Origin of the sequence: Nostoc sp. 'Peltigera membranacea cyanobiont' 210A, assembly GCF_002246015.1 — a bacterium.
Taxonomy (GTDB): domain Bacteria; phylum Cyanobacteriota; class Cyanobacteriia; order Cyanobacteriales; family Nostocaceae; genus Nostoc.
Genome location: NZ_NOLJ01000007.1, coordinates 89,495 through 138,177, shown reverse-complemented (window position 1 = coordinate 138,177; position 48,683 = coordinate 89,495). Strand labels below are relative to the sequence as shown.

Annotated in this window: 35 protein-coding genes and 3 pseudogenes; 16 read left to right on the top strand and 22 right to left on the bottom strand. The window is 42.1% G+C overall.

The genetic code is table 11. From position 1 onward, the window contains the following. From CDG76_RS22730 to CDG76_RS22715, 4 genes and pseudogenes are all read right to left on the bottom strand, one after another. On the bottom strand, window positions 1-425 hold a 425-nt coding region (locus tag CDG76_RS22730; RefSeq protein ID WP_143854165.1), incomplete at its 3' end, for a helix-turn-helix domain-containing protein. Window positions 426-644: 219 nt separating this feature from the next. Beyond that, window positions 645-2,952, bottom strand: a pseudogene (locus CDG76_RS22725) (NHLP family bacteriocin export ABC transporter peptidase/permease/ATPase subunit); the annotation flags it as partial. 551 nt (window positions 2,953-3,503) lie between these two features. Next, window positions 3,504-5,273 (bottom strand): WD40 repeat domain-containing protein, encoded by a 1,770-nt coding sequence (locus tag CDG76_RS22720; RefSeq protein ID WP_094351194.1) that lies wholly within the window; start codon window positions 5,271-5,273, stop codon window positions 3,504-3,506. Between the two features lie 404 nt (window positions 5,274-5,677). Then, window positions 5,678-6,073, bottom strand: a complete 396-nt coding sequence (locus CDG76_RS22715) for a hypothetical protein (protein ID WP_094351193.1) — start codon at window positions 6,071-6,073, stop codon at window positions 5,678-5,680. A 311-nt stretch (window positions 6,074-6,384) separates the two neighbouring features. Between CDG76_RS22715 and CDG76_RS22710 the strand changes: the two genes are divergently transcribed. Both CDG76_RS22710 and CDG76_RS22705 read left to right on the top strand, forming a co-directional pair. Further along, window positions 6,385-7,368, top strand: a complete 984-nt coding sequence (locus CDG76_RS22710; RefSeq protein ID WP_094351192.1) for an alpha/beta hydrolase family protein — start codon at window positions 6,385-6,387, stop codon at window positions 7,366-7,368. An 11-nt stretch (window positions 7,369-7,379) separates the two neighbouring features. Next, a complete protein-coding gene (locus CDG76_RS22705; protein ID WP_094351191.1) occupies window positions 7,380-8,057 on the top strand; it encodes an SDR family oxidoreductase in 678 nt (225 codons plus the stop codon). A 1-nt stretch (window position 8,058) separates the two neighbouring features. Here CDG76_RS22705 and CDG76_RS22700 read toward each other — a convergent pair whose 3' ends face one another. The 3 genes from CDG76_RS22700 to CDG76_RS22690 all read right to left on the bottom strand — a co-directional run bounded on the left by CDG76_RS22700 (window position 8,059) and on the right by CDG76_RS22690 (window position 10,988). Beyond that, complete coding sequence (locus tag CDG76_RS22700; protein WP_094351190.1) at window positions 8,059-9,111, bottom strand: aromatic ring-hydroxylating oxygenase subunit alpha; 1,053 nt, start codon at window positions 9,109-9,111, stop codon at window positions 8,059-8,061. A gap of 183 nt (window positions 9,112-9,294) precedes the next feature. Then, window positions 9,295-9,732 carry a secondary thiamine-phosphate synthase enzyme YjbQ gene (locus CDG76_RS22695; protein WP_094351490.1) on the bottom strand — a complete coding sequence of 146 codons (438 nt, stop codon included), beginning with the start codon at window positions 9,730-9,732 and terminating at the stop codon, window positions 9,295-9,297. Between the two features lie 86 nt (window positions 9,733-9,818). Then, entirely contained in the window at window positions 9,819-10,988 is a 1,170-nt protein-coding gene (locus CDG76_RS22690) for a pyridoxal phosphate-dependent aminotransferase (protein WP_094351189.1), read from the bottom strand. 821 nt (window positions 10,989-11,809) lie between these two features. Here CDG76_RS22690 and CDG76_RS22685 point away from each other — a divergent pair. The 3 genes from CDG76_RS22685 to CDG76_RS22675 all read left to right on the top strand — a co-directional run bounded on the left by CDG76_RS22685 (window position 11,810) and on the right by CDG76_RS22675 (window position 14,514). After that, the gene (locus CDG76_RS22685; protein ID WP_094351188.1) at window positions 11,810-12,802 is read left to right on the top strand and encodes a hypothetical protein; all 993 of its coding nucleotides are present in this window, start codon (window positions 11,810-11,812) and stop codon (window positions 12,800-12,802) included. Between the two features lie 284 nt (window positions 12,803-13,086). Beyond that, window positions 13,087-13,278 (top strand): hypothetical protein, encoded by a 192-nt coding sequence (locus CDG76_RS22680; RefSeq protein WP_094351187.1) that lies wholly within the window; start codon window positions 13,087-13,089, stop codon window positions 13,276-13,278. Window positions 13,279-13,368: 90 nt separating this feature from the next. Next, window positions 13,369-14,514, top strand: a complete 1,146-nt coding sequence (locus CDG76_RS22675; RefSeq protein WP_094351186.1) for an AI-2E family transporter — start codon at window positions 13,369-13,371, stop codon at window positions 14,512-14,514. A 583-nt stretch (window positions 14,515-15,097) separates the two neighbouring features. Here CDG76_RS22675 and CDG76_RS22670 read toward each other — a convergent pair. From CDG76_RS22670 to CDG76_RS22660, 3 genes and pseudogenes are all read right to left on the bottom strand, one after another. Beyond that, window positions 15,098-15,757: pseudogene (locus CDG76_RS22670) on the bottom strand (IS4 family transposase); the annotation flags it as partial. Beyond that, a complete protein-coding gene (locus tag CDG76_RS22665; protein WP_094348690.1) occupies window positions 15,738-15,893 on the bottom strand; it encodes an IS4/Tn5 family transposase DNA-binding protein in 156 nt (51 codons plus the stop codon). The gene CDG76_RS22665 and the pseudogene CDG76_RS22670, both read right to left, overlap by 20 nt. Before the next feature lie 356 nt (window positions 15,894-16,249). Beyond that, complete coding sequence (locus CDG76_RS22660; protein ID WP_094351185.1) at window positions 16,250-17,140, bottom strand: DUF4231 domain-containing protein; 891 nt, start codon at window positions 17,138-17,140, stop codon at window positions 16,250-16,252. 610 nt (window positions 17,141-17,750) lie between these two features. Here CDG76_RS22660 and CDG76_RS22655 point away from each other — a divergent pair. Beyond that, window positions 17,751-18,920 carry a homocysteine biosynthesis protein gene (locus tag CDG76_RS22655; RefSeq protein ID WP_094351489.1) on the top strand — a complete coding sequence of 390 codons (1,170 nt, stop codon included), beginning with the start codon at window positions 17,751-17,753 and terminating at the stop codon, window positions 18,918-18,920. A gap of 161 nt (window positions 18,921-19,081) precedes the next feature. Here CDG76_RS22655 and CDG76_RS22650 read toward each other — a convergent pair whose 3' ends face one another. Beyond that, window positions 19,082-20,104, bottom strand: coding sequence for a hypothetical protein (locus tag CDG76_RS22650; protein ID WP_094351184.1), 1,023 nt, complete (start codon window positions 20,102-20,104; stop codon window positions 19,082-19,084). 378 nt (window positions 20,105-20,482) lie between these two features. On the opposite strand from CDG76_RS22650, the gene CDG76_RS22645 reads away from it, so the two are divergent. Beyond that, on the top strand, window positions 20,483-21,376 hold the full coding sequence (locus CDG76_RS22645; RefSeq protein WP_094351183.1) for a tetratricopeptide repeat protein: 894 nt from the start codon (window positions 20,483-20,485) through the stop codon (window positions 21,374-21,376). Window positions 21,377-21,462: 86 nt separating this feature from the next. On the opposite strand, the gene CDG76_RS22640 is transcribed toward CDG76_RS22645, so the two are convergent. The 3 genes from CDG76_RS22640 to CDG76_RS22630 form a co-directional block, all read right to left on the bottom strand. Further along, complete coding sequence (locus CDG76_RS22640) at window positions 21,463-22,080, bottom strand: TMEM165/GDT1 family protein (RefSeq protein WP_094351182.1); 618 nt, start codon at window positions 22,078-22,080, stop codon at window positions 21,463-21,465. 310 nt (window positions 22,081-22,390) lie between these two features. Next, window positions 22,391-22,843 (bottom strand): DUF29 domain-containing protein, encoded by a 453-nt coding sequence (locus CDG76_RS22635; RefSeq protein WP_094351488.1) that lies wholly within the window; start codon window positions 22,841-22,843, stop codon window positions 22,391-22,393. A 443-nt stretch (window positions 22,844-23,286) separates the two neighbouring features. Then, window positions 23,287-24,246 carry a protochlorophyllide reductase gene (locus CDG76_RS22630; protein WP_094351181.1) on the bottom strand — a complete coding sequence of 320 codons (960 nt, stop codon included), beginning with the start codon at window positions 24,244-24,246 and terminating at the stop codon, window positions 23,287-23,289. Window positions 24,247-24,673: 427 nt separating this feature from the next. On the opposite strand from CDG76_RS22630, the gene CDG76_RS22625 reads away from it, so the two are divergent. The 4 genes from CDG76_RS22625 to CDG76_RS22615 all read left to right on the top strand — a co-directional run bounded on the left by CDG76_RS22625 (window position 24,674) and on the right by CDG76_RS22615 (window position 28,371). Continuing rightward, window positions 24,674-26,080: an AAA-like domain-containing protein gene (locus CDG76_RS22625; RefSeq protein WP_094351180.1), complete on the top strand. Its 1,407-nt coding sequence runs from the start codon at window positions 24,674-24,676 to the stop codon at window positions 26,078-26,080. Between the two features lie 136 nt (window positions 26,081-26,216). Then, entirely contained in the window at window positions 26,217-27,791 is a 1,575-nt protein-coding gene (locus tag CDG76_RS22620) for an AAA-like domain-containing protein (protein WP_094351179.1), read from the top strand. A 57-nt stretch (window positions 27,792-27,848) separates the two neighbouring features. Further along, entirely contained in the window at window positions 27,849-27,995 is a 147-nt protein-coding gene (locus CDG76_RS37560) for a hypothetical protein (protein WP_190240944.1), read from the top strand. 145 nt (window positions 27,996-28,140) lie between these two features. Continuing rightward, window positions 28,141-28,371, top strand: a complete 231-nt coding sequence (locus CDG76_RS22615; RefSeq protein ID WP_094351178.1) for a hypothetical protein — start codon at window positions 28,141-28,143, stop codon at window positions 28,369-28,371. Here the strand turns inward: CDG76_RS22615 and CDG76_RS37555 are convergent. Beyond that, entirely contained in the window at window positions 28,368-28,511 is a 144-nt protein-coding gene (locus tag CDG76_RS37555; protein ID WP_190240943.1) for a hypothetical protein, read from the bottom strand. The genes CDG76_RS22615 and CDG76_RS37555 overlap by 4 nt on opposite strands. Before the next feature lie 114 nt (window positions 28,512-28,625). On the opposite strand from CDG76_RS37555, the gene recQ reads away from it, so the two are divergent. Further along, entirely contained in the window at window positions 28,626-30,788 is a 2,163-nt protein-coding gene (gene recQ, locus CDG76_RS22610) for a DNA helicase RecQ (protein WP_094351177.1), read from the top strand. 233 nt (window positions 30,789-31,021) lie between these two features. On the opposite strand, the gene CDG76_RS22605 is transcribed toward recQ, so the two are convergent. After that, window positions 31,022-31,546 carry a pentapeptide repeat-containing protein gene (locus tag CDG76_RS22605; RefSeq protein ID WP_094351176.1) on the bottom strand — a complete coding sequence of 175 codons (525 nt, stop codon included), beginning with the start codon at window positions 31,544-31,546 and terminating at the stop codon, window positions 31,022-31,024. Window positions 31,547-31,718: 172 nt separating this feature from the next. Between CDG76_RS22605 and CDG76_RS22600 the strand changes: the two genes are divergently transcribed. After that, window positions 31,719-32,282 carry a Uma2 family endonuclease gene (locus CDG76_RS22600; protein WP_442946386.1) on the top strand — a complete coding sequence of 188 codons (564 nt, stop codon included), beginning with the start codon at window positions 31,719-31,721 and terminating at the stop codon, window positions 32,280-32,282. Window positions 32,283-32,439: 157 nt separating this feature from the next. Here the strand turns inward: CDG76_RS22600 and CDG76_RS37550 are convergent, their stop codons facing one another. After that, on the bottom strand, window positions 32,440-32,607 hold the full coding sequence (locus CDG76_RS37550; RefSeq protein ID WP_190240942.1) for a hypothetical protein: 168 nt from the start codon (window positions 32,605-32,607) through the stop codon (window positions 32,440-32,442). Between the two features lie 704 nt (window positions 32,608-33,311). Here CDG76_RS37550 and CDG76_RS22595 point away from each other — a divergent pair. Both CDG76_RS22595 and CDG76_RS22590 read left to right on the top strand, forming a co-directional pair. Continuing rightward, a pseudogene (locus CDG76_RS22595) lies at window positions 33,312-34,547 on the top strand (glycosyltransferase family 4 protein); the annotation flags it as partial. Between the two features lie 474 nt (window positions 34,548-35,021). Next, entirely contained in the window at window positions 35,022-36,752 is a 1,731-nt protein-coding gene (locus CDG76_RS22590; protein WP_094351174.1) for an Rqc2 family fibronectin-binding protein, read from the top strand. A 115-nt stretch (window positions 36,753-36,867) separates the two neighbouring features. On the opposite strand, the gene CDG76_RS22585 is transcribed toward CDG76_RS22590, so the two are convergent. Further along, window positions 36,868-39,498 carry a DNA polymerase III subunit alpha gene (locus CDG76_RS22585; protein WP_094351173.1) on the bottom strand — a complete coding sequence of 877 codons (2,631 nt, stop codon included), beginning with the start codon at window positions 39,496-39,498 and terminating at the stop codon, window positions 36,868-36,870. 193 nt (window positions 39,499-39,691) lie between these two features. Between CDG76_RS22585 and CDG76_RS22580 the strand changes: the two genes are divergently transcribed. Continuing rightward, entirely contained in the window at window positions 39,692-40,984 is a 1,293-nt protein-coding gene (locus CDG76_RS22580) for a dicarboxylate/amino acid:cation symporter (protein ID WP_094351172.1), read from the top strand. Between the two features lie 20 nt (window positions 40,985-41,004). On the opposite strand, the gene CDG76_RS38535 is transcribed toward CDG76_RS22580, so the two are convergent. From CDG76_RS38535 to CDG76_RS22560, 4 genes are all read right to left on the bottom strand, one after another. After that, window positions 41,005-41,184: a hypothetical protein gene (locus CDG76_RS38535; RefSeq protein ID WP_094351171.1), complete on the bottom strand. Its 180-nt coding sequence runs from the start codon at window positions 41,182-41,184 to the stop codon at window positions 41,005-41,007. A 167-nt stretch (window positions 41,185-41,351) separates the two neighbouring features. After that, window positions 41,352-42,524 (bottom strand): hybrid sensor histidine kinase/response regulator, encoded by a 1,173-nt coding sequence (locus CDG76_RS22570; RefSeq protein ID WP_094351170.1) that lies wholly within the window; start codon window positions 42,522-42,524, stop codon window positions 41,352-41,354. Next, a complete protein-coding gene (locus CDG76_RS22565; RefSeq protein ID WP_094351169.1) occupies window positions 42,521-46,531 on the bottom strand; it encodes a GAF domain-containing protein in 4,011 nt (1,336 codons plus the stop codon). Before CDG76_RS22565 ends, CDG76_RS22570 begins: the two co-directional genes overlap by 4 nt. Before the next feature lie 386 nt (window positions 46,532-46,917). Continuing rightward, window positions 46,918-48,630, bottom strand: a complete 1,713-nt coding sequence (locus tag CDG76_RS22560; protein ID WP_094351168.1) for a diflavin flavoprotein — start codon at window positions 48,628-48,630, stop codon at window positions 46,918-46,920. Window positions 48,631-48,683 lie beyond the last annotated feature (53 nt).

The following is a 48,683-nucleotide window of genomic DNA, read 5'->3' as shown; positions in this document are numbered from 1 at the left end:
GCATACTTTTTTTGCTTTAATATTCTCCTGACTTGTTCTCCGCTTAACTTAATATCAGTTCTTTTGTCTAAATATGTAGCTAATCTTGCTGTTGTCCATCGTCCAAATTCATAGCCTAATTCACTTGGTTCTTTGTCAATAACTTCCATTAATAATTTAATATATTCATTTGTTGCTTTCTGGTAATTTCCTTTTCTCCTGCCATCTTTTAGACTTTCTAAATTGTCTGGATCACCATGAACACACCAATATGCTACACTTCTACATGAACAGCCTAAAAATTCACTTATCTCCTGATAAGTTTTTCCATCATTCATCAGAAGTAACATCAATATTCTCTGTATAAATTGAGAGCGATCGCTATCTTTTAAAGCTTTTTGTAAATTGTCTTTTTGAGATTGAGCTAGAAACCCTTTAGCAGGCATGATAACGCTATAGACACGGATATATCTATTTTACCATTTATGCAATTTAAATGTGGAACAGCTTAGTAGCGATTGATTACCCTGAAAACGATAGCATTCTCCTAACAGAGGCGGAGGGGCAGCACTTCGGCTACGCAGTTCGACTGCGCTCACCGTAAACTCTGTTACCGAGGGGAAAGACTTACTACTACTTCTCCCCTGCTCCCCTGCCTCTTCATCTCCCTCGCTGCGAATCAACTGTAAATAAAGCCCCTCAATCTGTTGTAATTCCTCATGGGTTCCCCGTTGAACTATTTGGCCGCGATCGAGGACAATAATTTCATCGCAATCTCGGATGGTCGAAAGTCGATGCGCCACGATGATGCAAGTGCAACCGCGCAAACGCAGATTACGAGTCACATTCTTTTCTGTTTCAGCATCCAAGGCACTAGTAGCTTCATCCATCACCAGGATACTGGGATTATTCACCAAAGCACGGGCAATTTCCAATCGTTGCCGTTGACCACCGCTTAAATTGGTAGCACCTTCTAACAGGTCGGCACTATAGCCTCCTGGCAACGAAAGAATGACATCATGGACTGCTGCATCTTGACAAGCTCGCACTAAATGACTTTCAGGTATAGTAGTATCCCAAAGCGTTAAGTTGTCTCTGACACTGCCAGCAAACAACAAAATCTCTTGCTCTACCGCAGATATAGAATTGGCTAGTACTTGGCGAGAAATTTGCTCTCTGGGTTTACCGTCAAACAAAATTTCTCCCTGCCACGGTTGGTATAGCCCACATAAAAGTTTGGCAATAGTAGACTTACCAGAACCACTCCCACCCACCAAAGCAACTCGCTGCCCTGGCTGGAGTGAGAGACTAAAATTTTCAATCAACGGTGGAGCAATTTTGCTATAGCCAAATGTCACATTGTCTAATTCAACATATCCCCGGAGTTTGGAAAGAGGCAGAGGGGCAGGGTGCGGGGGGCAGAGGGGAGATTTTTGTAAAAACTTATCTTCTCTTATTTCCCCTACCTCTTGCCATTCTCCCTGCTCCCTGCCCCCCAGATCCCATTCCCCCCTGCCTCTTCCCTGCAACTGCGAATCAATGGGGTTACACAAGACATCATCAAGGCGAGTCAAATTACCTTCCATCTCTTGCAGGTCACTTCCCAGGTTGACAAGATTACTTATCGGCTGGAAAAAATTTTGCATCATGCCGAGAAAGGCTATTAACATCCCGATGCTCATGGTTCCATCCATAACTCGCAAACCACCTACAGCCAAAAGCAGCATGGAAGCGATCGCTGACAAGAAATCTGGTAAAACTCCTAATGTCTGGTTTGTTGTCTCTAATTCTTGCTGGGTATTAATGGCTTTGGCATAGTAACCGGCCCATCGAGAGAAGAAATCTGACTCTAACCCAGAGGCTTTAAGTGTTTCCATACTCTGAAGACCAGAAATTGCAACGCCGCTAACTTTGCCATGTTCTTGGAGCAGTTTGATGTTGGCATCGACGCGCCGCCCTCTCACCCACTGTAAGGCAGCGAGGTTAACAGCGACAAAGGCGATCGCAATTAAGGTTAGCACTACATCATATTGCAGCATCACTACTACATACAGAAATATTGACGCTGTGGCGATCGCTGTAGTCGCTAATTTACCAGAAAGCATATTAGCTATGCTGTCGTTGAGTTGTACGCGGCTACTGATTTCTCCAGCAAACCGCTGATCGTAAAAACTCATGGGTAGGCGTAAAATATGCCAGAGAAATTTACTCTCCATGCCCACCGACAACTTAATTTTCAGCTGACGCAAAAACTGTAACTGTAGTAGCGTTAAAAATCCATTGAGTCCGGCTGTGAAAATCATTCCTAAAATGAGCGGACGCAACCACTCATTCCGATGCCCAATTAATACGTTATCTATAAATACTTGAGAAAATGCAGGTATGGCCAGTCCCGGAATCACCAACAAAAATCCTGCCACCACACAGTAAATCAATGCTGCAATCGAGCCTCGCAACCGCGACCATAAAGCGAGGATAGTGCTAGGTTTCCGTCCTCCTTCCTGGAACTCGGAACTCGGCTCTAAAGCTAGCACCACTCCTGTGTAAGCACCGCTAAATTCTTCTAGAGAGACAGTGCGTCGTCCAGTAGCGGGGTCATTGAGATAAACTCGCTGTTTGCCAAATAAATCCCTCTACTACTAGAAAATGGTTAAATTGCCAAAATACAATGAAGGGAAATTTTAACTGCGACAGGGCAGCTAAATTTGTTTTAAAGCTCTTAGCGGTTAATCGATAATTTCTGGCAGCCTTCAAGATATTTAACGCACTAACTCCATCGCGGGATACACCACACGCTTGTCGGAGTTCTGTCAGCGGCACAATGCGACCGTAGTAACTCAGAATAATTCCTAAAGCAGCAGCACCACACTCTACTACCTCCATTTGCAGCAGAGTTGGAGTGCGACACCGCTTGTTTTTAGACGTGTCTGGTTGCAGTCGGGCGGTAATTAAAATCTGTGGCCCTTGTGACATCAAACCTTCTACGAATTCAGAACTACCTACTACACTTAATGCACCTTCTTTAGTCACGGGAAAGGCTGAGACATCTGTGACAGCACCAATGATGCCACCAAAGCGTTCCCGTTGCACTGTACTAGGTGTGATATCATGTCCGTATAATTAGTTATGATTTCCTCAAGTCTTGCGCCCCACCCCCAGCCCCTCCCCGCCTGCGGGGAGGGGAGACAAAGCATAGCTTTGGCGGGGTGGGGTTCTTGGGGTTTAGTAAGTAATCAAGCGGACATGATATGACTTGTAACTTCATCCCAATTTGCATTGCGAAAGCGAAGCTCCGAAGGGAGCCGCTTCGCTAACGCAACGCGAAACTAAGTCCCGACAGATTTTAAGATGGGTACTCAAAATTTTTGCTCCTTAATTGTTTTTTCCAGGTCTAATACGGCTTGAGCAAGAGAGTTTTTAAAGTTTGTTGTCCACGAATCTCAAAGACTCGACAATTACGAGTTAGGTTAGCGAGTCATTGTACTCCTGCAAAGAAGCAAGCCCTACGTAGAGAGTGTCATGATTTAACTGCGTTGCCAAATTTTAATTGTCTTATCCAAACTCCCGCTGACTAACATTTCACCGGAAGCTGTGAAGGCTAATGCTGTGACTATATTCCCATGACCTGTAAACGTACCCAGCAATTCCCCGGTTTGTAAATGCCACAACTTGATAGTTTTATCAGCACTACCGCTGGCGATAATTTGTCCATCGGGACTTAAAGCGATCGCATATACCCTATCTCTATGCCCTTTAAGGGTATGAAGTAATTCCCCAGTCTCTAATTGCCAAACTTTAATCGTTTGATCCCAGCTACCACTCACGAGCAGTTTACCATCTGCACTGATTGCTAAAGAACAAACGATGTGAGAATGACCCATGAGGGTATGTAGTGGTTGGGCATCTTTTAAACTTTTGATTCCCGTTTGGGGTGAGGTGCGCCAAACTTTGATTTTGCGATAGCTACCTGTAACTAGAGTTTCGCCATCTCGACTTAAAACTAGGGAATGAGCAGCTGTATCATCTAAAGAAAGTGCGATCGCTACCTGACGTTGCATCAAATCCCAAAACAGAATTTTTCTATCATCTCCCCCTGTCGCTAACATTCTGCCATCTGGGGTGAAAGCAGCACACCGCACTACTCCATTATGTTTGTGCAAAATATCTATCAAGTCTAAAGCGCCTACGTGCCAAAGCTTAATTGTCGAATCTGCACCGCAACTCACTAAAGTCTGTCCATCTGAACTAAAAGCTAGGGAATTCACTTCATCCACCAGCCCAGATATTACCCAAGGATACTCTGATAAGGTTTCTATTAATTCACCCTTGCTTAAATCCCAGAGTTTCGTTTCTCCACGACTACCACTGGCCAATATGGGTAAGGCTTTGCCATTGTTGCACCCAGAACTGAAAGCTAGGCAATTAATGCCTCTGGTGTGTCCTTGCAAAGTCTGCCAGCATTCCCAGTCACCGACTATAGCCTTGAGACAATGTTCTGATGGTAGAGTCTGTATTGTATCTGCGATCGGTCTCTCATTAATTACTGGCGACGTGTCTTTTTTACCCATCAGTGATTCTAAATACCAACTTAAACCCCCTGCATATAACAAATTACTCGGAGTCACATACAGTTTTGGTTCGCTAAATTCAAGTTGATTTGTAGGTAAAAAGCCTGTTATGATACTTTGCTTCTCGTAACCTAAATTACCTGTAGATGGATAAAATAAACAGAGAAAAATTAATACTTGGTGATTTTTTAAATCTTCTTGAGTAACCGACCACCTAATTTTGTCTTTCTTAATACCATTAAAACTTTCTCCATCAGCAACGTAAACTTGAACACTTAGCTGAGGATGATCTTTGAGTATATAAGGAAATTTACTTTCGCCACCCAAATTTCCCTCATCATCTAAAATCATGTTTTGCAAAGTATCTTGTGACACCTTTTTTACTAACTTGCCCAAGCGTTCAGTTATCACCCTGTCAACAATATGCTCCCGGAAAAGATAATCTTGGGCTTGTTGTTGGAAGTATTTGGGAAAAGGTATCGTCCAGTCAGGAGGCTCAGGATATTCCGGCGGCGTCGGCGGCGGATTTTTGGCGAGAACTTCTGCTTGTTGGCGAGAAAGTTCTTGGAGTCTAGCCAATGGCTCGCCCCAAAAGGCCATAACTTCAGTGTGACAACCTTTAACTTGACTTTCCAGCAAAGATAAGTCATAAGTTTTAGGTTTTTTCACACGTTGAAGGAAGTCAATTTGTTGAGCTTTGAGTAAGCTAATCCAATCCATCTGCATTCCTGCGGCAAACTATTGCATACCTACGGTAAGCTATACAAATGCAATTACTCAAGTTTATAACCTTAGTTAATTAAAAATTCAGTAATATTAACAGTCTAATAAAACACAGCCATTGACAAATGTTTCCGTGAAAGAGATAGATGGATAGCACTTAGACATTTCATGAACTGATGCGTTGAAGTATATAGAATTAGATGATATCAGTCAATTCTAACGGAGATAGATAAAGACATACTGTTTCCCTAGAAACACTTCTAGCTGTAAAGGAAAGTTGAATTTGAGACGGATTTAAAGATTGCAGTAGCGTTAAGTCAGCAAATAGCTATATAAAACTAACCTAGTAACGATAATTACCGGAAATATCATCTGAAATCGAAAGAAATGGTGAAGATTCGCTAATTTTAACCTTTGCGTTTTGGTTGTCTGGGTGTAGTACTTACATCAGAAGAGTCACCAAAAGTATCCCTTGCTTCGATCTGTTTAATTTTCATTTGCAAGTTCAAGTCATCGCTGCTAACAATTGTTTCTAAATTCGCTAATCTCCGTTCTAGCAGTTCTATTTGCTGCTGTTGCAAATAGTTAGTTTTTGATTTTTTGTCATCAGAACGCCAAACCGCAACTGTACCAACAGCTGCGCCGCCAATAGCAACTAAAGGAAGAATAGCACCGCTTCTAGTAACGGCTGACAATGGGACGCAAACTCCTAGAATGGCTACTGTAATTACCCAAATTCTTGTGGTAGCAGATAATCTGACATCTTGGTATGGTTCTACATTGGGTTGAGATTTTTTAGCCATAAGTTTATCCAAAGAAAAGTTATTTATTAGATTGGCACAATTGTTTATTACGATACTTACTGCAATTAGGTTAAATATATTTTTTTGCTCGTATTTTTAATTACCAGTAGGTAAACATAATTCAACGTAAAATGCCAATCAGCGAAATGATTTTCCTGACTCCTATACAGACGCGATTAATTGCGTCTTTAGTGCTGCCTTCTTCCTTCTACTTAGTTACTTCGTTATTTTAGATCATTAGATTTTGCTTGCGAGGAGCAGTTGTACACTGAGAGGAAGATTTTCTTGAAGTCATAGTAAGGAAGGTACAGATGACAGTTCGTGCTTTTTTTGAAGCTGCCAAAGTTGAGGGTGTCCAGTCACCTTACGATACCATTCACCTGAAAATTCTCTATCCAGCACAGATACCGGAGAGTCAGCTAGAAAAAAGTATGGGAATTGAGCCAGCTAATCCAGAAAAGGCACCTTTTCCAGTAGTGATTTTCTTCAATGGCTATAACTGTGATGCTCAACAATACCAATGGTTAGCGGTTAAATTGGCTGAACGTGGATTGGTAGTGGTTCTCTTTAATTGGATTGCCAAAAATCTACCAGGCGTAATTAGCCTCACACCTGGAGTTGATTTTGAAAAGCTGAAGCCCACAATTTATCCTACTGCTCCTACAGCTTTGGCTTTGCCAGCACTTCTAACTAAACTCGAACAGTTACAAAATCAAGGAGTTTTAGCAGGAATGTTGGATTTACAACGCATCATTCTCGGTGGACACTCTGCGGGTGGTTTATTATCGCTCACAAATGCTGACCCTCGGTTTTTCCCTGGAGTTGCTGCATCTTTTTCTTATGGCGCAAGTAGCAGAGGACTTTTAACCATAGGGTATGAACCAGGAACTATCTTGCCTTTACCAGATTCCCTACCACTGCTACTGATGGGAGGAACCCGTGATGGATTTATGCTTACCAGTAGCGAACTCTATGGTATAAGTGCTGGGGATGCTACTATCCCAGTTACACGTACATTCCAAGAAGCAATCGCTGGGGGACGAAATGACAGCTATCTGGTAATCTTAGAGGGAGCAAATCACTTTTCGATAGTTGATGAGCCAGACTCCACTACAGTTAGATCCTCTCTCGACTTAAAAGCTACTCAATCTCAAGAAAACTTGCGTTTGCTGATGAGTGAAATTATTGGTCTGTTTATTGACACTTATGTTCGCCACCAGCCAGAAGCATCTCAGTTGATCGAGCAATTATTAAATACTGCCAATCCTCTGATAAAATCCTTTGAGCGTAAATAGTTAAGCTGATTATGACAAGTGCATCTTATATTTTTCTGGCTGGAGCAAGTCGCGGTGTTGGTCGAGAAATTGCTCAATATCTGATAGCGCAACAGCTAAAAGTCAAAGCACTCCTGAGAAAAGCAGCAGTTGCTAGTGAACTAGAAAAAATTGGTATTGAAGTAGTTCTGGGAGATGCCTTGAATATTGGCGATGTAGAACGCGCAATGGTAACAGATAAACCTATTCACACCGTTATCAGTACAATTGGCGGTTTACCATCAGATGTAGAAAGACCGGATTACCCTGGTAATAGAAATCTGATCGATGCAGCAGTTAAAGCTGGGGTGCAAAAGTTTATTCTTGTATCTTCCATCGGTGCTGGCAATAGTGTTGTTGCTGCCTCACCCCAAGTTTTAGAGGTACTGGGAAAAGTTTTAGCTGAGAAAGACAAAGCCGAACAACACTTAATTGCCAGTGGACTCACCTATACAATCATCCGTCCTGGTGGACTCAAGTCAGAACCAGCAACGGGTAATGGTATTTTAACTGAAGATCCGCACATTATTGGTAGCATTAATCGTGCAGATGTGGCGCAGTTAGTTGGTCGCTGCTTAAATAGCCAACGCGCCAATAATAAAATATTGTCAGCCGTAGACCGAAATATGCTATTTGGGCAAAGAGAATTTGCCGAATTTTCTTTGGAGTAATTTAAGCACGCCAGCGCAGTATTTGACCTTTGACAGGATTGACAAATTCTCGTCCTTCAGCGACAGATCGAGCATACTCCCGCTTTAACTGGTAATACCACTGTGCCTGCATATCTGAGTCCTTAATCAGCCGCAGCACAGGATTATATTTTAGACCAATCTGCTGTTTTTCTACAACCGTTCGGTCTTGGCCAATGAAAGTCCGCGCCAGCACGTGTAACAGTGGCTTGAAAAATCCCACCCAAGGAAGTGTCCAGTAAAGAGCAAAAGTTACTTCAGTTTCTGTGTCTGAAATGGGTGTAACTGCCGTTAAATTAACAACTCGATGGTTGCCAATGGTGGTTTCTTCGATTCTGACTCCAGGTAAACGAAAAGAAATCTCCGTTTCCGGCACACCACCGCCAATCAGCCAGTATAATCGACCCCCATTTGCTGGTAATCGGTGTCGTCGCATCGTGAAACCGTAGGGCGAAGCATCAAATTGCTTCACTTCCTCATGCAATTGCTCATTTCGCCACCACCAAGCGCGATGAACATAAGGTGAATGAGCCGGGTCCATCAGACCTACTACTGCATGATCTATAAAACAAGGGAATTTTACCACCTCTACGAACTGGTGAGAGCGATCGCCAAACCCTGGAATTACCGGAATTTCCATCTCAGAAGCAGGTTGAGGGTTATCGGGATCAGCTATATATATCCAGATATTCCCTTGGGCTTCGCGGATTGCATAAGACTGCACGTCAAAGCGACTCAAATCCATTTGCTGCTCCTCTACAAGAGAAGGTATCGCAGTACAGCGCCCAGCAGAGTTAAAGCGCCAACCGTGGTAACAGCATTCAACTTCTTGCCCATTGAATCTCCCACAACTCAAGGGCACACCACGATGGGGACAAATGTCTGTCATCGCAGACACTTTGCCATCCTGGCTGCGAACTAACAGCACTGGTTCTCCTAAGAAAATGCGGCTGATCATCATACCTGGCTTGATTTGATCGCTAGGCAGAGCATAGTACCAAGTATTACGTAATACAAAATTATCGTTATTTTTCATAACTAATGGCCTCTGCCTTTGACACAACGAAAGTCCTGGTTTGTGGAAAGGAAGGTGATGCTGGAAAACATTCTTTCAGGTTTTTAATTGCTGTAGGTAAATTCAACTGATGTACTTATTAGTCGTGTTCGTAATTCTCTCAGATTTATGTTGTTCTGGGAGGATTGCAGGTTTAAAATTGGATTATTCGCCAGAGATTTGTACAAATACCGTTCTTTTACGCGGGCCATCCAACTCAAAAAACAACACAGATTGCCAGGTTCCCAAAGCTAATTTACCATCCACAATGGGAATTATCTCACTAGTGTTCAGCATCATTGCCATTAAATGAGAGTGAGCATTAATCGGCTCATCTTCTGGGACATCTCTTAAATGCAAGTCATTATGCAAATAGCTGTCTGATTCCGGTGCTAATTTTTGCAAGAATACTTTTATATCTTCTAATAATCTGACTTCATTTTCGTTGATAGATAACGCTGTTGTAGTGTGTTGAGAAAATACTAAAACTTGTCCATTTTTAATTGGTGTTGAGGCAATAAAATCTTGAATTTGTGGGGTGATATGATGAATATTAATTTTTGGCTGAGTTTCTATTTCAATTAACTTATTAATAATTGGCATCTGTTGAATTTTATATTTGGGATTGCGGATTAGGTAGGTTAACACAGCTTAACGTCTTTTTGAAGGAGGCAGGAATTGAATGACTTTTAACTCCTAACTATAGTTTCCAAACCTTGTACTAGTCTTTCTATACCTTCTTTTGCCGTCTCTTTTTGCAGCGCCCCATAGGCGACGCGTAGATAGCATCCGTCATCTATGCCAAAGGTTGTACCTGGAATAACTGCTACTTTATGTTCTTGGATCAGTTGTTTGACTAACTCAAAAGCATCCATCTGGGTATGAACTTTGAGGAAAAAATAAAAAGCGCCATTGGCAGGGATAATACTACATAAGCCTTGTAGACGATTAAGGGAGTCTAATACTAGTTGGCGTACCTGAGCGATCGCTCCTATGTGACTCTTCAAATAATCCTCTTTTGCCTGCAATGCCCCTAAAGCTGCATATTGAGAAATGACTGGCGGACAAATCAAAATTGTATCCTGGACTTTTTTAACGGCGACAAGTAAGTGTTGGGGAATCACCATATAGCCAATGCGCCAACTCGCAAAACCGTATGCTTTAGAAAAGCTATAGAGAGAAATGGTATACTCGCTGCTATTACCAAATGAGCCAGGTGAAATGTGTTTTACACCGTTATAGGTAAAATATTCATAAGCTTCATCGCTGATGTGGTAAATACTGTGATTAGCACAAATTTGATTTACTTGGCGCAATGCTGCTTCAGAATAGACAACTCCAGTGGGATTATTTGGTGAAATCGTCACCACAGCCCGTGTTTTAGGAGTAATTGCTTGAGCGATCGCTTCTTTTCGCAGTTGGTAATTTTCATCCGTCGCCACTAATACCGCACGACAACCAGCTATTGCGATCGCCATTTCATGGTTGAAATAGTAGGGCGTATTTAGAATAATTTCATCGCCTGGGTTAGTGATAGCCAGAATGGCATTCATAAATCCCATATTGCTCCCTGCTGTCACAACGATGCAGTTTTCCCCGTTGATTTCAATCCCGTTGAAGGCTTGCAATTTTCCCGCAAGTGCTGTCAGTAAAGGGGGAATTCCCTCAACTGATTTGTATAAATTATTGGCGGGTTCGGCTAAGAATTTGGCTAAAAATTCTATGGCTTCATGTGGTGGGTTGTAAAAAACAACACCTTGTCCTAGAGAGATGGTTCCAGGAGAGTTTTTAATCAGTTCCCCAACCACAGGAATAATTGGCGATTGTACCGCCTGCATACGAGAGGTTAGGGATTCCATATTTTCTTGCCTATGTACCTGCTTTTAGTATCTCTTAATAGGTGAACAATCAACTAGTACAGCACGGTGGAAATAAACCACCCATTCCAAATTAATGAAATGTTTACTCGCTACCATCTAAATCCCGAAGTCAAGATCAAATTTATAGCAATACTCCAATCTGTGGAAAGTTTAGCGTTATATAGCGATCGTCAAAGAACGTACTTTGGTTCTTGATGTCTAAATTTAGGGCTATTTCACGATGATTTTGACCCTCTGATGCCATGATAATTATTTTGGCAGCGCTAGGAGTTGCGGCGTGTTGTGTCTGTTGATCAATTGTTAGAGTTGATCTCGCTCGCCATCGCTTAAATTTAAGATTTTAGGAGTTAATCTAGCCACATCCTGATTCCTTGATCGCGCCCCAAAATGTATGGGTTTTAACCTGATTATGTATTCTCTCACCAATATGGTCTGTTTATTTCCGCCGACCTATACTGCGTTCTGGCACTGATTTCAATATCTATCAAGTTAATAGATGTATAAAAATCCATTTTCTACATTTAATTTTAGGATTGGATGAATATAAAATCCGATATCTGTGTTGTTTTTTGCTGCACACATATCTTTTTGTTTTAACCTATCTCTACCTTTGAAATGTTATTTTTAAAGACAATCAATCAGGTTTTTTTAACCAGGTGTCAATAAAATTCAGACTATAGTTTACAGAGACTTTACACAGAATTTAAGCTTAATTGATATTAGTAGATATCTATCTTTTGGCGTGTAAGGTAGAATGCAATTAGAAAACGAAGGCTTAGATACTGTTAATTAATAAAATAATGTTTATTTCACAACGTGGCATTATCACCTATGCTTACGGAGCATCTTATTATCTAGAAATGGCAAAGTCATTAGCACGTTCTCTACGGCTTCATTCACCAAATGTTCCGCGTGCTATTGTTACTGATAATCAAAATGATAGAGATTTACTAGAACTTTATGATTGCGTTATAAACATTAGAGATGAATACGGTTCTAACGTAAAACAAAAGCTTCATGTCTATGATTATTCTCCATTTAAATATACACTTTGTATTGATAGTGATTGCATAGCGGTGAGGGATATTAACTTTATTTTTGATGATTTTAAAGGTAAAAGTTTTAGTGTGGCAGGTAATGTATATCTTCAAGCAGGCGATAAAGATACATTCATTGATGTAGATGACACACTCAAACGATTTAATCTAACAAAATTACCTAGATTTAATGGAGGTCTCTATTATTTTGAAAAAAACGATACTGCTAAGGCCTTTTTTGAAACAGCACTAGAATTGGCAAAGGATTGGCAAAAGCTAGGTATTAGCGAATTTCGTGGTGATGGCCCTAATGATGAACGTATTTTTGGTCTAGCTATGATGCTACACAATCAAAGTATGTTTGAAGATAATGGTCAGATGATGCGAACACCTATAGGTCTTCGTGGTTCTTTTAATATAGATGCTATTAAAGGTCAATCGACTTTTCAAAAATACAATCAGGTGGTGTCTCCTGCTCTTGTACACTTTGCCTGCGTTTGGGGAGAGCATCCCATATATCATCGTGAAGTAGCAAAGTTAAAAAACCTAGAAAAAGGTTCAGTTAACCAGATCAATTCCAATATATTTTCCCCAATTCAATATAAGTTTGGCTATCAGATTGCTTTCTTAAGATATATAGCTAAACGTGTACCTAAAAATCCTAAATATATTCAAGCTAGAATGAAAAAACTTTTGATACAATTGCCTGAGTTGGTTAAAACTAAATATAAAGTTGAGCCTGTTCAGAGCAAATAAAGTTTGCTAAAAGTCTGCATTCCTTTGTGCTTAATTTAAATTACTCAAAGGCTGCTTTGGTTACTTTCTATAAAGCTTTAATCGTGTATAATGTGCTGTCTGAAGTTCAGGCAGCACTAACAAAGTGTAATAGCGATCGCGCATCATATCCTTCGCTCCTGACAGGTAATATAAATTATATTTTTGTGAAAACTACAAGGATTGTATCTGTGGGTTTATTCTAGAAACTACACGGTACACCGCAAATTTGTATGTACCACAAAAATCTGTATTGCCGTACTTTTATGGAAAATCAACTAGGATTAATTCTAAAACTGCTTTTACTCTCGGCTTTGTTATCGGTATTGATTAAGTATGCAGGGCCAAGTCTATCAATTCCGGCGACAGCAACCAACGCGCTGATTATAGTATTCTTGCCGATTGCGATCGTAGCGATCGCTCTACTATGGCGATTTCAAGCACAAAAACAAAATTAACTCAAAGCATTTACGCACAAGTTCCTAAAATCAGCTAACCTAGCTTAATTACAAGAAAATTCCATCTCGCCAACCGTTGGGAGTTAGCCTGTGAACCTGGGTCAATGGATCGGCTTAATCGCCATACTTCTTTGTTTATACATCCTGTGGCAAATTCGGGAAGTGCTTTTGTTGATGTTTGCCGCAGTTGTGTTAGCCACCACCTTAAATCGCCTAGCGAAACGCTTCCAAAGCTTTGGGATGAAGCGCGGATTCGCCGTACTCCTAGCAGTAGCTATCTTTTTCGCAGGTGTCGTGGGTTTTTTCTGGCTAATTGTGCCGCCATTTGCCCAGCAGTTTCAAGAACTAACATATCAAGTTCCTAAAGGGTTTGGACGCTTTAATAGTTGGCTTGATGCCCTGAGAACTCGTATTCCTGACCAGTTAGTTCCTTATATCCCAGATATCAATAGCCTCATTCAACAAGTACAGCCCTTCGCCAATCGGTTACTAGGAAACTCCTTTGCTTTTGTATCTGGCTCTTTAGAAGTCGTCCTCAAGATTTTGCTAGTGTTGGTTTTAACAGGAATGATGTTAGCCGACCCAATAGCTTACCGCAAAGTATTTGTCCGGCTTTTCCCCTCATTTTATCGGCGACGGGTAGATGGGATTTTAGATAAATGTGAAGTCTCTTTGGAGGGATGGATTACAGGCGCTTTCATTGCCATCTTTGTAGTGGGGGTGATGAGTCTGATTGGCTTATCAATTTTGCATGTCAAGGCAGCACTAGCTTTAGCGGTTTTAGCGGGATTTTTTAACTTGATTCCCAATCTGGGGCCAACAATGAGTGTAATCCCAGCAATGGCGATCGCTTTCTTGGATGAACCTTGGAAAGCGATCGCTGTCTTGATTCTCTACTTTATTATTCAACAGATTGAGAGTAATTTCATCACGCCTGTTGTCATGGCGCATCAAGTCTCATTACTGCCAGCCATAACCTTAATTGCCCAGCTATTTTTCGTTACGTTCTTTGGCTTTTTAGGATTATTCCTAGCGCTACCTTTAACTGTTGTCGCTAAGATTTGGTTACAAGAGGTGTTAATTAAAGATGTTTTAGATGAATGGGGAAATAATCATAAAAAAGAGACTGAGTTGGTGATAGTTTCTGAATCTCCTAGAACAGATGATAATTGGATGGCAGAAAATCCAGATATAAATGAGAACCCCTCGATTGATGATGATATCTTGAAAAAATAAGATTAGTCACTCGGCTTTCAATACGGTTCGGTTAAGGTTTTTTAATGAAAATTCTAGATCAAAAAGATGCTATAAATCGCCGTCAAGACGAAAGACTAATTATTGTAGAGACGGCGATTCATCGCGTCTCTTGCCTTAACCGAAGATAGCAACAATAATCTCTGGAAGGTCAAAAACTCAATGACACGAGTTATCGCTCTTCCATCACTCTCATTAAGCAATAATCGAAGCAGAAAACTGAAACTATCACCCAATCAAGGTTTGAGGCTTTATTTTCTAATATAAATTCAAAAATCTAGCTAAAACCTGAAAACCGAAGTCTCGTAAGCCTTGCAGCGATTGCTTTTCCCAAGAGTGATGGAAGAGCGTTATATCATGTCCGCTTGATTGCTTATTAAACCCCAAGAACCCCACCCCGCCAAAGCTATGCTTTGTCTCCCCTCCCTGCTTGCGGCTATGCATTAGTCACATGTTTCTTAACATTGCTGTAAGTAAGTCAGGAAAAGGATTATGGAACAATGCAACATGTAGATAGTTGACAAAAGGAGGAGAATGTGAATAAGGTTAATTTGATCGGCGATCGCTAAATACATATTTGACAATTCTGGTAGAGTAGTTTCCAGGTTGCAGCGATATCGTGTAATCGCTGTAATCCCCGCCAAATAGTCTTAACACCAGGTTCTCCATCACCCTTTCGACCTAAAAAGCCACCTAATATTGCAATCATTCGTACTGCTTCGCGTAAAGAAGGCGGCTTTTTGGGTGGGATTGGATTTTTGTTGATAGTGGCACACAAAGACTGCCATTCATCGATTTCTAGAACAGAATCACATGGCATATCAGGGTTAAATCTGGCTTCATAAGTTAGCCATAACAAACGCCACGCCACAATTGAATATGTTGCCAGTGCCATATCGATTCGCCTTGCGGTTTCAAGCTGTAATTTTTCAATTCCACAACCACTTTTTAATGTGTAGTGGTAACGTTCTATCAACCAACGATATGTGTACCAGCGAACGCAACGGGCAGCCTCTTCAAAACTGTTAGCTTTAAGGGTAGTAAGCAACAACCAGCTAATCGGTTTGATTCCATCTGGCGGGTTTTCTTCAAGTGCCAGAATTACCTGCAATTTTACAGGCTTCAACTGTAAACGTCGGATATGGTGTAAGGGTACTTGTATCTCAAAAGTGGCTTGAAAGAGTGTTAGTTTTGCTGTCCTTGCATCACGCTCTGGGTTTTGCTTGTATGTTTCCACAGGCTTGAGGTACGCTGCTGCTTGGTTGTGCTGCCAAGTCTTCTACGATCCTTACCAGACGCTTGTTTCGTCTTGCGTCTCCTAAATCTGCCTGTTTTAATTCGGATGCTGCCCATTTTTCCATGATGCACCATTACCCTCAAATATTCTCTTCTCTCAAAAACTATACCTATCAATGCTTTTGGCATATTTTAAGTAAGTTGTATTTTTGTTGAGAAAGATGCGGGTAATGGATAGCCGCAAGCGGGGAGGGGTTGGGGGTGGGGGTGTAATGACTGTGGTTAGCATAACTAATTATGCGGACATGATATTAGATGAAGTCTTGCAAATTTTGAAGCTATTGGGATAATCAGTGCTGGAGTGAAAAAACAATAAGATTCCCAACTTTTTTAATAAGTCGGGAATGTCATACTTTTGAGTCAGTCTGAAGAAGTCATCTTTGAAAGAATACTATAAGCATGGACACAATTAGCTCATCAGCTATTGTTTGTTCTGGCTCTTTACCTCTGCTTCTGCTTTGTTTGACTCATTTGATGAGGCTGATTCTGTCTTCTCTGATTGCGTCTCACTAGTTTGTTGCAATTGGTTGAGATGAATATTGTTGACTTGAACAATAAAATATTCTAATGCCTGACTTGCCTTTTGTTGCTGTTGGGTTTCGTCAGATACATCATAACAACGATAAGGCGGAGTCACGCCCAATATAAATTTCTCTTGTTCCGCTTCTAATAATTCAACGGCTGTATTAGCAGCAAGCGAATTCTTCTGAAAAGGAAAAGAGGTAACTATACTAGCAACTATAGAAGCAATAGCTGGGCAAAGCACAGGGAGCCACTTCAGCCAAGCTTGTCCTGCTTCTAATTTGTCTACCAGAACTAAAATCGGTGTGACTCCTGATAAAATCACTGTCGCAATTTGCAAACTATAGTAAAGGTTTCTTGATAAACCCCTAATTTTTTTATAATCGTCAATTAAGTCTTGGCTGTATTGTAAAGCCTTCCCTCTTGTCAGAGTCAGTGTATCTTTATCCCAGGAATTAGGATTGGTCAATAAATAACTATAGAGTTCAGCTTTTTTGGTGAGTTCAGATTTATAAGCGACCTGCTTATAGTTCTGATATACTTGTCTATTGATGAGCAACAAAAAAAACAAAAAAGTTAGAGATACTGCTCCAGAAATTACAACTGTTTTATCATCTGAAAGAAAAATAATAAAAAGTCCAGCAGAGACAAAAGCTGCAAGTAATAAATACTCTATTACCTTCAGGTTAAATAACTTTTTTTCATCTGATGAAGAGGATAAATTTTCAATCCTATCGGAAATCTTACTTTGGTTTCTTTGCTCTAGATTAGCTAATTCTGAAGTAGTCATTGCCTCTTACTCAATTCATTATCGGGTCAAATGTACCAATAAAATCAATAGCAACAAGTAGAATTGCTTTGAGTAAGTAGAAGTCAGAATAAGTCCGCCAGAAAGCAACTTATTTTTGCTTATACTTCGCTTCTATTAACGCTCTTAAATAATTTCTACCTTCTCAAAACTTTCTAGTATCTGCTATTAACTCGCACTTTGCGATTGACTAGTTGGCTTATAATGCTTTACAAAAACCAGAAATGTTTCTTCCGGTTGACGTAAAATTATTTAAGTCCAGTAAGTCCACTTAATCCTAACCATACATACATTTGATTAATAATGCAAGGCTTCGTTTATGGTAATTTTACGTAAACTCAAAACTATTTTGGATACAGGCAGCTTGTTTGCTCCAAAAAATCTATCATTTTAATTTTGCAATACTTGAATTATTTTTTGGAATTTATCTTTATTCGGGGTAAGCTGTCGCGCAGAGATTGGCGATAACTATTTCGAGATGAAATTATCCAAGAGTCTCGATCGTCTGCGCTCACAAGGAGCAATGAAAATTTCTTTTCCCTACTCCCTAATCCCAATTTCCCACTCACCAGGAAGCGTAAGCACTGATAAGATGCGAACAATTGCAGAAATTAACGAGAAAATTAAGCGCCAACGTGCGGTGGTGTTGACAACTGAAGAATTAAAAGCACGAGTTGTAGAAATCGGTGTTACTAAAGCTGCTAAAGAAGTCGATGTAATTACCACTGGTACTTTTGAGCCGATGGAATCAAGTGGTGCAATTATCAATCTGGGACATACCGATCCCCCAATAAAAATTCGTCGTTGTTGGTTAGATGGCGTACCAGCCTACTCTGGTTTTGGGGCAGTAGATTTATATTTAGGTGCGAGTTGCGCTGTGGAGACGACGGACGGAGAAGAAGTGCGAGAACGTGGTGGCGGTCATGTAATCGAAGATTTGATCGCTGGTAAATCTATACACGTGAAAGCGCAAGGACAAGTAACAGATTGTTACCCCAGAGCAAATTTTGAAACTACAATTACCAGTGACACAATTAATCAGTTTTATTTATTTAATCCGCGCAATCTTTATCAAAATTTTATTGTTGGTGTAAATGGTGGCGATCGCCCCCTCTTCACCTATCTCGGCCCTTTACAACCGCGTCTGGGGAATGCTGTTTATTCTAACCCAGGAGCGATTTCCCCCTTACTCAACGATCCCGATTTGCAACTCGTTGGTATAGGTACTCGAATTTTTTTAGGCGGCGGTATTGGCTATGTCGCTTGGGAAGGCACTCAGCACTTCCCCTTACAAAAGCGTTTAGCTAATCGTACACCGATTGGGCCTTCTGCCACTTTAGCTTTAATTGGTGATGCCAAGCAAATGGATGCTCATTGGGTGCGGGGGTGTTATTTCAAAAGTTATGGCCCCTCATTAATGTTAGGGGTTGGGGTACCACTACCTGTATTAAATGAACAAGTAATTGAACACTGCGCCGTCCAAGATCAAGACTTAGTAGCTCCAATAGTAGATTTTTCCATTCCCCGGCGCGTCCGTCCCACCTTTGGTTTGGTGAGTTATGCCCAACTCAAATCTGGGCGGATCACCATCGAGGGCAAAGCAGTACGCTCTGCCCCCTTAGCGAGTTTGTTTTTTTCTAGGCAAGTCGCCCTAGAGTTGAAAAAGTGGATCGAAGCAGGTACGTTTACCCTCACAGAACCAGTTTCTCCAATTCCGATGGAGCGATCTTTTCTACCCCAAGACCGTCGGACGGATTTTTGATTGGGGGAGTGGGGAGTAAGAATTTTAGATTTTAGATTTTGGATTTTAGATTGGAATTTAATCCAAAATCTAAAATCCCTTCGGGTTCAGCAGTCACTCATGGGGGAAACCCCCAAGACCGCGCTGCTTCACCAAAATCCAAAATTGAATTGCCCCATACCCTAATCTTGAGTCGGTTTCGGTCGCTTGATGGGTTTAGGAGCGGGTGTTCTTGGTATAGGTTTTGACACCACTGAGGTGTCGCCGCCTGTACTTGTTTTCTTGATGGGACGAGGAGTTTCGCCAGTGCGTCTGGGGGGGAATGGTTTTCTACCACCAGCACCACCAATGCCAGCACGAGGCCCACCTTTAAATGGTGGTTTGCGTTTTTTGGGCAAATCAGCGATCGCCTCGGCTTTTTCTACTATCAAAACGTCAGCTTCTCGTTTGGCTTGGAAGTCCCAGAATTTGCCCACTGCTTTGGTGGTTAGCACACCCCTTAATTTCAACTTAAAATATTTGGGTTTGTCAGTTGATTTGCGTGGAGCCTGCCTAATTTTGACTACCAAGCTTTTAGCATCAAAAGATTGGTATACTACTTCACCACGAACAGAAAAACCACCATCTGCAACTTCTGATGAAGGTCTGGGGGCAGTTGTATTTAGTTCAGAGTTCTCGGATAAGCCATCATCGAGTGTCTCTAATTGCAACTCCAAATCCGATTCGTCTTCATCTGTTGAGTTTTTAGCCAGATTTTCTGGTTCCCAAACTCCGACGATTTGGATGTGCAAGGTGTCATTTTCTTGTCTAGTACGTGGATATACTACCCACAAGTGTTCTTTTTCTAAGTCTAGATGATTCTTGACTAAGCTCATAATCCGGCCTAGGAGGACGGCATTGAGTTCTACACCATCTGGAGTCAGCAGAGTACCTTGAGTAAATTGTTCGCTGCTAGCGTGATAGCGACCCCGGACTAAGCCGATCGCTCGATACTGCATCGGTTCGCTGGGAGGCGGAATCGGTTGCTGGCGATTAATCAAGTTCCCATTTGAGTCAGTTTCGCTGGAGTTGACAGGCAAATTGTCAACTTCTTTAGAGGACTGGGCTGCTATATGAACATTAGCGGCTGCCTCTACGTTAGTTGGGCCCTGGTTAGAGGCAGAAGAATTGGAAGATTCAGGCAACGGCATCAGGTCGGAATTCATAAAAACTCCTTGCGGCGGAGACACATCCCATTGTGGGATTTTACAAAGGCAGCTGGAAAGAGCATTTGTGCGACTGATGAAAGTATATTGGCTTTTCACAAAATCACACTAGGGTACTCTATACAATCCTAAAGGCGCTAAATTTAATGTATAAACACTAAATGTCTAATTTAGCGGCTTTACACTAGTTTCGGAAGCATATCATAGCTACAATTCTGACGGCTCCTCCTAAAGTCATCACTTACTTTAGCAGTGTGGATAGTTAATTGTTATAAAATTCACAGGCAATTGGCGGTATTCCGCAAAGTTTTGGAAATTTTTAACTTTACGATTTGTGTAAATGATAATGTCATTAAAATTTAGGAGAAAGACAAAACCGTGTCTCAACCGCGCAATCGTTGGATAGTTCAAGTCGTCTTAGCGGTGGCAATTCTTGCTTTTGTGGGTGTTTCGGTGATTCCCATAATTGGAGCATTTAATAATACGCCACCCTCAAGTCAAAATACCGCTAGCACCAGAGGCAGTTTGTCCTCCGCTGACCAAAAATCAAAACTGGAAGACGAAGCACGGGGTTATGAACAGGTTTTGCAACGGGAACCAGAAAATCAGACTGCGCTTAAGGGTTTATTACAGGCACGGCTGCAATTACTGAGTCAAAAAGATAAAAGTGAGGTTAAACCAGCTGATATCCAAGTTGTCATTGAACCCCTAGAAAAGCTAGCAAAGCTGAATCCCGAACAGTCAGAATATTCAGTGTTACTAGCTCAAGCCAAACAGCAAATTGGCGATCGCGAAGGAGCCGCTCAAGCTTATCGCTCGATTTTGTCCACGAAACCAGGTGATTTGAAGGCTTTGCAAGGAATGGTGGCTCTATTGATCAGTCAGCAACGCCCCGAAGCAGCCATTGGTTTGTTGCAAGAAACCCTATCTAATGCAGCCCAAGCAAATACAATTCAGCCTGGAAGTGTAGATATAGTAGCTGTGCAGGTGCTGTTAGGTTCTGTTCATGCTTCCCAGAAACGCTACGCTCAAGCTAGCTCTGTTTATGACCAGGCAATTAAGAAAGATCCCAAGGATTTTCGCCCTGTCGTGGCAAAAGCGATGCTCCTGAAACAACAGGGCAAAGATGCAGATGCAAAACCTTTGTTTGATAGTGCCGCAGCTTTAGCACCTGCTAAGTACAGAGACGAAATTAAGAAGGCAGGAACGGTTTCCCCCATTCCTAAATCTGCTTCATCTGCCGCGCCCTCACCAGAAAGTACACCTAAGTAATGGACATAGGGCATGGGGCATTGAGCATTGGGCATTGGTTATTAATATCTTCTCCCCCTGCTCCCCTGCTCCCCTGCTTCTTCCCCTCACGCTCCTTCAATGGCAGCGACGACACCAAAGACTAAAAACAGGCATCCACCAATAAAGGTGAGTTGACGCTCAGAAATGCGTCCGGCAATCATTTTGCCGCCGATAACTGCGATCGCAGCACAAATGGCATGTCCTAAAATTGCACCTATTGTCACTCCAATGGGGTTATTGCCTGCTGCTAGGGCAATAGTGGCAATTTGGGTGCGATCGCCCCACTCTGCCATAAATGTCAACACAAAGGCTTCTATGACAATTGCCAAACCAGTCTTTTGCTTTGGTAACTGCAAATCTGCTTGTTTCACCGCAGCTTCAGCTTCTTCCACAACTTCTGTATCACAAGCAGCAGACATCTTACTAGCGTCATACAACAGCTTGATACCGAAGGCAATAAATAAAGCTATTTCGGCGTAATGAATATAAACTTTGGGCAACAAAGATACCGCTTGTCCAAATATCACCGAAAGGATTGTCATCGCGGCTAAAGCAGCTGTCACACCGATAAATACCAGCCGCCGTGGGTGGTGCATTGCCAAAATCACAGCAATAAAAAATGTTTTATCGCCTAACTCGGAAACCGTGATTAGTAACAAACCTGCGGTAAAAGCTGTTAACACTCTCTCAAGCTCCTGAAGAATCGTTTACCGATGTGAAGCTTGATGAGAGCCAAAAGACCTCACCAAGTTTACACTTTTCGGTGTGAACTTAGTGAAGGTCTCGCTTTCAAATATTGATTACTTGCCACCTGAACCAGGCTCATCGCCAGTATGTTGATTCAGATGTACTGGCTTTTATGTTTTTTGCCAGCAGCTACTCCCCTTCTATGCGTTCATAATTATACATATTTTCAATGTATTAAGTCAAGAGAGTAGCCAATATAGAGGTATAACTGTAGAGTGAAGCGGTACATACAGACCGATTCAGAGCTTACTGAGGTAAAAACTCATCATCTGTGACTTCTGCTAGCTGGTATGGGCAGTTCAGAGGAAAGGATTCCATTGACAAGCCAGTTTCAGCTTTTGCTTGCTTAACCGCCTGTGTATAACACTCAGCAAAAACTATCTCAAGATAGGATTTGAGACTAGGTGAATCATCTAGAGCTTCTTTGACACGTCTACGATGTTCAATTATGCTTCCTTCCCAGCTACCGCTTCTTTTGTCGGGCTGAAATTGCCATTTGAGCAAAAGCATCAGAATTACAATCAGATTACTCTTGAGACTCCGGCGCTCACTCCTTCCCATATCGGCAATTTCTTCAATTAGGTTCTCCCATTCAACGTTTGCGTAATCCTGACTTTGCAATTTTTCTACAGTCGTTTCTATCCATTGCAAGTAATCAGTCTCATATAGGGTTTGGGAATGTGCCTTTAGGGAAGACATAGCAGTTTTCATCAGAAATCTTTAGATAATATCTCACATATAGCGTTTCCTAATCACATGAGGTACATCTTAGCCCCCTCTTCGCTTGCGGGGAGGGGGTTGGGGGTGGGGTTCTTGTACCTCACTCAACCGAGAACCGCTATATCTCTACAATTAACATCGGTGCGTTAGACTTTAACGCACCCTACGGCCTAAAGTAATTGCCAATTGTCTACAACTTTACTAAAGTCAGAGGTGACGTAATAAGCTAATCAGCATTCAAGTTGCATAATCAGGGCGGGCAAGATGCCCACCCCACAAGATATTGAGAAAATTTTCATCTGCAAAGTAGATGTGTTTTAGCTTAATCACCTCAAGCATTACTTACCTGCACAATAATGCCAATTCATTCAAAAAAATGAATCGATGAATCATGCACAAGGGTAACGCCACCTCCTGTTCCGTCATGCAAGTCCGACTAATTTGGCGCTTAGTTCCCATAAGCGATCGCCTTTGTCGTCATCACGAGCTTGAGGAGAGACTTTTTGCACAAAAGACTTGCCATCTTTCTTCTGGCGATTTCCCCAACTCCAATAAATACCGGATTGATTATACTCAGGATCGGCAACCACGGCAGCAACCCGTTCTCCCGCCAACTCTTGAGACACATATCCCCCAGTGATGTACTTCTGGAATAATGGAAAGATTTTCTGAAACAGGGGATAGTGGTTTCTAAATAGCGGCGTTTCTGCAACACATCCCGGATAAAGAGAATTGAAGACGATACCGGTGGACTCGTGATAGCGCTCATGCAGTTCCCGCATAGTCAGCACGTTGCAAACTTTACTGTCTTTGTAAGCTTTAACTGGTTCAAATTTCTTGCCATCAATCATCGCGATCGGCTCTTTAAACCCTTCTGCAAAGCCTTGCAAATCGCCCAAGTCGGGACGTGGTGGAATCTTTCCACCCAGTTCGTCTGGATTGTGCGTGACTGTTCCTAAAATTACCAGCCTTGGTTCTAAAGATGATTTCTTCAGATCCTCTATCATCAGGTTGCACAATAGGAAATGCCCCAGATGATTGGTAGTGACAGTTAACTCGTAACCTTCTGGACTGCGTAAAGGCTCTTTGATTAAGGGCATATAAATTGCAGCGTTGCACACCAAAGCGTCTAAGGACTTTCCAGTGGCTCGGAAGTTCTTCACAAATTGTCGAACACTTTCCAAGGAGCCAAGGTCAATATGTATGCTGGTATAAGTGTTGTAAGGGATTTCCACATCTTGAGCAGCTTTTTGTGCCTTCGCTAAATCCCGACAGGCCAATACCACATACCATCCTTTATCAGCAAGAGCTTTTGCAGCATACAAACCCACCCCCGAAGAAGCACCCGTAATTACAACCGTTGGCTTTTGATGTTGTTCCATTCTGTTCAGCTTCCATTGACTGTCTCTAGGATCTCATACCAGTGAGCCATGATTGTCATCAGCTTTTTCAAGGCTGCATTAGGCTGAACTAACTACGTACTCCAAATAACATAGACTAATTGTCAAGAAAGAAGTATCTAATTATACAAAAGTTGCTCCAAAAAATATAATTACAATCATATTTGTGATTTACTAATAGAGTTTAAAATTGTATCAATGCAATCTGGAATTTTTCTGGTTTCAAGTATTTTTTCAGATGTATATTATTATTACTGGATCAAAAATTATATAGCGTTTCCTAATCATATAAAATACATCATAGTCACTTTCTCGCTTGTGGGGAGGTGGTTGGGGTGGGGTTCTCATACCTCACTCAACTGAGAACTGCTATAAGTAAATTGCCTAGCTGTTTAACAATTTATACACTGTGGATAAGCTTCTACAATCTGTAAAAAAAATTCTCCAAGACAAGCCTCTCGATTCAATTCAGTGGTTTGTGCTCTATCAATCGTGGTTGGGTAAAACTTATGGTGAGATGGCAGAGGTATCAGGCTACGGCAACAATTACATCAAGGAAGTTGGTTCTGAGTTGTGGCAAGACCTTTCTATAGCACTTGGAAAAAGAATAACGAAAAAAAATCTGCATTTAGCCTTGAATAAACACTTGCAAGACGAGATAGGTAATCAAGAAAACCAGATCCAAGAAAAGTTTGGTGAAGAATCTAGCTTAGAAATTGTTTCTCCAGACTTTTTTTCAGTAAGCAAGATAGAATTTCCTAGCGGCCCTATAGCACTAGGTTCTCATCTTTACATCAATCGCCCTTCCCTGGAAGAACTTGTTTGTAATGAGATTTTACACCCTGGTTGCTTAATCAGGCTCAAAGCGCCTAGAAAGATGGGAAAAAGTTCTCTGCTCAATCGGATGATTGCTTATGCTAAGGAGCAAGATTATCAAATTGTCTATTTGGACTTTCAAGAAGCTGACCAAGACGTTTTTGCTTCCCTGGATAAATTTTTGCGTTGGTTTTGTGTCAACGTCAGCAGACAGTTAAATCTCCTTTCTTGTGTAGATGATTTTTGGGATATGGAAATGGGCAGCAAGGTAAGCTGCAAAATCTATTTTGAAGCTTATTTGTTGCAATACATTGATGATAGTCCTGTAGTTTTGGCTTTGAATGAAGTCCATCGGATTTTTGAACATCCCAATATTGCCCAAGACTTTCTACCAATGCTGCGATTTTGGCATGAACAAGCCAAGCAAGATCGGACTTGGCAAAAACTGCGGATGGTAGTGGTTCACACCACAGAAATTTATATTCCGCTTAAGCTCAACCAATCGCCTTTCAATGTAGGGATAACAATTACACTGCCACCATTTACCCTCAAGGAGGTACAGAATTTAGCATTACGTTACGGACTAGATTGGGCAGGAAACTCGGAAGGAGCAAAACGCCTTGCACCCCTACAAGCAATGGTAGGAGGACATCCCTATCTGGTGAACCTTGCATTTTATCATTTATGTCAGGGAGAAATGACGCTGGAGGTGTTATTAGAAACTGCATCTACAGCAGTAGGAATTTACGGTCAGCATTTACGAGAACTGTTGACACTACTGCAAGCAGAACCAGAATTAATGTCAGCTATGGAACAGGTAATTGCAACAGATGAAAAAGTGGAGTTAAATGCGATCGCTGCTTATAAACTAGAAAGTATGGGTTTGGTTCAATTAAACGGCAATCAAGCTAGTGCCATGTGTGAATTATATCGTCTTTATTTTAGTCAACAGTTTGGAAAGCAAAATAGTGCTAATGCTTCTATTAAATTTCCACGCTAGTTTTAAGAGTTCATAGTAAGTACTAAAGTTTTTACTATGAACTTAATATCTCATTGAGATTATGAGAATTTTATCAAATTTACCTACCTATACAATTTTTTTGATTCAGATCTAGAAGAAATTTAAAATCAATTAAATGAAAAATTATCGATACCAAGTTGGTGGTACTCTTACAAATGATGCTCCTAGCTATGTTCAGCGCAGAGCGGATGTAGAACTTTACGAAGCTTTAAAACAGGGTGAATTTTGCCACATTTTAACCTGTAGACAAATGGGTAAATCCTCACTTATGGTCAAAACAAAGCACCGCTTGCAAAAAGAGGGCTTTAGATGTGCCACCGTTGATATGACTAATATTGGTTGTGAAAATATAACTCCAGAACAGTGGTATAAAGGAGTTGTCGGCGATTTATGGTTGAGTTTTAAACTGTTAGGAAAAGTTAATTTAAAAACCTGGTGGCAAGAACAAAACGATCTTTCTTTAGTTCAGAAAACCAGTCGATTTATTTCGGAAATTTTGTTAACTCAGTTTCCTAATGAAAAGCTATTTATTTTTATTGATGAAGTTGATAGTATACTCAGTCTCGATTTCTCTGTTGATGACTTTTTTAAATTGATTCGGTTCTGTTACAATCAACGAGCAATTAATCCAGAGTATTATCGAATTACATTTGCAATTTTTGGGGTTGCTACACCTTCAGACTTAATTGTATATCAAAATAATACTACCCCGTTTAATCTTGGTAAAACCATCCAAGTAAATGGTTTCACCTTTGAAGAAGCTCAACCACTTTCTTTGGGACTAGATATTAAAGACAATCATCCTCAGAAAGTTTTGAAAGAAGTATTAGCTTGGACAGATGGGCAACCATTTCTTACTCAAAAACTGTGTCGACTGCTTGTGAGTTTATCTCAAGATGATATGGGTAGAAAGCTGAAAATTCCCCCTGGCACAGAAGAATTTTGGATAGAAAATGTGGTGCGATCGTACATCATCGAGAAATGGGAATCACAAGATGAACCAGAGCATTTACGAACTATTCGCGATCGCATCCTCAGAAACGAAAAATTTGCCGCCAGATTGTTAGGAATTTATCAACAAATCCTCCAAGGATTGAAAGTAACAGCCGATGATAGTCGAGAACAGGTAGAACTGTTGCTGTCTGGTTTGGTAATCAAAAAACAAGGTTGTCTCAAAATAAAAAATCGAATTTATCAAGAAGTTTTTAATTTAGAATGGGTTGGAAAAAAATTAGCTTACTTGCGCCCCTACTACGAAAGCTTTAATGCATGGGTAGCCTCAGAAGAAAAAGATAAATCTCGCCTATTGCGTGGACAAGCCTTGATCGATGCTCAAACTTGGACAAATGGTAAAAGCTTGAGCAACTTAGATTATCGCTTTTTAGCTGCTAGTGAAGAATTAGATCGGCGAGAAGTACAGCAAGCATTAGAGGCGGAACGTGCTCAAGAAGTCGAAGCACGACTTCTTGAGCAACAAAAAAGGCTGGCTCAACAAAAGAAAAATGCCACAATAGTGACACTTTTGCTCGTGGGTATGACTATCAAGTTGGTGATTTCTATAGTGTGGGGAGTATCGCTTTTACGAAAGATTGATGTTTTAGAATCACAGCTAAAATGTGCCGAGCCGACTACACCCCTTCAATTTGCTCACTGTCCAAAGTCAAAAGCTGCTAGGGAAACCTCAGAATAACAATCGTTAAAAAAACTCTCAATAACCCAAGTGCAGCCGATGTATAGGTTAGTTATCATGAGCAAATTTAAAACAGCTTTCCGAAAATTTACTCGTCGTAATGCTGACTTACTTATGACGATGTTTATTAGCTCAATATTAAGTGCGATCGCTAATATTGTAGCGGCAGTCTTTAAAGTCAAGCGTAGGCGTAGCCCGTCGTAGACATCGCTCATGTATAAAGGTTGATTTAGTGCGATAAGTTAATATGAGTTTGAGGAAGCTCAAAAAGCGATAAGGATAAGACTTTTAAGTTTTTTATATCTTACGAGTTCTGTTATCAACCCAAATAATTAAGAGGATCAAGCAATTGAGTAACCTAGATAGAGTTTTAGATGCCGCAATGGAGCTTACTTTAGAGCAGCAAGAAATGCTGGTACAAATTCTCAAAAGCCGAATTATTGAAAGTCGGCGAGATGAAATTGCGTCAGATGCAGCAGCTTCCATTGCTGAATTCCAAGCAGGTAGGCTCAAAGTCCAGACTGCTGCCGAAGCAATTCAAGAATTACGGGAATATCTCAATAACGCAAATGTTTATTAGCTCAATACAAGTGCGATCGCTAATATTGTAGCGGCAGTCTTTAAAGTCAAACGTAGGCGTAGCCCGTCGTAGACATCGCTAATGTATGATGATTGATTTAGTGCATTAGCGTTCGCCGAGCGTCTCGTAGAGAAGCTCACCGTAGTATCGCCAATTAGAAACGCAGTTCTGACCAAAGCTACCAATGATGTGAGTTAAAATCCTGATATCTTCAATCACTACTCACGCAGACAGCCCCCGAAAAAGCGATCGCTATGCTTCAGTATCCCCATCTCGAACAAGCGCTAAAATATCACTTCGGTTACGACCAATTCCGTCCTGGACAACGGCAAATTATCGAAGATGCGCTGCAAAATCGAGATTTAATGGTTGTGATGCCGACTGGCGGGGGGAAATCTCTATGTTTTCAGCTACCAGCATTGTTGAAAAATGGACTAACTGTGGTAGTGTCGCCGTTAATTGCTTTGATGCAAGACCAAGTAGAAGCACTGCGAAATAATAATATTAACGCCACATTTCTCAATAGCAGTTTGAACGCTTACAAAGTGCGATCGCGAGAAGAAGCCATCCTCAGTGGTAAAGTAAAATTACTCTACGTTGCCCCAGAACGTCTCCTCAGTGAAAGGTTTCTCCCATTTCTCGATTTAGTTAAAGAAAAAATCGGTATTTCTAGCTTTGCTATTGATGAAGCGCATTGTGTTTCGGAATGGGGACACGATTTTCGTCCAGAATATCGCCAGTTGAAATCTCTGCGAAAACGCTATCCTGATGTGCCTACCGTCGCCCTCACCGCTACAGCGACCGATCGCGTCCGTAGTGATATCATTCAACAACTGGGACTAAAGCAACCAAGCATTCATCTTGCCAGCTTTAACCGTGAAAATCTTTATTACGAAGTTCGTCCTAAAACTAAATATGCTTACGCTGAATTGTTAGAACTAATTCGAGAAACTGAAGGTTCGACAATTATTTATTCTTTAACTCGTAAAAAAGTTGATGAACTCACGTTTAAACTCCAAAATGATAAGATTGGTGTTCTGCCTTATCACGCCGGATTAACTGATGAAGAACGTAGTAGTAATCAAACGCGATTTATTCGAGATGATGTGCGGGTGATGGTGGCAACAGTTGCCTTTGGCATGGGAATTAATAAACCCGATGTGCGGCTGGTAGTTCACTTTGATATGCCCAGAAATATAGAAAGTTATTATCAAGAATCGGGGAGAGCGGGTAGAGACGGAGAACCATCTCGGTGTACAATATTTTTCAGCTTTGGTGATGTTAAAACAATTGAATGGAGTATCGATCAAAAAACCGATCCTCAAGAACAGTTGATTGCCAAACAACAACTGCGGCAGATGATTGATTACGCTGAAGGCACTGATTGTCGGCGAACAATTCAACTAGGTTATTTTGGCGAAAGGTTTCCTGGGAATTGTGGTAACTGTGACAATTGTCGTCATCCCAAACCGATGCAAGATTGGACAATTGAAGCCATGAAATTTTTATCTTGTGTGGCGCGTTGCAAAGAAAGGTTTGGGATGCTACACATAATTGATGTGTTGCGGGGGGCAAAAAAAGACAAAATTATCCAGTACGAACACGATAAACTTTCTACTTATGGTATTGGTAAAGATAGAACTCTAGATGAATGGCGAATGTTGGGGCGATCGCTTTTACATCAAGGGTTAATAGAACAAACTAGTGATGGTTACTCAGTTTTAAAACTAAATGCCTTAAGTTGGGAAGTAATGCGAAAACAACGTACAGTTTTGCTAGCTGTAACCACAGTCCAAAAGATTACCTGGGAACAGGGAAGTGAAAAAGCAGAAGTTGCAGAAATATTATTACAGAAGTTGCGATCGCTACGTAAACAATTAGCTGATGAGCAATCTGTACCACCTTACGTCATCTTCCACGATTCCACTTTAAAATTGATGGTACAGGTGCAACCCCAAAACTTAGCTGAATTTGCCAAACTTTCTGGTGTAGGTAGTCACAAACTCGCTCAATATGGCGAAAAATTTATTACAGAAATTCGCGCCTATCGCCAAGAAAAGGGTTTGCAAAATAAATCGGTTACTTCCGCTTCCGTATCATCTTCCAACTCATCTTCTTACACAGAGTTACAGACATTACAATTGCATCAACAAGGTTTAAATATTGCTCAAATTGCCCAAAAACGCAATCTTAGTCCAGCAACAGTTAGCAGTCATCTAGAAAAACTAATTGATAAAAATCAGCCAGTTGATTTAAATCAATTAGTACCTTTAGAACATCAACAAAAAATTTGGCAAGTTTTAGAAGTACTCGGTGATATTTCCCTCACTCCTATCAAAGAACAACTAGGCGAAAGCTACACTTTTGATGAAATTCGTTTAGTACGGAGTAAGTGGCGGCGTGAAAATCGCAAATGAAAATTAAATTTTAGAGGATGTTTTCAAAGTATAGGGCGAATAGAATTCGCGGCTACACAAGCAAAGTCCACCTCCGTGGACTAAGATAAAATCAAGGGCTTCAAACCCACGGAGGTGGGTTTTGTCTGTATAGCCGCGATTTCTAATCGCCAGGGCTAGTATGAATTGAGACTTGACGAATATCCTCTTACCTTGTTCCGAATGCACCCCTCATGGCTGCAATTAGAGATGAACTAAAATTCTCCGAAAAATGGGCCGCTTTTGATAGTACCATCGGGCATAGTAGTATCGTAAACAAAATTACCATAACTCCAAATAATGTTTGGAGCGATATAAGCATCTCTGAAGTTAGTTTTAATCAGAATAGCGAACTCGAAACCACTGATGTTGGCTCCACAGAAGACAGCACTACTAGCATTCATCTGAGCCAAGTTGGTTGCTCTCAAATCGGCTTCAGTCAAGTCGCACCAAGACAAGTTGGCGGAATATAAATTAGCATCCCTGACAATAGCACGTTTCAACCAAGCGCCTTCCAAGGAAACACCAAACAAATCGGCTCTACACAAATCGGCTCTACACAAATCGGCTTGTCTCAAATAGGCTCCGCGCAAGTTGATATCTCTCAAAATAGCACCTTCGAGGTCAATCGAACTATCGAGGGGAACACCCTTCGATTGAATCAACTCAATCCCAGCAAAGTTTCGCTCTCCATCAGCATACCGAGCCAGCAACTCCTCAGCAGTTATTTCCCAAGGCATGATTTAACCTCCAAGTTTTTTTCTAATCTCAAATATATGGATGTCTAAGCTTTTATGGGCGGTTTATGTCTAGAAAAAAGATAGGCCTGTTGAGTATACTCTGTGAATTTTCAAACATCCTTTTATGATTAAAATACAAAAGCAAGATTAAAGGAGTTGGCTGATGAGTGAGATGCTTAAGACAGGAGTACGCTGGACAACTCAGGACGTGGAACTCTTCGCAGAAAATGAAGGGACGCGCTACGAGATAGTTGATGGAGAATTATTCATGAGTAGGACACCTCACTTTAAACATCAGCAAACTTGTGGGCGAATTTTCGGACAACTTAACATTTGGTCGGAGTCTACTAGTTTAGGAGAAGCTGTAATCAACCCTGGTGTTTTGTTTTCAGAATCAGATAATGTAATTCCTGATGTAGTTTGGGCTACTAAAGAAACCTTGGCGCTAACATTGGATGAAGCGGGACATTTAACTGGCGCACCAGATTTAGTAGTTGAAGTTTTGTCTGCTAGCAACGAAGACTTAAGACGAGATAAGGAAGCTAAACTTAAACTTTATTCTTCTAGAGGAGTAAAAGAATATTGGATTGCTGATTGGCGATCGCGTAAACTAGAGGTCTATCGGCGCGAACAAAGTCAACTTAACTTGGTAGCAACTTTATTTAGTAGTGATAATCTCATTTCTGGGCTATTGCCTGGTTTTAGCTGTATTGTAGACCAGCTTTTTCCTGTATAAATTTTAGGTTGAATGGAAAAAAAATCTCAAGTAGCGGATTAACTCTCATTCTTTTCCCAAAACAAAATGTGTATAATTTATTGTTCAGATATCGCCTTGCACCAATAACTAAGTTTTCTCCTCATCAAGGCGATATCTATTAGATCATCAGTTTACATTAAGAAAAACTGGGAATTTCAGAGTTAGAATCTTGTGATGTCATAGCAGACTTTGAAGACTCAGTGTTTTGATTTTTGACAGGCATAATTACAGATAGCAGCTTAGGCAGTGCTAGACAGGCAACAGTATTTAATATCGTCAGAAATATACCATCTATCAAACTCATGTATTAATCTTCTCCGTTTGAAAATTGGTAGTGACTATATTTATTAGTTTGAAGCAAATTCAGTAGAATTGCGTAAAAACAGAATTTAGATTTCTTTTAGTGAATATAAGCTAGATAAATATATTTTTATCAAAACAGAATTCAGGAGTCAGCAGCCAGAATGGGCTAAACCTTAGCTATCCGCTAACAGTTGGGTATTTTGAACGAAAGAGCGGATAGCGTAGCGTTAGCGAGTATTTTCGAGTATTTTCGAGTCGCGTCTTGATTCTGAATCCTGAATTCTGAATTCTGACTTCTTTTTCAAGTCTTCTGACTTCCTGCTCTGATATATGCTGTGGGGTCAAACCCCCTATTCACCAGATATATCCTCACAGAAGTCAGGGATCTGAGTCTCTAGGTAGAGAGCAAATTAAAATTGCCATACCTATTGCCATATTTATGAAATTAAAGCTAGAGATGAATGAAAAAATCTCATTTTTATCTATCAAAAGTATGAGATACGGACATAACAATTTCCTATATCCAAAGAAATTAAATATTTGTATTTAATCTAAAAGTATACTTCTGACAGAGGATGTAAAAAAAAATTAGACATAGTAAATTAAAATCAATATTAATCAAAGTTCCTAAACAATTCAGGCAAGTGTGCTAGACATATGCTTGGAACAGCCTAAAACTTTGTTAAAATCAGCAACACACAAACTATGAACTCTACCACCGAAAAACGTATCGCCTTGATTTCTGTCCACGGAGACCCAGCGATTGAAATAGGGAAAGAAGAAGCTGGGGGACAAAATGTTTATGTGCGCAACGTGGGTGAAGCACTAGCGCAGCTGGGATGGCAAGTTGATATGTTTACCCGCAAAGTGAGTCTGGAGCAAGACTCGATTGTTAAACATAGTAAGAATTGTCGAACTATTCGTTTAAAAGCTGGCCCCCTTGAGTTTGTGCCGCGAGATGAAATTTTTGAATATCTGCCAGAATTTGTGGATAATTTCCTCAAATTCCAAGTAAAAAATGACTTTACATACGAGTTAGTTCACACTAACTATTGGCTCTCTAGTTGGGTGGGAATGGAGTTAAATAAAATCCAAAAGAGTAAACAGGTTCACACCTACCACTCATTAGGAGCGGTGAAATATAACACTATAGAAGATATTCCTCTGATTGCTAGTCAGCGATTAGCAGTAGAAAAAGATGTGTTGGAAAAAGCAGAGCGAATTGTAGCGACCAGTCCGCAAGAACAGGAACACATGCGATCGCTGGTTTCCACAAAAGGTAATATCGATATTATTCCCTGTGGTACAGATATTCAGCGATTTGGTTCGATTGCACGAGAAGCAGCCAGAGCGGAATTGGGAATTGACAAAGAAGCCAAAGTCGTATTGTATGTAGGGCGTTTTGACCAACGCAAAGGTATAGAAACCTTGGTGCGGGCAGTAAACGAGTCTGGGTTACGCGATTCCAACAATCTTCAACTAATTATTGGTGGTGGTAGTACTCCAGGTAACAGTGACGGCATTGAGCGCGATCGCATTGAGCAAATCGTCAACGAATTGGGGATGAGCGACTTTACCATCTTTGCGGGTCGTTTGAGTCAAGATATTTTACCAACTTATTACGCCGCTGCCGATGTTTGCGTTGTTCCCAGCCACTACGAACCCTTTGGATTAGTAGCGATCGAAGCGATGGCAAGTAGCACACCAGTTGTAGCTAGTGATGTCGGCGGACTTCAGTCTACTGTAGTTAATGAAGAAACTGGTTTATTGGCACCACCACAAGATGTAGATGCTTTTGCATCTGCTATTGACCGAATTCTCTTAAATCCCGAATGGCGAGATGAATTGGGTAAAGCTGGTAGAAAGCGCGTCGAAACTAAGTTTAGCTGGGATGGTGTAGCACATCAACTGAGTGAACTTTACACCCAACTGTCGCAGCCACAACCAGCAGCGTCAACAGCAAAAGAACTAATGGAGTCAACAGCCGAACTAGTGCAGTCAACAGCAAAAGAACTAGTGGAGTCAACAGTCGAATTAGTGCAGTCAACAACAAAACTGCCAGTTTTGGTTACTAAATAATTCTTTTGCGTAACAGATAATGGTGAATGGGTAACTCGGAAGTAAGCAATAATTTTATTTTCCTAGTCGTCACTCACCATTACTCAATTATTTATTCTAAATATTTCTCTAGGCTGAGTGATTTCCGTTATTAGTTTAATTAGCGGAAATTATTTAGCCTATTTATATTGCTTTGACTTACAAAACTGTGCTGAGAGTCTATCTGAATAATAGATTTTTGCGTTAGCTATCACTAAACCAAGTAACCGCTATGATAGTTGAGGTCTGCTATGCTTTGACTAAACGAAGATAAAATCATAGCGATCGCTACCATTTGAATGTTAACAACTAATCGCTTTGCAACCAGTTGACTTTACCACTCTCACAGCTGCTTGTAGCGAAATCCGCGCTAACTGGCTACCATCACGCTTAGAACAGGTTTACCAGCGCGATCGCTACACGATTGCGATGGCATTACGCACCCTAGAACAGCGAGATTGGCTACAGATTTCTTGGCATCCCCAAGCTGCACATATTTGTATTGGCGATCCGCCACCGCGATCGCCTGATACCTTTACCTTTAGCCAACAACTGATACACCAATTGGGTGGTTTAGCACTGGTGGCGATTGAAGCGATCGCTCCTTGGGAGCGTGTGATTGATTTGCAATTTGCCCGTCGTCCTGGAGAAAGCGCCCTATATCATGTCTATGCAGAAATCATGGGCAAGTATAGCAACGTCATTCTCACCGACGCTAACAATATAATTATCACCGCCGCCCATCAAGTCAGTCAGCAACAATCGAGTGTCCGTCCCATCCAAACCGGACAGCCTTATGAAACACCACCGAAACTGACTGGAACTGTCCCCAGTTTGAGCGAATCTCAAGAACGTTGGCAAGAACGGGTAAGTTTAGTACCAGGAGCAATCAAGCGGCAATTGCTCAAGAGTTATAGTGGTTTGAGTGCAGCACTACTGGAGTTAATGCTGCTAGAAGCAAATATTGCACCAGAAACATCCACCGATACTCTCAACCCCGACGACTGGCGACGGCTGTTTGAGCGTTGGCAACAATGGCTGCAAGCCCTAGATTCCAAAGAATTTCAACCCGCTTGGACAAAAGATGGTTACACCGTAATGGGTTGGGGTGCAGCTGAAAAGGTCAAAAATATCCAGGAGTTACTTAACCGCTATTACAGTAACCAAATTGATCAACAGTTATTTTCCCAATTACGCCATCAGTTGAGTCAGAAATTGAATAATATTCTGACGAAATTACGCAATAAAGCTCAAACCTTTCAGACGCGCTTACAACAATCAGATCGAGCCGATGAGTATCGGCAAAAAGCTGATTTATTGATGGCTCATTTGCAAAACTGGGAACCAGGGATGAAAGAAATTATCCTTGCTGATTTTGAGACAAATTTGCCAGTTGCGATCGCTCTCCAACCAGATAAAAATGCTGTCCAAAATGCCCAAAGTCTTTACAAACAGCACCAAAAGCTGAAACGCGCTCGTGCTGCCGTGGAACCGCTACTATTGGAAGTGCGGACAGAAATTGAGTATTTAGAACAAGTAGAAGCTGCGATCGCTCAGATAGACACCTACCAAACAGCAGAAGATTTACGAGCTTTAGAAGAAATCCGCGAAGAGTTGATTGGGCAAAAGTATCTGGAAGATCCAGAATACCGCAGCCGCAGTGCAAACGAACCTCCCAGCACCAATTTTCATCGTTACCTTACCCCCAGCGGCTTTGAAGTATTAATCGGTCGTAACAATCGCCAGAATGACCAATTAACCTTTCGTGTAGCTGGGGATTATGACATCTGGTTCCACGCTCAAGAAATTCCAGGAAGTCATGTGTTACTACGTCTAGAACCGGGTGCTGTTGCAGAAGAAGCTGATTTGCAATTTGTAGCTAATCTTGCGGCATACTACAGTCGCGCCCGTCAGAGTGAGCAAGTGCCAGTAGTTTACACTCAGCCAAAACACGTCTACAAACCCAAAGGCGCAAAACCGGGAATTGCCATTTACAAGCAGGAAACTATACTTTGGGGAAAACCGCAATTAAGGCAAGAGACGCGATGAATCGCCGTCTCTACAATAATCAGTCTTTTGTAGAGACGGCGATTTATCGCGTCTTTATGATGATTTATCCCATCTTTAGCGATCTAGAATCGTCATCAACCGAACCGTATTGCCCTCATTCCGGCAAACCATCTACCCGCATCAAATCTAATTCCCGTTCAAATATTTCATCAATTGGCAACATTTGACCATCAACAGTCATAAATTTATGATCTTTTGTTGCTCGAATTATTGAACCATCTTCCAAACAATACTCAAATACCTCTTGTTGTCCGCGATCGTGCCACTGTGCTACAGGTTGCGTGTAAATATTTCCATTGTTATCAACGCTGTATACACTGCATTCAATGCCTTTTTCGACAATTTCTCCAATCGGCATTAATCCATATTCTACTGTCAATATTTCTGTGTCATAGCTTAAACAATATTCAGCAAACTTTAACATTTGCTCAAATAATTCATCCGCAACTTTTTTCTGAACGCCATTTTTCGCTGCGCCATCAACGAATTTTTCTCGCTGCTTTTGCATCTCAGAAACTTTCTTTTTACCCATCGCCCGACGCAGCAAGTCAGCTTGTCCTAATGTATATCCAGCCATATCCTGAGCAATTTTCATGATTTGCTCTTGATAGACCATAATTCCATAGGTTTCGTCTAATATTGGTTCGAGAATTTGGTGTTGATAATCAATCTTTTCTCGACCATGTTTGCGGTTGATAAATTTAGGAATTAGTCCCGCATCTAATGGGCCGGGTCGATAAAGTGCCAAAATAGAAGAAATATCTTCTATATTAGAAGGCTTCAAATCTCGCACGATCTGACGCATCCCAGAAGATTCTAATTGAAATATCCCTTCTAACTCACCTGCTTCTAATAACTCATAAGTTTTCTGTACATCTTTTGGTAGACTGCTATGTTCACCTTTAGCTAATATCCTTTGGGCTTTTCTTTCCTGGCGGGGAATTTCATCGGGATCAACCCGATATCCTCTGGTTTCTTGAATCAAATCTACAGTTTTTTGAATCAGTGTCAGGTTCCGTAAACCCAGAAAATCCATTTTCAACAAACCCATTGATTCCAGGTCTTCCATGAAATATTGGGTAATTACAGAACCGTCATTATTTTTTTGTAACGGCACAATTTGATCAAGTGGTTCGTCTGAAATTACCACACCTGCTGCATGAACACCAAAAGTTTTGTTAGTTCCTTCAATTCGCATCGCCATATCAAGCCAATGGCGAACATGGGGTTCTTTATCATATTTCTCTTTAAACTCTGGTTCTGGAGTTTTATCGGAAACCATCACCTTGAGTTTCGTTGGTTTTCCCCGCACCACAGGAATCATTTTCGCCATTTTGTCAGCTTCCCCATAGGGAATATTCAACACTCTGGCGACATCTTTCAAAACCGCTTTAGAAGTTAGACGGTTAAAAGTAATAATTTGAGCAACTCTATCTGCACCATATTTCTCAGTGACATATTCAATCACTTTATCCCGTTGTTCAATACAGAAATCCGTATCAATATCAGGCATTGATTTACGTTCTGGGTTCAAAAAACGCTCGAATAGTAACCCATGATGCACAGGATCAATATTAGTAATTCGCATTGCATAAGCAACTAATGAACCAGCCGCCGAACCCCGTCCTGGCCCCACTGGAATATTATTATCTCTAGCAAATTTTATGTAGTCCCATACAACTAAAAAGTATTTGGAAAAACCCATCTGCTGAATCATTTTTAGTTCGTATTCCAATCTTTCTTTATAGACGGAATCGACTTCCTGACGAGATTTGCGATTTAACCGTTCTAAAAGTCCGCTCCATGCAACATCTTCGGCGTAAGTGTCAGCAGTATGACCAGAGGGAATGGGAGGTGTAGGAATCTGAGGCTCACCCATAATATGGTAAGGCTCGACTTTATCGGCCACTTCTTCGGTAGTAGCGATCGCTTCTACAATCACATCATCCGGCAAATGGTCGCGAAATAGCTGCTGCATCTCCTCGCCAGACTTGAGATATTCTGTGCCGCTATAACGCATCCGCTTATCTTCAATAATTAACTTGCCAGTTTGGATACATAGCAAAGCGTCGTGGGCTTCAACGTCGAAACAAGAAATAAAATGTGAATCATTCGTAGCAATAATTTTAATCCCTAGTTCCCGCGCAATCTTGACAATTTCAACATTCACAATTCGGTCTTCTTGGGAGCCGTGGTCTTGAATTTCTAGATAATAATCATCACCAAATACCTCTTTATACCACTGAGCAACTTTTCGGGCGGCATCTGGTCTATTACTAAGAATCGCTTGGGGGACTTCTCCACCCAAACAAGCGCTAGTGACAATCAAGCCTTCATGATATTCTTTTAATAAATCTTTATTAATACAAGGACGAGAAAAAATTCCTTTACCTTGAACACCTTTGAGGTGAGAAATTGTGGTTAATTTGACTAAATTTTTGTAACCTTTGGTATTTTTAGCTAAAACTACTTGATGATATTTGGGGCGGCGTTCTTGTTTCTCAATATCGCCGTTAATAATATACATTTCATTGCCGATAATCGGCTTAATATTTTGACTACGGCAGATTTTGATCAGTTCAACAGCTCCATACATGACACCATGATCGGTAAGGGCGATCGCTTTCATTCCCAGTGCGATCGCTCGATCCACCAACTCTGGAAGCTGACTTGCCCCATCAAGTAGACTGTAGTCACTGTGAATATGTAAAGGCACAAAGGACATAAGCATCTCCAACCACAAGCCCAGATACCTCTAGGGGCCTACCTTGTGGTATACCCTTTCGAGCTAGATTTTGCAAAGCAACGGAATCTTAGATTAACAGTTTTTAACCAAAATTAAAGCTGTTCTTTTTCGGGAATTATCACTATCATTAATGTTGTTTTAATAGTTACAGCAGTTAAACAGTATCTAGCCAATGAGTGAAACAGAGAGAACTACTTCGCCTGAAACCAAAGCTAGCCCTTGGTGGCAGCGTATCCCTCTCACGTTGCAAATTCTCATCGCCTTAGTAGCGGCAGTCAGCGTCGGAATTGCCCTTGGTGCAGGGAATCCCAATCCCAGTAATGCCACCTTAATCAACAATTTAGCAATTCCAGCTGAATTGGTACTAAAGGCTCTCCGTGCTTTGGCTACACCCCTGATTCTGGCAGCAGTGCTACATACTTTGATGACGACTAACATCCCTGGTACCGCTGGACGGCGGTTGGCAGTGTTACTTTTAACCAACACTACCGTAGCTATTTTAGTGGGACTTCTCGTAGCGAATGTGTTGCGTCCAGGGACTTGGGGCAATGTAACCACCTCAATAAGTACAGAAGTAACTCCCCAGAGTATTGACCCTTGGGGAATACTCAAAGATGCTGTACCGGAAGCTGTCCTCAAGCCATTAGTTGATAATAATGTCATCCAACTAATTGTGATTGCTTTAAGTTTTGGCATCGTCCTGCGAGGATTAAAATCTGAACAAATCGCCCAAGGCAAGAATGGATATCAGCCGATAGAGGATGTCATCGGGATTTTATTTGAAGCGGTAGTCCGTATCCTCAACTGGGTAATTGCCTTAGTGCCGTTGGCAGTCTTTGGGATTGTAGCTAAAACTATTGCGATGCAAGGCTTTGCACCATTTAAATCTTTGGGTGCCTTTATACTGGCGGTGCTGTTAGCGCTGGGATTGCAAGCGTGCTACTACCTCACCAGAGTAAAATTTGGTTCTTGGGTACACCCGTTAAAATTTCTAGCTGGCGGTTCTGATGCCTTTTTGACAGCTTTCTCAACTTCTTCCTCTGCGGCGACAATGCCCGTAACCTTTGAGGTTTTGCAAACAAAAGTCGGTTTAAGGGAATCTTCTGCTGCCTTGGGGGCATTAGTCGGGGCAAATTTCAATAATGATGGCACTGCCCTCTATGAAGCAATGTCTGCGTTGTATATTTCCCAACTAATTGGACAACATCTAAGTCTGACACAGCAGTTAATTGTCATCCTTACCTCGATTTTTGCATCTGTGGGTGCGGCAAATATTCCTAATGCGGGACTGGTAACGATGACACTGGTGTTCACTTCTGTCGGCTTACCTACCCAGTACATCGCTTTGCTAGTTACTGTAGACTGGTTTTTGGATCGCTGCCGCACCGCGATTAATGTTATGGGAGATATGACTGTCAGTGCTTTACTTGACGGCAAAAAGCCTCGTTCTGTGGACGAGGCTTAGTTTGCCAGCTTTTCAGATATCTAATGCTGTTGAGGCCCTTTGGCGTCACATTCTTTAGTCCAGCAACGTTCTAAAAGTTGCAGACGCCAGATCAATACAAAGCGTTGGGGATTCAATACTAATTTAGTATCCTGACTAAATAAGGGCTGGTTCAGATACTGCCAAATAGGAAATTTAATTTTGGTGTGTTTTGGAGTCATAAGAACAACAAAATAATATAAAAGTTTTGTCTAGCAATTGCCTGATACTGTTTTTCTAGTTAAAGGCTACTCTGCGTTTTTGCGATTGTCCTGGTGGCAATTGCGGAATTTTAGCAAGTGAATTTATGTTGTTTCCGCTTTAATACTGAAATAAACCCCGGCATGAATTATGTTAGCAATTGCAAACTGCTTAAATCACAAGTGTTTCGGCTTTTTAAGCATGGCATTCTAATATGTACCGTTGTTTCCTGCTGATAGACACTTGAAATTGAGAACTGCCCACCACAACGTTCGACGATTTTTTGGACAAGCTTTAAGCCTATGCCTGTGCCCTGCTGTTCGTAGGTTTTGCGTTCAAACTGCATGAAAGCACCGATTTTAGATATCTGTTCTTCTGTCATGCCCCGTCCGAAATCATGGACGGAGACATTTAGCATTCCTGCTACCACCTGACTACTGATCTTAATAGTTGTCCCACTCTGGGAGAATTTGAGCGCATTACTAACTAATTCATGGAGGATAATCGTTAGATATCGATCCGATATTGACACATCAGCCTCTTCAATTGCAAAGATGAAATCGTTGCTGCGATCAACACTTTGAGCATGAGATTGCAAAGCCGCTTCAATCGCTACCATTGAAAAGTGAGTTGACTGAGGTTTGATATCTTGCTGCTGGTGTGTTGATAACTCTAGTTCTAAATAGATCAAGAATTGTTTGGTTAATTTTTCTAGGCGACGGACGGATTGATCTGCCAGGCCTAAAAGTTCACAGATTTCGGCAGAATCCATGTTGTCAATATCTTCGATCAGTAAACTGATGGTTCCGACAATGCCATTTAGTGGTGTATTGAGTTCATGTGGTAAACTAGAAACCAAGTTGCCGCGCAGTTCATTGAGTGTGCTTTCCAAGACTTTGATCGTACTTGTTTGGATATTCGATAAAGTTTGGATGTTGTCGTACTGTTGCTTAATCCTCAGCATTGAATGAATGCGTGCCCGCAATTCGACAGCATTCACGGGTTTACTAATGAAGTCGTCTGCACCTGATTTTAGGCAGCGAGCGAGGTCTTCTTTGGCGGTGAGAGCCGTCACCATGATGATCGGAACTGGCTGCCATTGCGGCATAGCTTTAATTCGCTGGCAGACTTCTATGCCATCCATTGCCGGCATCATTAGGTCTAGCAAAATCACATCTGGCTGAAATAAGTTGAGGGATGCGATCGCCTCTTGACCACTCGCAGCATAGTGCAGCAGATAATTTTGCTTACTTAAGAGTGTTTCAATCACATCAAAGTTATCGGGTTGATCGTCAACTACTAAAATAGAGGGCATATTCATTTGTTAGCCTTTGTTGCAACTAAAAGCTGTTGAATAGTGGTAGTCAGTTGCTTGAGTTTCACGGGTTTAGTTAGGTACTCGTTGGCTCCTGCTTCTAAACAGCGATCGCGATCGCCGGTCATGGCTAACGCTGTCAAGGCAACGATGGGAATATCAATCAAGTTAGAATCGAGGCGAATCTGTCTCATTGCCTCTAAACCGTCCATTCCTGACATTTGGATATCCATCAAAATCAAGTCAGGCTGGTGAGTTGTGGCCAGGTCGATTGCTTCTTGACCATTTGTTGCTAACAGAATCTGATAGCCCTTGGCACGGAGGTAGCTAGAAACTGTACTGATATTGGCTTGGTTATCTTCTGCTAGCAAGATCAGGGGGGCAGGGTGCGAATCGTTGGCAGGAGGGGAATCCAGTTTGAGAATAGCAGGGGGTTGATTACCTGCCGTCAATTCCGGCGAGAAGGGAGAACCGGGAGTACAGGGTAACTCAATCGTGAAGCAACTGCCCACATCCAGTTCACTGGTTAGCCCCACCCTACCGCCGTGGAGTTCGACAATCCGCTTCACCAATGCCAGTCCCAAGCCTGTACCTGTATATTGACGGTTCAGGGCGCTATCGATTTGGACGAAGGGCTGAAATAGTTGTTTGATATTCTCTGGCGAGATGCCGATGCCTGTATCGTTCACGGCAATTCGCAGGAAGTGTTGGGGGGAGGAATCGTTAGTGTCGGGGGAAAGTTCAGCAACTTCTAGGATAATGCGTCCCCCCTCTGAGGTGAATTTGACCGCATTGTTAAGCAGGTTAATTAACACTTGCCGAATGCGGCGTTCATCCACGAGCAGGTCAGGTAGATTCAGCTGAAGTTTGATTTCAACCTTAATCCCTTTTTGGAATGCCTGCTGTTTGATAAACGCCAGACTGGATTGACACAGATCAGCCACTGAAGTTGAGGTGAATTCCAGTTTAATCTGTCCGGCTTCAATGGTTGCCACATCCAGGATGTCGTTGATCAACTCCAGCAAATGAGAGCCGCTGCCCTCAATGGTTTGCAAGGCTTTGAGTTGTTGCTCGTTGACGATGCCAAAGACTTCCTCTTCTAGCCCTTCGGTCATGCCCAAAATGGCGTTCAGGGGGGTGCGAAGTTCGTGGCTCATGTTCGCCAAGAATTCGTCTTTGAGGCGGGTGGCGCGAGCGAGTTCTTGGTTAGAAATTGCCAGTTGTTGATTGCTCTCGGTTAGTTTTGCCTCTGCTTGCTGTCCTTTTGCGAGTTCTTGCTGTAATTGCTCAAAAAGACTCGCTTGCTGAATGGCGATCGCTAACTGGTTGGCAATTTGTTGCAGAAGTTGCGCTTCCGAGTCTTTCCACACTCGTTTTTCTTTGCAGGCATGGACAACCAAAACCCCCCAGAGCTTGTTATTTTCCCAAGGGGCAACCCAGCGATGGGTTTCGCTGCCTCGCACCTCTTGTAAAATCGGTGCGATAATTTTCGACTGGATTTGACCTTCAATTGCGTATTCCACCAGGCAATCTGTCCAAATATCGTTCATCACATCGGGGACAATGCGCGGCTTGCCCTGCCAGTAGCAATCGAGGATTTCTGGAGACCACATTTCGTTATCCCAGTGGCGGTCTTTGAGGCTGGGGAACTCACCAGATAAGGCTTCTTCGACAATTTGACTTCTGCCGTCAGCAAAGAGGCGGAAGACGATGACGCGATCGCTGTGCATCACGTCTTTGACCTGCTGAGTCACCGTTGTCAGGATCTCGTTGATATCTAGCGACTGGCGAATTTTTTGGATAATCGCGCCCAAGGCGTGTTGTCGTCGCAGTTCGAGGGCAATCCTCGCTTCGGCTTGCTGCCGCACCAACAGTTCCGACTGAATTTGCTCGTAGAGATTTGCTTGTTGAATGGCGATCGCTAACTGGTTGGCAAGTTGTTGGGTAAAGTCAATTTCAGACTGCTGCCAGTGGCGGGCTGTCGCACATTGATGGATGCACAGCAAGCCCCATAACTTATTACCGCAGAGGAATGGCATAATCAGATTGGCACGCACCTGAAACTGAGAGAGGATGTCACTGTGGCAGGTTGTCATCCCACCGTTATAAATATCATCGACAACATAAGACCTACCCAAGGCATAGAGGGATGAATAGTTTTCGCCAAAGCAGTGGTCGTGTACCCGAATCGCCAGCACTGAGGAAAACCCTTCTATAGCTGATTCAGCCACAAATTCGCCATCATCAAAGTTGGATTCGGGATAAAATTTGAAAATGCACACCCGATCGGCCTGAATCACTGAGCGGATTTCCTGGCAAGTGATGTCGAAAATAGTCTGGAGGTCTAGAGATTGACGAATCCTCTGGGTGATTTCTCGCAGCAGTTGTTCTCGTTCGACCTGTTGGCCAATGGTTTTCTCGGCTTGTTTGCGTAAGCGTTCGCGCAGCGTCTCGTAGAGAAGCTCGTCGTAGACATCGCTAATATTAAAGTTGACCCCAATCATGCTCTGGGGATTGCCCAGAGCATCTCGCACCACCACCCCATAGGCTTTAATAAAGTGAATACTTCCATCGGGATGCACGACCTGAAACTCGGTATCGTATTCTGCCTGTCCTAAAACGGCTTGCTGGATCAATGCTTCGGCTGAGGTGCGGTCATCGGGATGTAGCCTGTTTGCCCAAATGTCGTAAAACACAGGGGAATCAGATTGTTTGGTGATCCCATACAGTTCGTACATCCGCTCATCCCAAAGGATGGTATTTTGTAAAATGTCCCACTCCCAACAGCCGATCGCCCCAGATTTGAGGGACAAGGCGAGGCGTTCCGATAGTTTATGGAGTTCTGCTTCAGCTTGTTTGCGCTGGGTAATGTCTCGAAAGATGCCCCGCGTGGCGATCGGTTGTTCATCTTGAAACTGACAATTGATATTCCCCTCGACGATGATTTCTCTGCCATCTTTGGTCAGGAATCTGGTTTCGATATCTAAACTGAGTGCGCCAGTAAATAGGCTTTGGATCGCTGTCTGGCAATACTCAAGGTCATCGGGATGGATAACCTGGAAAATGGACAACTGCTCTAGGTCGGCATCGTTGTATCCCAAGGTTTCTTTCCATGCCCGATTCACAAATAAAATCCGACCGTCGGGCGAAACGCTTTGGATCAAATCGGTGGCGTTGTCGAAGAGATCGCGCAGTTGAGCCTCTCGCGCTTGGAGTTCTTGAGTCCGTTGTTTTACCCTCCCTTCCAACTCCTGATTCAAGCGATGTAGTGCATTGTTTGCGATTTGACGCTGCAATTGGGCGGTTGCCAGAGAGGTTTCTAGGTTCAAACCCAATGCCTGAAACTGGACAATATCTCGCTCGGTAACAATCCCCACCGGAATTTGCAGGGGTTCAGCTTGGCTGCTAGTTTGCACAATTATCACCGAACTAACCCCGTATTTTACCATCAGTTGAGCGATCGCTAGCATGGAACTATCCTGCGTAGCGCAAATCACCTGACTCGTCATCACCTCAGACACTAGGCGTAACCGCAAAATATCTATCGGGCGGGAGATTTGCCGTAGACTTTCATCAGTCACCAGCCCCGCCAGGCGATCTTGCTCATCCAGGATGGGTAAATAGCGAATCTGATGCTGCTGGAGCAGATTAATCGCAAAAAATAAATCGCTAAAAGCAGACTCATGCAGCGCGATCACAGGATGTACCATCACCCCCCGAATCGCTAGATTCTCCAGAGAACGCTGCTGGGCACTCAGGCGCACCACGTCCCACGCTGTGAAAATACTTAGCAACAGCCCGTCTTCCACTACCAACACGCAGTTTGATTGTGCCTCTAGATAGAGTTGATCCAGTTGCCCATCCGCAGTTTTAGTGGTATTATGTTTAGTCTGCACGCCAATCATTTGGGCGATCGCGTCCATCACCGTCGTATCCGGTTTAACTATCAGGGGATCGCGGGCGATCGCAAACTTTAGTTCTGATAAGGTGAGAGCCGTTGCGCGGTTAAACATTAATGATTAATTTAATAAAGCATTTATTCTGTATTGTTCCCGTGAGCAATACACAAATTGCTTAAACCGCAAAATTATTAAACGTTGAGAGGGTTGTGGTTTTGGGTAGATTACAATAATCCGCCCAGAAAATCAAGATTTAGGTATTGACAAAAAAACTGAGATGGGCATCTTGCCCATCCCAGAATAAAAATTTTCTCATAAAACGCCTCGGCTATATTTGAGCTAAAGCGGTTTGGTTCGGTTAAAGGGATTTCCAAGAAATAAATTATCCAATCTTGTGGGGTGGGCAACATGAGCGGCTTTGGTTACTGGGCGCTCGTGTCGCCCACCCCACAATAAATAATTGGATATTTTTTATCTGTCAGTCCCAAATTTCTCAGTATCTAATAATGAGTGCCTGTTTTCCGATGGTTGATGGCAGTCACAGCATCAGGCTTGAGTAATTTCCCTTCGTCCACAGTTGCATACACAACCCAATGATCGCCACATTCCAGACGTTGGTTGACTGAACATTCCAAATATGCTAAAGCGTCGGTGAGGACAGTACAGCCATTATCTGCAACTGCTGTACTAAAGTTGGCAAATCGATCTTCCCCAGGCGCGAAAGATTTACGGAAATGTTTCATGTAGTCTTGATGATTGCCTTCAGGTAGAATATTTAAGGCAAACTTACCGCCTGGATACATCAAAGATTCGATCGCTCGCTCTTTAGCGATCGCCACTGTTATTCCGGGTGGGTTGAAGGTGGCTTGAGAAACCCAAGCGCCTAACATCGCGGTAGACACTTCTCCTTGTTTTGCTGTCACCACGCAAACGGAACCAACAATCCGGCCAACAGCCTGTTCCACTGGGGTAGCGGCTTGTTGGGGTACGCGTACCTTTTTAGCCTTTTTCAGTGCTTGGGCAAAGTCTGTACCTAGTTCTTCACAGAATTTGAGAGTGACATCATCAGGTTTAAACTTCACCTTCAGGGTGTCAAAACCAAAGCGATATCCAGCATCGCGGAGTTTACCTTCGATTAAGTCAAATGCTTCGCCACTCCAGCCGTAGGAACCAAATACCCCAGCGAGTTTGCTGTTGTCACCACTCGATAACACAATCCCTAAAGCAGTATGAATGGGAGTTGGCGCATGACCACCGATGGTAGGAGAACCGATGATAAAACCCTCTGACTGTGCGAGGTTGATGCGAATTTCATCAGGGGTAGCAAATTCGCAGTTAATCGATTTGACTGCGACTCCACCTTTAGTTAATCCCAGAGCGATCGCTTGTGCTAAAGTCGCTGTATTTCCGTAAGCTGAAGCATAAAGTAGGGCAACGGAAATTTCGCGATCGTTGTGAGAACGGCTCCATTCTCCGTAAGCTTTGGTAAGTTCGATTAAACTGGTGCGTACCAAGGGCCCGTGTCCCACAGCATACATTCTCACCTGCAAATCTGAGATTTTCTCTAAAGCTGCTTGCACATGAGGAGTTTGGGGAGCCATCAGGCAGTTAAAGTAGTAACGCTGGTCTTCTTTGAGCGCTTCCCAGTTATCATCAAACACTTCATCACCACAGAGATGAGTTGCAAATAACTTATCTGTGTAGAGAATTTGGGTTTGCTGATCGTAGGTACAAAGTCCTTCCGGCCAACGCGGACTGGGAGTGGGCAAGAATTTCAAAACATGACCCTTACCTAAATCCAGAGTTTCTTTCCCCCGCATCACCAAGACATTTAAATCTTGCTCTAAGAAAGCAGCACGCAAATTGTTCGCACCAGGAAGAGAACAGACAAAAGTTACCTGTGGCGCTAGTTCTAAAATTGCTTTCAGGGTTGCAACTCGATTGGGACTAAAATGACCCAGGATTATATAATCCAAACTTTGTAAATCTAAAGTCTGCCGCAATGCCTCTAAATAAATTTCGGTAAAGCTTTCTGGCGGTGGATCGATAAGTGCGGTTTTATCAGCTTCAATTAAATAGCAATTGGAGGTAGTACCTCTTTCAAGTGCGTATTCAATTTCAAACCGCAGACGTGACCAACTACGCGCTCTGATCGCTTTAGTATTTGTAGCAATTGGTAGAACTTGTACGTCGCGTGGCTTGGAATTGGTCATAGCTGTTTAAATTTGGGGAACAGAGACTGGGGACTGGGGACTGGGGACTGGGG

Excerpts from the sequence above, each read along its gene's own strand:
- CDG76_RS22585 (WP_094351173.1), bottom strand. The coding sequence starts at position 39,498 with ATGTCCTTTGTGCCTTTACATATTCACAGTGACTACAGTCTACTTGAT.
- CDG76_RS22700 (WP_094351190.1), bottom strand. The coding sequence starts at position 9,111 with ATGAAAAATAACGATAATTTTGTATTACGTAATACTTGGTACTATGCT.
- CDG76_RS37550 (WP_190240942.1), bottom strand. The coding sequence starts at position 32,607 with ATGAGTTTGATAGATGGTATATTTCTGACGATATTAAATACTGTTGCC.
- CDG76_RS22580 (WP_094351172.1), top strand. The coding sequence starts at position 39,692 with ATGAGTGAAACAGAGAGAACTACTTCGCCTGAAACCAAAGCTAGCCCT.
- CDG76_RS22620 (WP_094351179.1), top strand. The coding sequence starts at position 26,217 with ATGAAAAATTATCGATACCAAGTTGGTGGTACTCTTACAAATGATGCT.
- CDG76_RS38535 (WP_094351171.1), bottom strand. The coding sequence starts at position 41,184 with ATGACTCCAAAACACACCAAAATTAAATTTCCTATTTGGCAGTATCTG.
- CDG76_RS22635 (WP_094351488.1), bottom strand. The coding sequence starts at position 22,843 with ATGTCTTCCCTAAAGGCACATTCCCAAACCCTATATGAGACTGATTAC.
- CDG76_RS22715 (WP_094351193.1), bottom strand. The coding sequence starts at position 6,073 with ATGGCTAAAAAATCTCAACCCAATGTAGAACCATACCAAGATGTCAGA.
- recQ (WP_094351177.1), top strand. The coding sequence starts at position 28,626 with ATGCTTCAGTATCCCCATCTCGAACAAGCGCTAAAATATCACTTCGGT.
- CDG76_RS22710 (WP_094351192.1), top strand. The coding sequence starts at position 6,385 with ATGACAGTTCGTGCTTTTTTTGAAGCTGCCAAAGTTGAGGGTGTCCAG.
- CDG76_RS22565 (WP_094351169.1), bottom strand. The coding sequence starts at position 46,531 with ATGTTTAACCGCGCAACGGCTCTCACCTTATCAGAACTAAAGTTTGCG.
- CDG76_RS22695 (WP_094351490.1), bottom strand. The coding sequence starts at position 9,732 with ATGCCAATTATTAATAAGTTAATTGAAATAGAAACTCAGCCAAAAATT.
- CDG76_RS22655 (WP_094351489.1), top strand. The coding sequence starts at position 17,751 with ATGCGAACAATTGCAGAAATTAACGAGAAAATTAAGCGCCAACGTGCG.
- CDG76_RS22720 (WP_094351194.1), bottom strand. The coding sequence starts at position 5,273 with ATGCAGATGGATTGGATTAGCTTACTCAAAGCTCAACAAATTGACTTC.
- CDG76_RS22600 (WP_442946386.1), top strand. The coding sequence starts at position 31,719 with ATGCTTAAGACAGGAGTACGCTGGACAACTCAGGACGTGGAACTCTTC.
- CDG76_RS22685 (WP_094351188.1), top strand. The coding sequence starts at position 11,810 with ATGTTTATTTCACAACGTGGCATTATCACCTATGCTTACGGAGCATCT.
- CDG76_RS22660 (WP_094351185.1), bottom strand. The coding sequence starts at position 17,140 with ATGACTACTTCAGAATTAGCTAATCTAGAGCAAAGAAACCAAAGTAAG.
- CDG76_RS37560 (WP_190240944.1), top strand. The coding sequence starts at position 27,849 with ATGAGCAAATTTAAAACAGCTTTCCGAAAATTTACTCGTCGTAATGCT.
- CDG76_RS22665 (WP_094348690.1), bottom strand. The coding sequence starts at position 15,893 with ATGGAAAAATGGGCAGCATCCGAATTAAAACAGGCAGATTTAGGAGAC.
- CDG76_RS22605 (WP_094351176.1), bottom strand. The coding sequence starts at position 31,546 with ATGCCTTGGGAAATAACTGCTGAGGAGTTGCTGGCTCGGTATGCTGAT.
- CDG76_RS22680 (WP_094351187.1), top strand. The coding sequence starts at position 13,087 with ATGGAAAATCAACTAGGATTAATTCTAAAACTGCTTTTACTCTCGGCT.
- CDG76_RS22650 (WP_094351184.1), bottom strand. The coding sequence starts at position 20,104 with ATGAATTCCGACCTGATGCCGTTGCCTGAATCTTCCAATTCTTCTGCC.
- CDG76_RS22705 (WP_094351191.1), top strand. The coding sequence starts at position 7,380 with ATGACAAGTGCATCTTATATTTTTCTGGCTGGAGCAAGTCGCGGTGTT.
- CDG76_RS22560 (WP_094351168.1), bottom strand. The coding sequence starts at position 48,630 with ATGACCAATTCCAAGCCACGCGACGTACAAGTTCTACCAATTGCTACA.
- CDG76_RS22570 (WP_094351170.1), bottom strand. The coding sequence starts at position 42,524 with ATGAATATGCCCTCTATTTTAGTAGTTGACGATCAACCCGATAACTTT.
- CDG76_RS22690 (WP_094351189.1), bottom strand. The coding sequence starts at position 10,988 with ATGGAATCCCTAACCTCTCGTATGCAGGCGGTACAATCGCCAATTATT.
- CDG76_RS22630 (WP_094351181.1), bottom strand. The coding sequence starts at position 24,246 with ATGGAACAACATCAAAAGCCAACGGTTGTAATTACGGGTGCTTCTTCG.